The organism is Zunongwangia sp. (genome assembly GCF_048269745.1).
GTDB lineage: Bacteria > Bacteroidota > Bacteroidia > Flavobacteriales > Flavobacteriaceae > Zunongwangia.
Map to the genome: position 1 here is coordinate 1 of NZ_JBLXIB010000013.1, position 57671 is coordinate 57671.

General features: G+C 34.6%; 37 protein-coding genes and 1 tRNA gene. 28 read left to right on the forward strand and 10 right to left on the reverse strand.

Going from position 1 to position 57671, the window contains the following annotated elements; translation table 11 throughout:
• A partial coding sequence (locus ACN0WI_RS13795; RefSeq protein ID WP_417887568.1) for an IS110 family transposase occupies positions 1–626 on the reverse strand: 626 nt, incomplete at its 3' end.
• A gap of 745 nt (positions 627–1371) precedes the next feature.
• On the opposite strand from ACN0WI_RS13795, the gene ACN0WI_RS13800 reads away from it, so the two are divergent.
• The 7 genes from ACN0WI_RS13800 to ACN0WI_RS13830 all read left to right on the forward strand — a co-directional run bounded on the left by ACN0WI_RS13800 (position 1372) and on the right by ACN0WI_RS13830 (position 7785).
• The gene (locus ACN0WI_RS13800) at positions 1372–1668 is read left to right on the forward strand and encodes a hypothetical protein (RefSeq protein ID WP_417887569.1); all 297 of its coding nucleotides are present in this window, start codon (positions 1372–1374) and stop codon (positions 1666–1668) included.
• 288 nt (positions 1669–1956) lie between these two features.
• Positions 1957–3357, forward strand: a complete 1401-nt coding sequence (locus ACN0WI_RS13805; RefSeq protein WP_417887570.1) for a serine hydrolase — start codon at positions 1957–1959, stop codon at positions 3355–3357.
• Between the two features lie 209 nt (positions 3358–3566).
• Positions 3567–4097: a Crp/Fnr family transcriptional regulator gene (locus ACN0WI_RS13810; protein WP_417887571.1), complete on the forward strand. Its 531-nt coding sequence runs from the start codon at positions 3567–3569 to the stop codon at positions 4095–4097.
• Positions 4098–4163: 66 nt separating this feature from the next.
• Positions 4164–4553, forward strand: a complete 390-nt coding sequence (locus ACN0WI_RS13815) for a hypothetical protein (RefSeq protein ID WP_417887572.1) — start codon at positions 4164–4166, stop codon at positions 4551–4553.
• Positions 4554–5117: 564 nt separating this feature from the next.
• The gene (locus ACN0WI_RS13820; protein WP_417887573.1) at positions 5118–5477 is read left to right on the forward strand and encodes a hypothetical protein; all 360 of its coding nucleotides are present in this window, start codon (positions 5118–5120) and stop codon (positions 5475–5477) included.
• A 330-nt stretch (positions 5478–5807) separates the two neighbouring features.
• Positions 5808–7025: a carboxypeptidase-like regulatory domain-containing protein gene (locus tag ACN0WI_RS13825; RefSeq protein WP_417887574.1), complete on the forward strand. Its 1218-nt coding sequence runs from the start codon at positions 5808–5810 to the stop codon at positions 7023–7025.
• Positions 6991–7785 carry a serine hydrolase domain-containing protein gene (locus ACN0WI_RS13830; RefSeq protein ID WP_417887576.1) on the forward strand — a complete coding sequence of 265 codons (795 nt, stop codon included), beginning with the start codon at positions 6991–6993 and terminating at the stop codon, positions 7783–7785. Before ACN0WI_RS13825 ends, ACN0WI_RS13830 begins: the two co-directional genes overlap by 35 nt.
• Before the next feature lie 548 nt (positions 7786–8333).
• Here the strand turns inward: ACN0WI_RS13830 and ACN0WI_RS13835 are convergent.
• A tRNA-Arg gene (locus tag ACN0WI_RS13835) sits at positions 8334–8407 on the reverse strand.
• A 228-nt stretch (positions 8408–8635) separates the two neighbouring features.
• On the opposite strand from ACN0WI_RS13835, the gene ACN0WI_RS13840 reads away from it, so the two are divergent.
• Positions 8636–9610: a type I phosphomannose isomerase catalytic subunit gene (locus ACN0WI_RS13840; RefSeq protein ID WP_417887577.1), complete on the forward strand. Its 975-nt coding sequence runs from the start codon at positions 8636–8638 to the stop codon at positions 9608–9610.
• Between the two features lie 53 nt (positions 9611–9663).
• On the opposite strand, the gene ACN0WI_RS13845 is transcribed toward ACN0WI_RS13840, so the two are convergent.
• The 4 genes from ACN0WI_RS13845 to ACN0WI_RS13860 all read right to left on the reverse strand — a co-directional run bounded on the left by ACN0WI_RS13845 (position 9664) and on the right by ACN0WI_RS13860 (position 13087).
• Entirely contained in the window at positions 9664–10194 is a 531-nt protein-coding gene (locus ACN0WI_RS13845) for a GNAT family N-acetyltransferase (protein WP_417887578.1), read from the reverse strand.
• A 160-nt stretch (positions 10195–10354) separates the two neighbouring features.
• Positions 10355–10573: a hypothetical protein gene (locus ACN0WI_RS13850; RefSeq protein ID WP_417887579.1), complete on the reverse strand. Its 219-nt coding sequence runs from the start codon at positions 10571–10573 to the stop codon at positions 10355–10357.
• Between the two features lie 102 nt (positions 10574–10675).
• The gene (locus ACN0WI_RS13855) at positions 10676–10921 is read right to left on the reverse strand and encodes a hypothetical protein (protein ID WP_417887581.1); all 246 of its coding nucleotides are present in this window, start codon (positions 10919–10921) and stop codon (positions 10676–10678) included.
• Between the two features lie 228 nt (positions 10922–11149).
• A complete protein-coding gene (locus ACN0WI_RS13860; protein WP_417887583.1) occupies positions 11150–13087 on the reverse strand; it encodes a sialate O-acetylesterase in 1938 nt (645 codons plus the stop codon).
• Positions 13088–13333: 246 nt separating this feature from the next.
• Between ACN0WI_RS13860 and ACN0WI_RS13865 the strand changes: the two genes are divergently transcribed.
• From ACN0WI_RS13865 to ACN0WI_RS13905, 9 genes are all read left to right on the forward strand, one after another.
• Positions 13334–15004: a M1 family metallopeptidase gene (locus tag ACN0WI_RS13865; RefSeq protein ID WP_417887585.1), complete on the forward strand. Its 1671-nt coding sequence runs from the start codon at positions 13334–13336 to the stop codon at positions 15002–15004.
• Between the two features lie 121 nt (positions 15005–15125).
• Entirely contained in the window at positions 15126–16514 is a 1389-nt protein-coding gene (locus ACN0WI_RS13870) for an aminopeptidase P family protein (protein ID WP_417887586.1), read from the forward strand.
• A 67-nt stretch (positions 16515–16581) separates the two neighbouring features.
• Positions 16582–19677 carry a glycoside hydrolase family 2 TIM barrel-domain containing protein gene (locus ACN0WI_RS13875; protein ID WP_417887587.1) on the forward strand — a complete coding sequence of 1032 codons (3096 nt, stop codon included), beginning with the start codon at positions 16582–16584 and terminating at the stop codon, positions 19675–19677.
• A gap of 298 nt (positions 19678–19975) precedes the next feature.
• On the forward strand, positions 19976–22222 hold the full coding sequence (locus ACN0WI_RS13880; RefSeq protein ID WP_417887588.1) for a DPP IV N-terminal domain-containing protein: 2247 nt from the start codon (positions 19976–19978) through the stop codon (positions 22220–22222).
• 872 nt (positions 22223–23094) lie between these two features.
• Positions 23095–26259, forward strand: a complete 3165-nt coding sequence (locus ACN0WI_RS13885) for a SusC/RagA family TonB-linked outer membrane protein (RefSeq protein WP_417887590.1) — start codon at positions 23095–23097, stop codon at positions 26257–26259.
• An 11-nt stretch (positions 26260–26270) separates the two neighbouring features.
• The gene (locus ACN0WI_RS13890; RefSeq protein WP_417887591.1) at positions 26271–28013 is read left to right on the forward strand and encodes a RagB/SusD family nutrient uptake outer membrane protein; all 1743 of its coding nucleotides are present in this window, start codon (positions 26271–26273) and stop codon (positions 28011–28013) included.
• Positions 28014–28060: 47 nt separating this feature from the next.
• Entirely contained in the window at positions 28061–31078 is a 3018-nt protein-coding gene (locus tag ACN0WI_RS13895; RefSeq protein ID WP_417887592.1) for a SusC/RagA family TonB-linked outer membrane protein, read from the forward strand.
• Between the two features lies 1 nt (position 31079).
• Positions 31080–32768: a RagB/SusD family nutrient uptake outer membrane protein gene (locus ACN0WI_RS13900; protein WP_417887593.1), complete on the forward strand. Its 1689-nt coding sequence runs from the start codon at positions 31080–31082 to the stop codon at positions 32766–32768.
• Between the two features lie 16 nt (positions 32769–32784).
• Entirely contained in the window at positions 32785–34152 is a 1368-nt protein-coding gene (locus ACN0WI_RS13905) for a DUF1735 domain-containing protein (protein ID WP_417887594.1), read from the forward strand.
• A 173-nt stretch (positions 34153–34325) separates the two neighbouring features.
• Here the strand turns inward: ACN0WI_RS13905 and ACN0WI_RS13910 are convergent, their stop codons facing one another.
• Complete coding sequence (locus ACN0WI_RS13910) at positions 34326–35168, reverse strand: helix-turn-helix domain-containing protein (RefSeq protein ID WP_417887595.1); 843 nt, start codon at positions 35166–35168, stop codon at positions 34326–34328.
• A 136-nt stretch (positions 35169–35304) separates the two neighbouring features.
• Here ACN0WI_RS13910 and ACN0WI_RS13915 point away from each other — a divergent pair, with 136 nt between their 5' ends.
• The 9 genes from ACN0WI_RS13915 (at position 35305) to ACN0WI_RS13955 (ending at position 52454) form a co-directional block, all read left to right on the forward strand.
• Positions 35305–36222, forward strand: a complete 918-nt coding sequence (locus ACN0WI_RS13915; RefSeq protein ID WP_417887596.1) for a dihydrodipicolinate synthase family protein — start codon at positions 35305–35307, stop codon at positions 36220–36222.
• 19 nt (positions 36223–36241) lie between these two features.
• Entirely contained in the window at positions 36242–37810 is a 1569-nt protein-coding gene (locus tag ACN0WI_RS13920) for an aldehyde dehydrogenase (NADP(+)) (protein ID WP_417887597.1), read from the forward strand.
• A gap of 6 nt (positions 37811–37816) precedes the next feature.
• A complete protein-coding gene (locus tag ACN0WI_RS13925; RefSeq protein ID WP_417887599.1) occupies positions 37817–38818 on the forward strand; it encodes a 4-hydroxyproline epimerase in 1002 nt (333 codons plus the stop codon).
• Positions 38819–38828: 10 nt separating this feature from the next.
• Positions 38829–40070: an NAD(P)/FAD-dependent oxidoreductase gene (locus ACN0WI_RS13930; RefSeq protein ID WP_417887600.1), complete on the forward strand. Its 1242-nt coding sequence runs from the start codon at positions 38829–38831 to the stop codon at positions 40068–40070.
• 179 nt (positions 40071–40249) lie between these two features.
• The gene (locus ACN0WI_RS13935) at positions 40250–42490 is read left to right on the forward strand and encodes a DPP IV N-terminal domain-containing protein (RefSeq protein WP_417887601.1); all 2241 of its coding nucleotides are present in this window, start codon (positions 40250–40252) and stop codon (positions 42488–42490) included.
• A gap of 51 nt (positions 42491–42541) precedes the next feature.
• Positions 42542–45598, forward strand: a complete 3057-nt coding sequence (locus ACN0WI_RS13940; protein ID WP_417887603.1) for a beta-L-arabinofuranosidase domain-containing protein — start codon at positions 42542–42544, stop codon at positions 45596–45598.
• Positions 45599–45643: 45 nt separating this feature from the next.
• Positions 45644–47338, forward strand: coding sequence for a DUF885 family protein (locus ACN0WI_RS13945; protein WP_417887604.1), 1695 nt, complete (start codon positions 45644–45646; stop codon positions 47336–47338).
• A 20-nt stretch (positions 47339–47358) separates the two neighbouring features.
• Positions 47359–49677, forward strand: coding sequence for an alpha-L-arabinofuranosidase C-terminal domain-containing protein (locus ACN0WI_RS13950; RefSeq protein ID WP_417887606.1), 2319 nt, complete (start codon positions 47359–47361; stop codon positions 49675–49677).
• A gap of 86 nt (positions 49678–49763) precedes the next feature.
• Positions 49764–52454: a DUF5695 domain-containing protein gene (locus tag ACN0WI_RS13955; RefSeq protein WP_417887608.1), complete on the forward strand. Its 2691-nt coding sequence runs from the start codon at positions 49764–49766 to the stop codon at positions 52452–52454.
• A gap of 95 nt (positions 52455–52549) precedes the next feature.
• Here the strand turns inward: ACN0WI_RS13955 and ACN0WI_RS13960 are convergent, their stop codons facing one another.
• Positions 52550–53386 (reverse strand): AraC family transcriptional regulator, encoded by an 837-nt coding sequence (locus tag ACN0WI_RS13960; RefSeq protein ID WP_417887610.1) that lies wholly within the window; start codon positions 53384–53386, stop codon positions 52550–52552.
• 107 nt (positions 53387–53493) lie between these two features.
• Between ACN0WI_RS13960 and ACN0WI_RS13965 the strand changes: the two genes are divergently transcribed.
• A complete protein-coding gene (locus ACN0WI_RS13965) occupies positions 53494–54441 on the forward strand; it encodes an NADP-dependent oxidoreductase (RefSeq protein ID WP_417887691.1) in 948 nt (315 codons plus the stop codon).
• A gap of 452 nt (positions 54442–54893) precedes the next feature.
• On the opposite strand, the gene ACN0WI_RS13970 is transcribed toward ACN0WI_RS13965, so the two are convergent.
• Together ACN0WI_RS13970 and aroB are read right to left on the reverse strand one after the other, a co-directional pair.
• Positions 54894–55193 carry a hypothetical protein gene (locus tag ACN0WI_RS13970; protein ID WP_417887612.1) on the reverse strand — a complete coding sequence of 100 codons (300 nt, stop codon included), beginning with the start codon at positions 55191–55193 and terminating at the stop codon, positions 54894–54896.
• 95 nt (positions 55194–55288) lie between these two features.
• The gene (gene aroB / locus ACN0WI_RS13975; RefSeq protein ID WP_417887614.1) at positions 55289–56353 is read right to left on the reverse strand and encodes a 3-dehydroquinate synthase; all 1065 of its coding nucleotides are present in this window, start codon (positions 56351–56353) and stop codon (positions 55289–55291) included.
• A gap of 99 nt (positions 56354–56452) precedes the next feature.
• Between aroB and ACN0WI_RS13980 the strand changes: the two genes are divergently transcribed.
• The gene (locus ACN0WI_RS13980; protein WP_417887616.1) at positions 56453–57664 is read left to right on the forward strand and encodes a proline dehydrogenase family protein; all 1212 of its coding nucleotides are present in this window, start codon (positions 56453–56455) and stop codon (positions 57662–57664) included.
• The last annotated feature ends 7 nt before the right edge of the window (positions 57665–57671 follow it).

Here is a 57671-nt window from a genome sequence, read left to right on the forward strand (position 1 = left end):
ACTAAAAACAAAGCAGTCTTGATTCCTATTCCAGGGATACTGGTAAGTAAACTTAGTTGCTGTTGCTGCTCCTGTTTGACAAGCGCAAGTAGACGCTCTTCAATACTCTTGACCTCTTTGTTTAAGTGCTTGAGATCGCGCTGTAAAGACTTATAAACATACTTAGAGGGAAGGCCCAAAGACTCTTCTCCGTGAAGTTTATTCTTTGTAGCCGTACGCTTCTTAAGATAACTATCCATAAGTCCGAAGAGTTGCAAGCACTCTGCCTGTACCTCTGTAAGAGAATTATACTGTGGAACTTCATTGGACAACCCATAATGACAGATAGCCTTGGCATCGCTTTTATCTGTCTTTACTTTGGCCAGTTTCATCTGGAGAAAACGCTTGACTGACAAAGGGTTTACTACCGATACCGGTATACTGCTTTTGTAAAGAAACTGTGCAAGTCGATAGTGGTAATACCCAGTGGCTTCCATCACTACAAGGCTATCTTGAGATAATGACTTTAGAAATTGTTTAAAGCCGGAAGTGTCATTCTTAAATTGAGAATAACCACAAACACTACTATAAACATCAAAGACATCCTTACTGATGTCAATTCCAAAAGTTTCTTTATATTTATTCATAAGAACTGATTTATGAAAGAGCATACTACCTTTTGCACAACAACTTGAAAACGAGGTCTGGCCTCATAGAACTGAACGTGTTTGAAGTAGTTAAAGAGAGGGGATTATCATTGTTGACGAAGTCTAACGCTTCCACGTATACCTTAACCTTAATCCTCTCTTTGTTCTTTCTGATTTATACTATAAAATTAATGAACATCAAACTTAAGATGTATAACAACAATTGCGGCTTTGGGTCCTGCGGACACAACCGCGCAGGCATAAAAGTCAGTAATTTTAGCTATCTTAGTTTTCAACCAATCCGCAACTGATTGTTATATAAATCCATTGGAATTCATATAACCTAAACATTTTGAAAAAATCATTACTCATTTTAATTTATCTTTTTACTACAATAAACTTTGCCCAAAACTTTGTGGATTTAAATTGTGAAACTGGATTTAAAAAAGTCAGACTGAAATTAAATCCAAGCCTAAAGTTGACTATAAACTAATCTATTCTCAAAAAATATACGGAGCAGAAAGCTTTGAATTCAGCGAAGGAATTATCGTAGTTAAAGAAATTGACAATGAGATATCTCAAAACGAAATTGCCCAAATTATCGCTAGAATTGGAGCGGAAAATAATCTGACCAAAATAATTGCCTTAAGGAATTGTGATGTAGGAAGACTCTATCTTCGACAAAATGAATTATCATCTGAACAAAAAGATTATTTAAGTCAAAGTGTAATTGCAGAAATAAATATTGATTTACTTAAATCCTTATCAAGAAAGGAGAAAAAAACAACATAAGAAAAAACGTGATTTAATTGAATCTGTATCCAAAGAATCCTGTAAAAAAATCGCTGAATTAGGAACTGATAAATTAACTATGGAAAGTTTTAATCAGATAGTTTCTGGCACATCTGCAAAATACGCTGAAAAAACAATGGAAATATACGAATTGCCATTTGAGCAAAGTGTAGATCAATTTTTAAATGATTTAATGAACTATCTATTGTTCAATTGTCAGTCAGTAAGAGAATTTGCGAATAATCAATGATAAAAAATACGTGTGCTAACACTGTATATAACAAATAGCTAGGTAATTTCTAAATCGTAAATTTTGGTATATTTGATAAGCCGCCAAATCTTTTGATTTGGCTTTTGAAAAGTAAAGATAAAATCAAAATGCAAAAGTTTTGGCTTGTTTTATGGCGGAAAATTAATAGCTAATTTCTACGCTACTTTTCATATACAAACACGTTGCTAGTAATTTAACAAAACGTCTAACAACCAATAAAATTAATGAAAAAATTAACTTTAATACTTTTTTTTCCTAATCACAAAATTGACTTTTGGACAAGAAAATGAAAACCGCCTAAACGGAATTGACCAAGAAATAGAAACTTTACTCAAATCATATAATGCAGTTGGGCTGTCTATTGCTATTGTAGAAAATAATAAAATAATTTATTCCAAAGGTTTTGGCTACAGAAATTTAGAAGATAAATTATTAACAACAGAAAATACGGTTTTTCAAATCGGTTCTGTAACAAAAGCATTTACAGCTTCACTTTTAGGCATTTTGGAAACAAATGACATAATTTGTTTAAAAGAAAAACCCTCTTCTTACATTTCTGAACTTCAATTTTATAATGACAAAATGAACGATTTAATAAAAATTGAAGATTTGTTATCACATAAAAGTGGTTTAGGAAGTCTTGACGGCTCGCTTATTTTGTTTCCAGAAAATGACAAACTAAAAACTATCAAACGTTTAAAATATCTAAAACCAAACGGAGAAATTAATGACAGTTGGATTTATAGTAATATGGGTTACACCATTGCAGGAGCAATTGTTGAGCAAGTAACCAGTAAAAGTTGGGATAATAATGTAAAAACTAAAATCTTTAGTCCTTTAAATATGAACCATTCTTTTACCGACTTAAAAGAAATGAAAAAAACAAATAATTTTTCTTTTGGTTACGGTATGTCAGATGGAAGAACCGAAAAAGTGCTTTACGAAGACTATTATTCGTACAGTCCAGCAGGTGCAATCAAAAGCACTTCCAACGATATGGCTAATTGGATAATGACTTGGTTAAACAATGGTCAATTTGACAAACAGCAAGTCATTCCAGAAAATTACATTAAAAACGCAACCAAAATTCATAATATTAGACCACAAGATGGTGCCGATTCTAACGTTTATTTATTTGGCGATGGTTTTGGTTGGCGAGTAGAATCTTTCAAAGGTCATTACAAAGTACATCACGGAGGAAATACTTCAGGATTTAGCTCTCAAGTTGTAATGTATCCAAATGAGAAATTAGGTATTGTAGTTTTGACAAATCAACATAGTTCTATTTTACCGTACATAATTGCAGATGTAATAACAAACAGAATGTTGGATTTATCAAAAACCGAATTGAATCAATATCCAGTGGTGGTTAATGGCATTAATAAAATTGACAGGGAAATTAAAGAATTAAATAAAGACAAGACTTCAACAAATAAATTATCCGAGTTTTGCGGTAAATATTCCAATAAAGGTTATGGCACATTTGAGATAATTCAAGAAAACAATTCTTTATATGTTGTATTTCCGACTTATAAATTTAGACTTGAACATCTTGAATATGACATTTTTGTAATGAAACAAATAAATGAAATTCCTCAAGTTATGAATCCAGAATTCGCTATGAATTTTTCGACTGATAGTAATGGAAATATTTCAGGACTAAAATAAAATTACAATCTGAACCCGTGGAATTTATAAAACAAACCGAGAAATAAAAACTACTGGCAACAATGGCTATAAGTAATTGCTTGTTCTCGTTTATTTCTGAAAATCCGCGAGGATTTTCAGTTTGGTGTGTACTTGCAAAATTAAATGCTAAACCACGCAACTACTCATGGCCGAGACCGTCGTGTGCCATTAAAAAACTCTAACAGTATATGGATGAACATTTTCTTAAATATTTTGAAGAGCAATTAACAATTAAAGAAATAGCGGCAAAAAAAATATTACTCAACGAAGGAGAAATGGCTAAGAATATGTTTTTTGTAGAAAAAGGGTGTTTAAGAACCTGGTTTCTTCGTGACGGAATAGAATTTACGTTTCAATTTGTATTCGAAAATCAGTTTATTTCTTCTTTTGAAAGCCTTTGGACTAACCAACCAAGTTTATACACTATTGAATCTTTGGAGTCATGTACATTAAAGGTAATTTCAAAAAAAGATTTTCAAATAATGTTTAACACCAATCCTATTGTAAGGGATGAATTTAACAACTATCTTATTGCGAGACTGTTTCACTATCAAAAGTTATTTGTTGCCAGAATAAGTGAAAAACCAGAAACAAGATATCTTCAATTAATAAAAACTCATCCGGAAATACTTAAACGAATTCCCCAACACTATATCGCATCCTATTTAGGGATAACACCGGTTTCTTTAAGCCGTATTCGCAATCGAATCATTTCTTAACAATTGTTATCAAGGATTTATTTTATTTCTAAGAGATTTGCCCCATAAATTTAAAATCAAATAAATATGGAAAAGAAAATCTTTGAAAAAGTATTTACCGAATTTTTAGAAAGTTCAGAAGTAAACGAAAAAAATATTGAAAAATTCTTTAGTAAGGATTATGTCCAGAATGCTGACGGGAAAAAACTAAACTACCAAGAGTTTATAAAGCACATGCATACGCTAAGGAAATCATTAAAGTATCTAAAGGTAAATATCAAGTCGATTGCACAAGATAATGATGTAATATTTACCAATCACTTGATACATGGAGAAACGAAAGATGAAAAATTGTTTTCCGTAGAAGTTATTGCCGAATTTAGAATTAAAAATGAAAAAATTTATTACTGCAATGAACTAACTCACATGATAGAGGGGGATGACGAAAATAGGGATTTAGGTTCACGAATTGATTAAAATTTTAAGCCATGGAGACACTAAAAAAATACCTCTAATACGGACATCGTTTGTCAAGTTAAATTTACATAGATGTAAAGCATGTTGGAGCTGCATTGGAGACTGCCCCAAAAATGTTTTTGGAAAAATTAATTTACTCTTTCACAAACACGTAATTATAAAATAAAGAAATGTGTATCGGTTGTTCGAAGTGTATAAAAGTTTATACTTTTGTTGTAATTGCTAAAATAGCATAAAAAAACGGCACACAACATTTTGTATAAGTAATGGCGGGTAAAGTGGTAAATATGAAAGTTCATTGCTCGCTCAAAGAGCGTAGCGGTTTGACAAGAAACTGCCACGAAATCTGCCACTACTCATACAAAAAACCGTTGCCATTAATACAAAATGACTATAAATTATCAACTTACAAACTCGGATTTTTTATAATATCAGCTGTATACTTCTTCAAAATCTGAATTACATAAAAAAAGACGATTTCGTTCAATAATAATAGTGCCAATCATTTATCTTCTTTTCGGGCTTTATTTTGCGAATAAAAATGGAAATAACAGAATTGGAATCGTGTTCGCTGGAATTGGAATTTTATGGTTTGCTTTTTATCCAATCTATTCTAAATGGAGATATAAAAAACATTTTCAAAAGCACGTTGAGGAAAATTATAAAAATCGGATTAACAAACCTGTAGAAATTGACTTTGATGAAAATTCCGTGAATGCCAAAGATTTTACATCTGAAAGCAAAATAAACAGAACTGAACTCAAAGAATTGATTGAAGCACAAAACCATTTCTTTATAAAATTGACAACTGATTTATCACTCATTATTCCAAAACACTCGATTGCAAATCAAGCAGAATTAGAAAAACGTGTGACTGAATTAGGAGCTGAATATGTTGACGAACTGAATTGGAAATGGAAATAAAAAGTACTAATGGCAACAATGGTAGCTGTTGCACAATTCCCAAATAACCGAAATAGATCAATTATACAAGTCGCTCTAAAGCGGCTTTCTTGTTTTTAGTTAAGAACTACAAGGGATTCTTTTATTTTTTAAAAAATGGTTCTATCTAAGCTTCAAATTATAAATGAGTGTTCTTCTTATCCTAAAAATAACAAGAAATATTGTGTTTGTATATATAACAACTTGTATGTAATTAGAAAGATCCTAAATAAAAAATTGTATAAAATTTATTATCGATACAACCATTTACTGAATTTTTACTTCTATTATATAAAATCATTAAAAAGAAAAATGAATAAAAACTTTATAATTATTTGTTTACTCTGTTCATGTATAAATCTAACAGCTCAAAATATAGTAATAGAAGGAGTAATAAAAGATTCGGAACGAAAAGAAGCATTGCCTTATGCCAACATTTTTTTACAGGAAAATTATTTTGGAACAGTAAGCAATCAAAATGAACAATTTAAAATTATCATTCCAGAAGAAAAAAGAAATGATAGTTTAGTCATATCATTTATTGGCTACAAAACACAAACACTTAGTATCTCAAAAATTAAAAATCCTTTAAAGGTATTTTTAAAAGCAGACCTAGTGCCCCTTAATGAAGTAATAATTACTGGATATACAGCAGAATCAATAATTAAAAAGGCAATAAAAAAAATACCAAGTAACAACTTTTCTAAACCTTATAAATTCACAGGTTTTTACAGAGTTACCTCTAAAAAAGACCATAGTTATATTCATTTATCTGAAGCTGTTTTTGAAATTTATCAATCGAAAATTGATAAACCCAAAGAGCAATTTAAGTTAGAAAAGATGCGTGCCATAAAAGATGAAAAAGCTTCTCAAGGAATCGAACTAGGTTTACAGCCAAAAATTATTTTTGATTTTGACATTGTCAATAATTTAGATGCTATAGACCTATTAAACAAGAAGGGATTGAGACAACATATCTTCAAAATTGAAGGAACAGAATTAATCAATGGAAAAGAAACCTATAAAATTTCTTTTGACCAAAAAGACATCAAAAAAGCAGGTTACAAAGGTTATATGCTAATTGATAAAGAAACTCTTGCCTTTGTCTATTTTGATTATGGCTTAAGTCCAAAAGGTGTTTCTTATTACAAATTTGGAGATGTAGCAGCAAGAGCACTAATGAAAATTGTAGGAGTAAAGATTGATATTAGTAAAAACAATTATAAAATTTCATATAAAAAAATCAAAAATAAATATTACTTAAATAATGTCGGTAATGATGCTACTCTAACTTTTAAAAGTAAAAGACAACATTTTAATTTCAGTACAGATACAAGAGTAGATTATTTGGTGACAAAAATTGAAAATGATAGTGTTTTTCCTTTCTCAAATGATGAAACATTGGGAAAGAGGAAATTGATAGAGGAACAAAACTCAATTTATGATACTAAATTTTGGGAGGATTATACCATTATTCTTCCGATAAATGATTTTAATGAAATTGCAAAAAAAATTAGAAGCGAACAATAAAGCAAATGATTTCAGGGTTGAGATTGAGAACAAAATTGATAAACTACCAAAAGATAAAACGATTAGAATAGACTCTATCCTATCTTTTTATAACAAAAAAGACTTGTTTAACGGCAATACATTGATTTCTTATGAAGGACAAACCATTTTGCAAAAAAGTTACAATAACGATTTGACAAGTAATACTATAAATTCTCAATTCAGAATTGGTTCGTTAAGCAACAAAACGTTTACTTCAATGATAATTGCACAACTAGAAGATGAAAACAAATTAAGTTATAATGATAGAATTGAAAAATATTTACCAAACTATCCAAATGGAAAAGTTACTATAAGCCACCAATCCGGAATTCCTAATTTTTTATCTAACAAATCATACTTGCCGCAAATATTAACAAATAAATATTCCATTGAGGAAGTCGTAACTCTATTTTGTAGTGATATCCTAGAATTTGAACCAGGAAGCAAGTTTGAATATTCTAACTCCAATTTTGTTATCCTGAGTTTGATAGCAGAAAAAATAATTGGAAAAGATTATAAAGAAATTTTGAACCAGTATATTTTTAACCCTCTAGATATGAAAAATACATATTTTGGAGAAAGTATTGATAAAAAAGCTCTCGTAACTGGTTTTATGTATGGAAATCATGAAATAAAATACGATGCTCAAAATGCGGGGGGAGCAGGTGGAATTACTTCCACAACTTCAGACTTATTGAAATGGAGTAATTCCTTTAATGAGGAACAGCTTCTTCCTTAATCAAAATTAGAAAATTTATTTGAACCAAGAGCTAAATATACTGATTGGGATCGTACTATGGATATGGTTGGATGATAGACAGATATATGTTTTAATCCTCAAAAAAACACAAAATAACTTATCATCCTGGAACCGATTTTGGGTTTTACTCAATGTTCGTAAAATAACCTGATTCAGGAATTACCATTATATTATTGAATAATACTGGAGAATTCCCAAGGTTTGAAATAACTGAGCTAATTTTAAAACGCACTGAATAAATAACTTTGCCTAACACCACCAGTAGGCTTTGCACAACTCCTGGATAATTGCAAGATATCAACTATAGAAGTCGCTTTAGAGCGACTTTCTTGTTTTTTGGTACAAGCACATCAAACTACCCAAAAAAATAGATCTTACCTCTTCTATTAAGCTATACATTTCTTATTACACTTATATTAAATAGTGTTAAAAATGTTAAAGTTTGCCTAGAAAATTCGTTGATGGGAAAAAGTATGCAATTTTTTAAACAAGAAAGGCTCCCCGAAAGGGGAGCCTTGTTATTCCTGTGATCGCGACAGGATTCGAACCTGTGACCGTCTGCTTAGAAGGCAGATGCTCTATCCAACTGAGCTACGCGACCGTTTTTGCGGTTGCAAATATAATTTCTTTTTATGATAATTCAAGCCTTTTCTCGGAAAAAAAATAAATTATTTTTTTGATATTTGATAATCAGTGTTATATGTTAGTAAAATATTATAGATATAATCTCATTTCAATATAAGAAAAAGAAAATTTAGTCTGTTCTTTAGAATTTATTTATTTTTAAACTTACTTTGAGAGCATTATCATATTAATAAATAACGATCCGATGTTAAATTATCCTATAAAGTTTGAACCAATATTGAAAGAAAAAATTTGGGGAGGCGAAAAATTACATACTATTTTAAATAAAGATTCTAACAGTGAAAATCTTGGTGAAAGTTGGGAGATCTCTGGAGTTAAAGGAGATATATCAGTAGTCGAAAACGGATCTTTAAAAGGAAAAACCTTAAACGAACTTTTAGAGGAATATAAGGGTAAGTTTGTTGGGGAATCTATTTACGCAAATTTTGGAAACGACTTTCCTCTTTTAATAAAATTTATTGATGCTAAAACAGCTTTATCAGTTCAATTGCATCCACATGATAATTTAGCTAAAGAAAGACATAATAGCTTTGGAAAAACAGAAATGTGGTATATTATGCAAGCCGATGCTAATGCCGATATCAATATAGGTTTTAAAGAAACAATTTCTAAAGAAGACTATATAAAGCATTTAGAAAAAGGAAAAATTGTAGATGTTTTAAATTTTGAAACGGTAAAAAAAGGAGATAGTTTTTTTATAAATACCGGTAAAGTTCATGCCATTGGAGCAGGAGTACTTCTAGCTGAAATTCAACAAACCTCAGATATTACATATCGAATTTATGATTGGGATCGTTTAGATTCCGAAGGAAATTCTAGAGAGTTACATACCGCTTTAGCTATCGATGCGATAGATTTTGAAAAGAGAGATGATTTTAAAATGGAATATGATAAAATTCCTAATACATCTTCTAATATTGCAAATTGTGATTATTTTACAACCAATTACTTACCAGTTTCTGGGAGGGTCACAAAAGATTATTCAGCTGTAGACAGTTTTATAATTTATATGTGTGTGAGTGGAGCGGCAACAATTTCAATAGACGGTAACGAAGAAGAAATAAAACAAGGGCAAACTATATTGATTCCTGCTGAGAATGATAAAGTATCTATTGTTTCAAATAATGCAGAATTGTTAGAAGTTAGTGTTAGATCTTAATAAATTACTCTAGCAAAAATACAAAGCCGATTGTATACAATCGGCTTTGTATTTTAAATATGAAATACTTCAGGATATACTACCATACCCGAAATATGTTGAGCAGCGTTTGGCGTTAATTCTTTAAGCATGAAATTCTTTGCAGGAACCTCAAACGGTGCTTGAATATCAAATTTATTAGCTTGTTCATATCCAAACCTAGGGTAGTATTCTTCATGTCCCAGAACAATTACTAATTCATAGTCGAGGTTTTTAGCTTTTTTATGTACTATAGATAATAATTTAGAGCCAATTCCTTTTTGCTGAAAATTAGGCAAAACTGCAATTGGAGCAAGTGCTAATGCTGGAAATTTATCTTTATCGTTTTGAATGGTTATCCGAATTAATAATACATACCCAACAATTTTGTGATCGTATTCGGCTACTAATGATAATTGAGGAAGAAAATAGGATGATTTCCGAAGCCGATTTACCAGAAAATGCTCTTGATGGTCACTATTTGATTCCTGTAAAAAAGTCTCTCTAATCAACTCAAAAACTTCTTGATGATCTTCCGGTTTTTCTTGTCTAATCTTTATTTCCATAGGCGCTAAAATATTAGCAATGTAACTAATTTATAGATTTCTTAAAGGCAAATTTCTCTTAATTATTAGTAAGTATAGAATTAATTAGAAATGATGAATTTCAATCCATTTTTATTTGAAATTTAGAGTATAAATAGCACATAATTGCTATTTTTTAATTTTATTCAATACAGAAAATTAATTGTTCCGACAGCCATTTTGGATCTTCAATGGGCATTAGATGTCCTAGGTTTTTAGTTTCTATGATTTTTTTGAAAGTTAAATTTGGTAAAATTTTTTCGTAAACCATAGCTGTAGTAATGGTAGAATTGTCTTCAGAATGAATTAAAGAAATGGGACGTTGAAGTGTATCTGATTCTTGTTTAATAGAATACTTCATTCCCACTGCCAAGTAGTATCATCAATTTATAATTGGCTTTGTATTGCAAAATTTTTCTGTTCTGCCGAAATAGTCTTTACCACACTGTTTTCTACTGTGTGTTTAGCTTCTTTTTTTTCTTGGAGGGGAAGGAGCAACTAAAACCAATTGATCTATAAGCTTATTTTTATCAAGAAATGCGGTAAACAGTGCAATTTTCCTACTCATAGAATGACCTATTAACACATAGCTTTTTAGCTTATTTTCTGAAATATAGTTGTGTACAAAGCCTGCCATTTTTTCAATGCTTGGCTTTTCAAAAGTAGCTTTTATCTCTAAATACGGGAAGATTAAGGGAATGAGACTCAATATTTTCAGGTAAATAGGGGAGTAGCCATTGCCATGAGCTTTTGTTTCCCAAAAAATAATGAAGAAATATAAGGTTGGTTTTCATTTCTTTAAATAAGGTAATAAAGAAATTTGATTATAGAATAACATCTGTAGTTTTTAGTTAATATTTAATAATAAAAAAAGCGCAGCTATTTCCTAAGGAAAACATTTCCTGAAAATAGCTGCGCAGCAACATGAGTGGGGAATTTATTCTTGAGTAATAACCTTCCAAGTGTCTGTTCTAAAAGTACCCAAAGGTATTTTTTTAGAATTTATTATACTGAATTTGGGATTGTCTGCCCAAGCATAACGTACAGCTACCGGATTTTTTATTGTTTTTGAATATACTTTTATTTTATTTTTATCAATAATTTCGGCTTGTGCCCAAACAAACTTCTTATCGGATCCGGCTATGGCAAATCCTTCAATTTGTTTAGCATTTTTAGTTAACTGTAAACCATTACCAGCATTTTTAAAGATTAATATGATAGCATTTTTTTCGACTTTATAAGACGATAATAATGGGCTATCACTAATAATGTTTCTTTGATGATAAACTTTTGAAAATGCAAGATCAGCTAACCGATTTGCTATTAGGGCTTTTTTGGTAGGATGTATATTTTTAGCCTCTCCTAAGCCTAAAGTAGTAACCATTCCTGTATTTGCTAATTGTAAAGCTTTGGTTTGAGATTCTCTTAAAACAGCCCATTTTTCATCTTGTACAGGATCTATTTGTGCTTTGCGGTAATTTGGTAACTGAACAAATAAAAATGGAAGATAACCTTGTTTCCAATTAATTCGCCAATCGGTAATCATCATCGGGAATAAATCTCGATAGTTATAAGCGTTGTCTTCATTGCTTTCTCCTTGATACCATATAAAACCTTTAATTCCGTAAGAAGCAATAGGAGCTATCATTCCATTATACAGGACTGAAGGATATTGTTGGTAATTTTTTAAAGTAGGTATTGTTGGTTCAAGATCTTTTTTAAAATCCCATTCTCCGGTTATAGCAATTTTTTTAGAATTATAAGAAAGGTAGATTTCTTTTGCAGGAGGTAGAAGTCCGCCACCATCCCATAAAGCAGCAATCCGCAGGGTAATATCATTTTCACCATCTTTTAGCATATCGCTTCCCACTTTATAATGGTGGTTAGGATTAACATTCCATATATTTTTAGCAATTTTTTTTCCATTTACATAAACCGAATAATTCAATTCTGGATGGCCTAAATATATATTAAGACTGTTATTGGTCTTTTTTTTTAGGTCAAATTTTTTTTTTAACCAAATTATTCCTTCATAACTCTCTTTTTCCCAATCATTAATATTCCCAGGAACTTGTACTTTTTTCCAATTAGAGGTATCGTATTCAGGATTTGGAATTATAGTGTCTAATCCATTTTTTCGGTTGTAAACAATATCCCAAAACTTTTTTAAACGAATACTATCTTGTTTAAGATTAGCTATTCCTAAATCTTTATTTTTGGATACTTTTTCTCGAGTTAGATTGCTAGATTTAAGCATGTTTTCACTTGTCCAAGCTTCAACAGGAGTCCCGCCCCAGGTACTTTCAATAATTCCTATAGGTATATCTTCTTTTTCTTGAATTTGTTTTGCAAAATTGTAAGCTATTGCAGAGAAGTTTTTAATAGCTTTAGAATTGCTTATAAACCATTTGGTTTCAGCAATAGAATCATTTATTTCAAAATTAACCTGATGCGGTACTTGGAACAATCGTAATTTAGCGTTGTATGCGTTAGCTAAAGTTTCTTCAGCTTTATCGGTTTGCTTTACTTTAAATTCCATATTTGATTGCCCGGATGCAAACCAAACATCCCCAATTAAAATATCTGTAAATTCAATAGCAGATTTAGCATTTTTTATTTGTAAAGTAAATGGTCCACCAGCTTTACTAGATGGAAGATAAATTTTCCAATTTCCATTACTTGTTACCTGAGTTTTAAAGTGCTGTTCTTTAAACTGCAAGTTTACGGTACTATTTGGAACCGCTTTTCCCCAAATAGGAATGGGTTTATTTCGCTGTAATACCATGTGGTTATTAAATACAGAAGGTAGTTTAAGTTGTGCTATACTAGTAAATGAAAAAGCAAGAAAGAATATGAAAAAAAAATATTTTTTCATCAGTTTAAAATTGAATTAATAAGGCTAATTTAATACAAAAATAAAGCAGCTTATAGTCATAATGAAAATATTTAAACTCTTTTTTAAAAAAGAAATATCATCAGAAAAAACAATAGATAAAATTATAGATTTTGCGATAACATGTTGTTAATTTTACCTCAATTTGGTACTATTTTACCTATAATTATTTAAAATATTGTTTTTTGTTAAGATATTTTACAACTTTACAGTAAACCTACCCCATTTATGAGTAAAACGATTTATCCCTTTATTTTTATAGTCTTAATTAGTGTAGCGGTTAATGCTCAAAAACAATTTACTCATGCCGATACACTTAGAGGAAGTATTACTCCTGAAAGAGCCTGGTGGGACGTGATGCGTTATGACATTTCAGTAAAACCAGATTTTGATAAAAAATATACTTCAGGATTTAATAAGATCAGCTATAAAGTAGTTCAGCAAGACCATCCTAATGTGATGCAAATTGATCTTCAGCAACCTTTAGTGATCGATAGTATCATTTATGATAAAAAGCAATCCTTAAGTTTTAGTAGAGAAGGGGATGTGTATCACGTAAAAACGCCTCCTCAAAAAATAGAATCTGAGCATGAAGTGAAAATTTATTTTAGTGGAAAACCACACGAGGCGATTCGAGCACCCTGGGATGGTGGGTGGACTTTTGCCAAAGATGAAAAAGGTAGACCTTGGATGACGGTGACCTGTCAAGGGTTAGGCGCTTCTATCTGGTATCCTAATAAAGATCACCAAAGTGACGAGCCAGATCATGGAGCTTCCTTAACAATGCGAGTACCAAAGGACTTAATGGCGGTGGCAAATGGCCGAATGCTAAATAAAACCGAACATAAAGATGGTACGGTTTCTTATAAATGGTGTGTCGAAAATCCAATAAGCAATTATACCATTATACCGTATATAGGATATTATAAAAATTTCTCTGAAGTGTACACCGGGATAAAAGGCGATTTAGACCTTAATTACTGGGTGTTGGATTATAATTTAGAGAAAGCCAAAGATTATATGCCGACTGAAGTTCATAATCTTTTAAATGCTTTTGAATATTGGTTTGGACCATATCCCTTCTATGAAGATGGTTACAAATTGGTAGAGACAGAACATACCGGGATGGAGCATCAATCTAATGTCTCTTACGGAAACTGGTATGCCGGTGGTTATCGCGGCAGGGATCTATCGGGCACGGGTCTTGGTTTAACCTGGGATTTTATCATTATCCATGAAAGTGGTCACGAGTGGTTCGGCAATAATATTACCACTAACGATTTGGCCGATATGTATATTCATGAGAGTTTTACCAATTATAGCGAAACCCTGTTCCTGGATTATGTGTATGGCGAAGAAGCTGCGAACGATTATAACTACGGTACAAGAGCAGGAATCAAAAATGACAAACCGATTATCCCTGCCTATGATGTTAATGCGCAGGGGAGTGGTGATATGTACCCAAAAGGAGGAAATATGCTACACAGCATTCGGCATAGTATGGACGATGATAAATTATTCAAGAATGTTCTTACTGGTTTAAATATTACTTTTCATAACCAAACGGTAGACGGTTCAGAAATTCTGGAATATATTTCAGAGAAATCAGGTTACGATTATTCGAAAGTTTTTGAGCAATATTTAACCACAACAAAAATTCCGAAACTTCAGCTATATATAGATGCACCGAATAGCAAAATGTTTTATAAATATACCAATATCGTAGATGGTTTTAATTTACCATTGGTGCTAAAAGGCGACGAAGAAAAAATAAAGATTATCCCTTCATCAGAATGGCAAAGTGTAGATATTCATCATAAAAATCAGTATTTATTTACACCCTGGAGGATAGAGCGTATGTATTATATAGATGTAGAATTACTCGATAATCGAGATTAAATATTCAGGTCCCGATCCCCATAGCTGTAGGGATTGGGATGCCTAGAATTAGGATATAATTTTTCTGATAAATACCCAATGGGTTTGAACAGAAATAGTTAACTAAAAAATGTAAGAATAGATGTTTTCAAAAGAAACGTATGTAGCGCGAAGAGAGAGCTTAAAGAAAAAAATGGGATCCGGACTCTTAATATTCCCTGGGAATAAGGAAACCGGAATGAATTATAAAGACAATTGGTATCCCTTTAGGCAGGATAGTACCTTTTTATATTACTTCGGAATTAACCTTCCCGATCTTTATGTACTTATCGATTTAGATAATGATAAAGAGATACTTTTTGGAGATGACCTTACTCCTGAAGATTTTGTTTGGGTTGGAGCAGTAGAACCTTTATCGACATATGCTGAAAAATCTGGTATTGCTGAAGTACAGCCAATGTCAAGATTGGAAGCTTATATTAAAAATGCACAGCAAAAAGCTCAGCCTTTGCATTATTTGCCTCCGTATAGAAATAAAGTAACGATCGAGATCAGTAATCTTACCGGAATTCCGGTGAACGAAGTTGAAGCTAAAAAGTCGACTGAATTTACCAAAGCAGTCATCGCACAACGTTCTATAAAGTCTGCTGAAGAAATTAAAGAAATTCATAAAGCGGTAAACATTACTGCTGCCATGCATCGTCATGCGATTAAATGGACAAAACACGGCATTACCGAAAAACAAATTGCGGGTGAATTACAAGCTATTGCTGTTGCCGGTGGCGGGAATATTTCGTTTCCAATAATTCTAACCAAAAACGGCCAATATCTGCATAATCATGCTACACAGGCGGTGGTAGAAAACGGAGATATTGTTTTATGTGACTGTGGAGCTGAGACGGCTATGAATTATGCGGGAGATATGACACGTTCTTTTCCGGTAGCCGAACGATTTACAGCTATTCAGCGAGAAGTTTATTCGATCGTTTTAGATGCTCACGAAAGCGCAGCCGCAGCATTAAAACCCGGTTATCGTTTTAAAGATGCCCATTTATTGGCGTGTAGCCGAATTGTAGAAGGCTTAAAAGGTCTTGGTTTAATGAAGGGCGATACACAGGAGGCTGTAAATGCCGGTGCACACACTTTATTTTTTCAATGTGGTTTAGGCCATTTTATGGGAATGGATGTTCACGATATGGAAAACTTTGGCGAGCAGTTGGTCGGGTATACTGATGATCTTAAAAAGAGTACCGAATTTGGTTTGAAATCTCTGCGATTAGGTAAAGCACTGGAAGAAGGGAATGTACTTACTGTAGAGCCCGGAATTTATTTTAATCCGTTTTTAATCGATTCCTGGAAAGCACAGGGTAAATACACTGATTTTGTGAATTATGACGAAGTTGAAAAGTTTAAAAGTTTTGGTGGTATGCGTGTAGAAGAAGACTTTTTAATTACGGCAAATGGTAAAGAACTGCTGGGAGATCCTCTCGCAAAAACAATACAAGAAATAGAAGAACTTAAAAACTCATAACTATAGAAAATCTGAAAATGCTATGAACCACTTTCTCTCCTTTAAATTTCTCCACTATTTTAGCCTTTTGTTCATAGCATTTTCTTTTTCATTACAAGCCCAGGAATATCCTGAGTGGCAGCGTTTAGATATTTTATCTGTAAATACCGAAGATCCAAGGGCTCATTTTCATATTTATGATTCAGAAGCTGATGCGTTGACCGGCGAATACCAAAAATCTGGAAACTATAAAAGTTTAAACGGAAGCTGGAAATTTCATTTTGCGGCGGTTCCTGAAAAAAGACCGGTAGATTTTTATAAAACCGATTTTGATGTAAAAGCCTGGGATGATATCCAAGTTCCCGGCGATTGGCAATTGCAGGGATACGATTTTCCGTTATATGTGAGTTCAGGTTTCACCTTTAAAATTAATCCGCCATTTGTAGACACTACCTATAATCCGGTTGGATCGTATAAACGAACTTTTAATATATCACATGATGATTTTAATGATGATAAAGATTTTTATCTTCATTTTGGAGCGGTAAACAGTGCTTTTTATGTTTGGGTAAATGGTGAGAAAGTTGGTTATAAAGAAGGAACCAAAACACCATCAGAATTTAAAATTACTCAATATTTAAAACCGGGAGAAAATAGTATTGCGGTTGAAGTATATCGTTGGTCTTCTGCTAGTTATTTAGAAGATCAGGATTTTTGGCGATTAAGCGGAATTGAGCGTGATGTTTATATCTATAAAACGCCCAAATCTAGAATCAAAGACTTTTTTGTGACTCCGGGATTGGATAAAAATTACGATAAAGGAATTCTTAATGGATATGCGGTTATTGATGCAGAAAGTTCCCGTAAAAATCTTCAGATTAATTTAAAAATCTGGGATAATGGGAAGGTAATTTCAGAAATAAGCAAACCAATTGCTGACGCTAAAAATGATACGTTAAACTTTCAAATTTCAGATTTAAATATTAAACAGTGGTCGGCCGAGACACCAAATCTTTATTCTTTAAGTTTAAGCCTGAAGGATGGAGATAAAACGCTAATGGCCACTTCAGCAAAAATAGGTTTTAGAACTTCAGAAATTAAAGGCGGACAACTTTTGGTAAATGGGAAACCGATTTTACTTAAAGGAGTGAATAGACATGAGCATGACCAATACGCAGGCCACGTGATCTCGCATGAATCCATGCTTCAGGATATTAAACTTTTTAAAGAATATAACATCAATGCCGTTCGAAACTCGCATTATCCTGCCGATCCATATTGGTACGAGCTATGTGATAAATATGGCATTTATATGATCGATGAGGCGAATCTTGAAAGTCATGGCTTTGGTTATGATGAGGATAAAACCCCGGCAAATAAACCAGAGTTTGAGAAAATGCATCACGATCGTATCGCCAGAATGATGCAAACTAATAAAAATCATCCTTCGATTATTATCTGGTCTATGGGGAACGAAGCAGGTGATGGCCCGGCATTCATAAAAAATTATCACTGGTTAAAGAAAAACGATCCTAGCCGCCCGGTGCAATATGAACGAGCCGAGCGTGGTAAAAGTTTCCAGGAACCACATACCGATATCATTCCTTGGATGTATGCCAGCGTTGATTATATAAAAAATAACTACCTGGGGAACTATCCAGATCGCCCGTTTATTTGGTGCGAATATGCGCATGGTATGGGGAACAGTACCGGTGATCTTGTAGATCTTTGGGATTTTGTATACGAAAATCCACAAATCCAGGGCGGATTTATTTGGGACTGGATCGACCAGGGATTTGTAAAAACTGATGAAACTGGAGAGGAATATTGGGCTTATGGCGGGGATTTTGGACCAGATCGCTATAGGCATGATGCTAATTTTGTGATTAATGGATTAGTAAATCCAGATCGTACGCCACATCCTGCACTTTACGAAGTAAAAGATGTTTATCAAAATGTAGCTATTAAGTTAAAAGACAAGCAGGCAGGAAATTTCACCTTTGAAATTGAGAATCGTTTCTTTTTTACCAATTTAAATGAATACGAAATCTTTTACGATTTAATAAAAGACGGACAATTTGTTGAGGGTAGCGGTCCTATGACAATCGATTTGGCACCTCAGAAAAAGACATTTCAAATCCAGGCGTTTAAACTAGAAAAGGGAGCAGAGTATTTTATAAATTTCTATGTAAAAACTAAGAATATTGGTGTTGTACTTGCTAACGGTTATGTAATTGCCAAAAATCAAATTCAGCTTCAGGAAGGAAGTGAGGTGAAATTACCGGTTGTAGCTTCAGAGAAGCTGAAAACAAAAAATAAGGGCGAAAATCTTATAATTTCGAATATCAATGTTGAGGTTGTTTTTGATAAGAAAACGGGCGTACTTTTAGCATATAATTTTAAAGGGAAAGACCTGATCAAAAAAGGACCTCAACCAGATTTTTGGCGGGCTCCTACAGATAATGACTTCGGAAACAACTTTCAGAAACGGGCAAGAGCCTGGAAAGAAGCAACGGATAATCCTCAATTAATGGATTTCACTTCTGAAAAAAAGGATGGTTATGTTGAAGTAAAAACGAATTATCAGTTAGATTCGGTTTCTTCTAATCTCAACATTACCTATAAAATTTACGCAAACGGACGTATTGAAGTCAGCAATAACTTTGAATTTAACGGCGATACAGAAAAGCTAACTTCCTTGCCGAGATTCGGTAACTCCATGATACTTCCGTTAGCCTACGACAATGTAGAATGGTATGGTCGCGGGCCTTACGAGAATTATTGGGATCGTAAAACTTCTGCTTTTGTAGGGATTTACAATTCGAGTGTAGAGGATTTATACGTACCCTACATTCGCCCACAGGAAAATGGCTATCGTACTGATAATCGCTGGGTAAAACTTACGGATAATGAAGGAAACGGAATCAAATTCAGCGGAATGCCTTTCATTTCTTTTAGTGCATTAAGAAATCCAACTTCAGATTTTGATCCGGGCATTGAAAAAGCACAACGGCATACCACCGATATCAAAGCTAAAGATGCGATTTATCTAAATATTGATTATAGACAAATGGGTGTTGGTGGAGATAATAGTTGGGGTGCAAAAACCTGGGAAAAATACCAGCTCAAACCTAAAAATTATAGCTATACCTATTTTATAGAACCGATTTTTATTGGCGAGTAGGCAGTAATTAGAATTGAGTATTGAGAAGTTAGATTTTAGATCGTTTCGCTGTAAGCCCATAGTAAATAAATTAGAGATTTTATGATGCATGTTGAATGTTGATTTTTTTTTTGTCATTTCGAGCGTAATGAAATGAAGTCGAGAAATCTTTTAAAGAGTTAGAGTATTGAATAATCTAATGAGCTAGAAAAACCTTAATTAATAAAGATCACTCCACTACGGTCGGGATGATGTTAGAGACTCAATAAAACTATAAATATCAAACTAATAGCTAAAAACCTAAATTAGAATCATAAAAATGGCTAAAAATTCCCTTTTAAGAATAGCGATACTGTTTTTCTTTTCATCTTCAATAATTGCGCAAGAAGCCCCTGAACTTTTAAGCTTAGAACGTATTTATTCTTCTTCAGAATTTAGTAGCGATTACCAACGTCCTATTTTCTGGATAGAAAATGGTAATGCTTTTGTAAGTATCGAAAAAGATTATTCGGGTAATGATGAGCTTATTCGTTACGAGAGTAAAAATCATCAATCAAATATATACTTGGCGGCTCAACATCTTGCTGTAAATGGTAAAAACCTGGCAATAGAGGATTTTTCGTTATCGCCGGATGGTAGTAAGGTGCTTATTTTTACCAATTCCAGTAGGGTTTGGCGCTCCAATACCAAAGGTGATTTTTGGGTTTATGATTTTGATACTAAAGAATTAAAACAACTAGGAAAAGATTTTCCATCCTCATCGTTGATGTTTGCTAAATTTTCTGAAGATAATCAGTTTGTGGCCTATGTGCAAGATTTCAATATTTATAAAGAAAGTTTTAAAACGGGAGAAATTACTCAGTTAACCAAAGATGGTACCGGGGACATTATCAATGGAACTTTTGATTGGGTGTATGAAGAAGAGTTTGGAATGCGAGATGGATTTACTTGGAGTCCCGATGCTTCCAAAATTGCATTCTGGCAATTGGATGCTTCAGACATTGGTACTTTTTACATGATTAATAATACAGATTCGGTATATTCACAACCCATAGCGCTTCAGTATCCAAAAGCGGGATACAATCCTTCTTCAGCAAAAGTCGGAATTGTAGATACAAAAACTTCCGAAGTAAAATGGATTCCGATGCCAGGTGATCCTGTTCAGCATTATTTACCGGCAATGCAATGGCTTAGTGAAGATTTACTGCTTATTCAGCAAATGAATAGGAAACAAAACCAACTCAATATTTTCACTTATAAGCCTTCAACAGCAGAATTGAAAAAAGTCTATACAGAAACTGAAGATACTTGGGTGGATTTGCGTTATCCGGATATTTCGTCTAATCAATGGGGGAATAATGATCAGTTAATCGTAGATAATGGAAAGGCATTTTTACGAATGACAGAAAATGATGGTTGGCGCCATATTTACAAAGTTGATTTAGCTTCTGGCGAAAAAACACTATTAACGCCAGGGGATTATGATGTAGCGACCTATTATCAAACCGATGATAAAAATTTATATATCGTAGCCTCACCAGATAATGCCACGCAGCGCTATTTGTACCGTGTGCCTTTAAATGGAAGCGGAAAGTTAACCAGAATAACTCCGCAGCAATTCGAAGGTGTAAATACCTACGATGTTTCGCCTAACGGAAAATATGCCATTCATAAATTCACTAATGTGAGCACACCAAATACAGTTAGTTTGGTGAGCCTGCCAAAGCATAAATCAGTAGAAACGTTAGTAGATAATAAACGATTAAAAAGTAAACTAACTTCTTTAGCATTGCCGGAAACGACTTTTTTCAAAGTAAAAGCTGATAACGGAATTGAAATGGATGCCAGAATGACCAAACCTTTAAATTTTGATGCAAGGAAAAAATACCCGGTACTTTTTCATGTGTATGGTGAGCCCTGGGGCGTTGTTGCCACCGATCAATGGGTTGGATTATATGAATTATTTATGGCGCAGCAAGGATTTGTGGTGATAAGTATAGATAATCGAGGAACACCAACGTTAAAAGGTAGCGATTGGCGAAAAAGTATTTATCAAAAGGTGGGAGTGATTAATACGAACGATCAGGCTGCAGCAGCAAAAAAAGTATTGGCAACTTATGATTTCTTAGATAGAGACCGAGTAAATGTTTGGGGATGGAGTGGTGGAGGCTCCATGACGCAAAATTTATTGTTTAGATATCCTGATGTGTACCAAACAGGTGTTGCGGTTGCCGGTGTTGCAAATCAGTTATTCTACGATAATATTTACCAGGAGCGTTATATGGGATTGCCCAGTGAAGATAAAGAGAAGTTTATCGAAGGTTCGCCGGTAACCTATGCGAAAAATCTGGAAGGAAACTTATTGCTAATCCATGGTACTGGCGATGACAATGTACATTATCAGAACATGGAGTATTTAGTAAATGAATTAATACGAAATAATAAGCAATTTGATATGATGGCTTATCCCAACCGATCTCATGGTATTTATGAAGGGAAGAATACTTCGATTCACTTGTACACCTTAATTACCAATTATTTCTTGGAGCATAACGGATTGAAGTAAAAAGGAAAATTGTATAAATGTAGTACTTTCAAGAAATAAATAAACCCTTTTTTAAATCGAAAAATGACCTTTTAAGAAGGGTTTGTTAAAAATTTCAATCTAATCAATGATTAAAAAATTACGCTACTATTTTGATACAATACTCAATAAAAAGTAATCTAACCTAACAAACATATTCAATTAATCGTATAAAATACTCCATAATCATTAAAAATAGTGAAGCAGATTTTTGGATAAGAGTATAAATGCGAATATGAAAATATTTTTCAAGAAATACAAGCAATAGTTTCGGTTAAATCCTTTAATATAATAGATTCTTTTAATGAATTAGTTTTATAATTTCTGAAATATAGCATGAAAGTTTATGCTTATAATAATGAGGTTTCCTGTTTGTATAAATAAAGAAGTAGAGCTAATGGGTTTGAAGTTTCCAAAAGGTTACAGATGCTATTTTCCGGAAGAAATTCTTATTTCTTACATTTAAAAGGTATTATCAGAAAATTACAATTTCTGAGAAACTTACAGTTTAATCAACTTTTTTATAGCTTAAAATTGATTCATGAAAGATAAAAGTCCATGAAAATAGGCAGAAAAAAAAACCGGTAGTAATTACCGGTTTTTTTTCTGCCTAAATATTAAATATCAGTTATAATGAAAATTTAATTTGTTATTAAATAATTAGCGTAATATATGATAAGATTATGTTAATATACTATTACTGTTAGAGTGATGTAATATTTAATATTGTTACTGTAAATGATTGATTATTGATATTATTTAAATGTTTTTTGTTTTTTTATGTATATAAAATGTTAAATAGTGAAAAAATTAATTTTAAAAATAAAGGTTAATTATTAAACAGTTTTGTTAAAATGAAAATTATTCTTAGTAAGAAAAATCGTTTAAAATTTCTACTATTAATTTGTGCTTTCATACCAATTTTGGCGTTCTCACAAAATGAGAAAACTATTAAAGGTATTGTAAAAGATGCCAATGGTTTAGGATTACCAGGTGTTAATGTACAGGTTGATGAAACAAATGTTGGAACCGCTACTAATTGGGAAGGAGAATTCTCGATTGATGCGAAGAATGGGGATGTTTTAATTTTTTCCTTTATTGGCCTAAAAACAAAGAAGGTAAAACTTGCTGATCAATCTTTTTTAGATGTCCAGATGGAAGAAGATTCTGGTTCTTTAGAAGAGGTTGTAGTTGTTGGATTTGGGGTACAAAAAAAGGAATCTGTCGTAGGAGCAATTTCTCAGGTATCTGGAGAAACTTTGCAGAAGGTAAAGATGGGAGGAAGTTTAGAAAATTCACTTCAAGGAAATTTACCAGGTTTAACTGTGGTGAGTACGGACCCTACTCCTGGGGAAGAAGCCATAGGAGGTCTTTCAATGGTCATTAGAGGTACTTCTTCGATGGGATCTAATGGGCCACTTTATATTGTTGATGGGGTCGAACGACCAATTTCGAACATAGATCCTAACGATATTGCATCGATTTCAATTTTAAAAGATGCTTCTGCGACTGCGGTGTATGGTGTTAAAGGAGCTAACGGAGTTGTAATCGTAAATACTAAGAGAGGTGCTGCAGGAGCACTTCAGTTAAATTTCAATTCTCAGATTTCTATTAAGACACCAACTGAATTACCTGAGTATATGAATGCCTACCAAACTATGCTATTAAGAAATGAAGCCTATCGTAACGACGGTATGTGGAATAATTTAATTAGCGACGAAGAACTGGCGCATTATAGAGATCAGGATTTACCGTATTTATATCCAGATTTTGATTGGATGGATTATTACTTTAAACCTGGTTTTGACCAGAATTATAATCTAAATGCTCGTGGAGGAACAGATTTTGTAAAATATTTTGTTTCTGTAGGATATTTAGAAGAAGGAGATGTTTTTGATGTAGGTAATGTTTTTCCTTATGATTATGACGATAGAAATGCACATTACTGGCACAAGCGGTATAATTTTAGAAATAATTTAGATTTTACGTTAACCGAATCTACACAGTTAACTTTAAATCTTGGTGGTAATTTAAAAGTTTGGAACAAGCCAATTGACGATTATACACAGGAAAACTGGTATCAATCTGTAACTGCTTTACCTTTTTATCCTGCCGATGCTTTAAATGCTTATCCAGATGGATTAATACCTTACAACCAGTCTGGAATACGTCCTTATATTAATCCAGATATGGGGGAAGTTCGTTTAAACTGGCAGGGTGGACAGGGATTCCAAAGATTAAAATCAAACGAATTGAATGTGGATGTAAAATTCAACCAAAAATTGGATTTTATTACTGAAGGTTTATCTGCAAATATTCTTTATTCGTATAATACATTACAGCAATATAGAAAATACTATAGATTACCATTATACTTTGGGTATTTCTTAGATCCAAATACACAGGAGTGGTCTCGATATGATAACTGGGGAACAGAAGATTTGGATACACCGCAGCCTCCATTAAATATTTCAGAGATAGAGAATATCTCTGATGCTTATAGATCTCATTTCTACCAGGGACAGTTAAATTATAATAGAAACTTTGGGAATCACAATGTTGGGTTAACAGGTGTATTTACTAGAAGAGAGTCCAGGGGAATTTCAGATTTTACGCATTACGAAGAAAACTGGATAGGTAGAGGGACTTACAATTATGATGAACGTTATTTTCTTGAAGCCAGTATAACTCATTCGGGTTCAGAAAAATTTGCTCCGGGATTTCGTTTTGGTACTTTCCCTGCATTTGCCGGTGGATGGACTATCTCTAACGAAAGTTTTTATAAAGACTCTAAGGCTAGCTCATTCATGGATTTCGTAAAACTTAGGGGGTCTTATGGTGTCGTAGGTAGTGATGTTGGTATAGCTAGATGGCTTTATATTTCTGAATATACCGATGTGAATCCAGATACTTATACTGCCGGTTTCGGTAATCCAATTCAAAGGTATCCAGTTATTCAAGAAGGTAATATACCAGTAACCGATGCTACTTGGGAAGAAGCGACAAAATCCAATGTAGCTGTAGATCTGGGTTTTTTTGATAGTGCGGTAACCTTATCGGTAGATCTATTTGATGAGAGAAGAACAGGGGTACTTCAAACCAGGCAATCTGTACCAAGTTATATCGGGGTTTCAGGAATTTCAGGAAACCTTGGTGAAACAAAAAGTCATGGTATGGAGGTGCAGCTAGGCTTTAACAAAGCAATAAATGATAATTGGGTAGTTTATGGATCGGCAAATATTGCATGGTCTGAAAACAGAGTTGTTTATTATGATGAGCCAGCTTCCAGACCTTTTCATTTAAAAGCAGAAGGAAAACCGGTAGAAATAGCAAGAAGACTTGGTTGGTATACACCAGGAACGGGAGTTATGGATAATGGTTTTTATCAAAACTTCGATCAATTATTTATGTATCCAAAAGCTTCTGGAGGCAGTCCTATAGTTGGAGATCTAGCTTTTATGGATTTTAATGGAGATGGAGTTGTAGACCAGCAGGATAGAATTGTTTCAAAATATCCAATTGTGCCAGAGCTTAACTGGAATGCCTCTGTAGGAGCTAATTTCAAAAACTGGTCTTTGGATGTTCAATTATATGGTATTGGAAAAACTCAGCAACCAATGCGTCAAGGAGGAATGTTCTTTTTATACCCATTTACAGAAGGGAAAAATAATGCTTTTACGGCACATGGAAATCACTGGACGCCATCTAATCCAAATGCAGAATTTCCATCTGTACATAATGTGGCGATCGATCAATACAATTATCGTATAAGTCAGTTTTCAATGATCGACGGGCAATATATCAGGCTAAGAAATGTAAGACTGGGATACACTTTGAAATCAGACTTCTTAGATAAATTAAGTATAAAAAATGTGAATTTTGGTTTAACAGGGACCAACCTGTTAACCTGGTCACGTAGAGGTTGGGGAGGTGATCCTGAAGGATTCAACTTCGGGGCTGATTTTGGTGCCTACCCGCAGATGAAAAGGTATTCTTTTGATCTATCTATTGAATTCTAAAAATATTGATTATGAAAAGACTATTATTTTTTCTTATAACTCTACCAATTTTCACAAGTTGTGAAGACTATTTGGACAGAGTACAGGATTCTGCAGGTATGCAGAAAGATGAAGTATTTACCGATTATAACAATTTTAGAAGTTTTCAGGATCGCATGTATCAGGATCTTCTACATTATTTGTCTCCTGGTGATTACTCGTATATAGCTGCAGTTTCAGATGAAGGTTATATGAGCTCAGATTGGGAAACCCTTCCGGTTATTCAGAATGGAGATTACTTAAGGGCTTACAATACAGCACAGGCATTACAGTTTAATGCAGACGGAGTTTGGGGAGCCTGGTCCAGTATTCGAATTCTAAATATTTCTTTGGAGAACTTAGATATGTTAGATAATGCATCCCAATCTCAGATCGATCAACTTAAAGGGCAGGCACATTTTATGCGTGCATGGTATTATTACGAATTCTTAAAGAGACAGGGCGGAATGCCATATATCACCAGAAGTTTTAATGCTTCAGATAATTTTTCTCTGCCTCGTGACTCTTATCATGAAACCGCCATGAATATCGTTGCTGATCTTGATACTGCAGCAACATTATTACCAACACGTTGGGATGAAGCGAATCTTGGTAGACCCACACAAGGAGCGGCGATGGCGCTTAAAGCTTCCACCTTACTTTTTGATGCCAGTCCAAATAATAATGCTGGAAATGATGTTTCTAGATGGAAAGCAGCAGCTGAAGCTTCCTGGGATTTAATTGAAGTTGCCGATGCCGGTAGGTATTCTTTAGTTCCTTCAAACGGAATGGACGAAGTGAAATACTTAACTCCAGAAGGAGAAAAAAGCATTCAATTTGCCAGTGGATTTGATAGCATTTTTATGTATCAACCAACAAATTCAGAAATCATCTGGGAGAATTATAACGTAAGCCGTTATACCGATACCTGGAATGTATTTAGTGTTCCCAGCCTGGCGCCTGGCGGAGTAATCCAGGGATTTAGCCCTAGTGCTAATATTGTGGATATGTTCGAGACCGCAAATGGTCTACCAATTTCAGACGATCCAAATTACGATCCTCAAAACCCATATGTTGGTAGAGATCCAAGATTTTATCACTCGATTATTTTTAATCAGGAACGATGGACTTCCCAAACCGGTAATTATATGGAACTTTTTGAAGGTGGCGAAGAAAGAACAGGACAACCACATTACTCTTTTACAGGTTATTTAGCCAGAAAGTTCTGGGCTAGAAATATCGATCAATGGTCCGGAGCTACTGCACCAAATACGCACGTGATCTATTTTAGATTTGCTGATATATTATTGCAATATGCTGAGGCAGCCAATGAGATTGGTGGACCAAATTACAGTCTTCCCGGAGCAAATCTAACAGCGGTAGAAGCAGTTGATCGTGTAAGAGCCCGCGTTAATATGCCAGGTGTTGCTTCTCAATTTTTAAGTGATAAAGATACTTTTAGAGAGCGTATTAAAAATGAAAGAGCAGTAGAACTTTATCTTGAAGGTAAGCGATATTTTGATCTTAAAAGATGGAGAGATGCAAGTGATCTGGAGCATAGAGCGATTTATGGTGTAGAATTTAGCGAAGATCCATCAAAGCCAACAGGTTATAGTATAAATAGAACATCAGAACCAGTTTTCACTCTAACCTTTGGAGATAAGCATTACAGATGGCCAATACCATTGGATGATGCTACTATATTCCCAGAGTTTAATCAAAATCCTGGTTGGTAAAATAGTATACAATACAATTGATAACACTATCAGTTAAAAAATAAAGAATGAAAAATAATACAATATTCCTACTATTTATTTTTAGTCTTGGTATCGTATTTTGCCATAATACATATTCACAGACTGATACCCAATACAGTACTGTCTCAGGACAGGTAGTAGATAAAGATAATGAGCCTGTAGCACATGCTAAGGTCATTACAATTTCAGCAAAAAATGTAGTTGAAACTGGCGAGAATGGAGAGTTTACGGTAGAAATTTCTGGAGAAGAAGCCGATTTTTTAAGCGTAGTAAAAAAGGGTTATCAAAGCCAAAGTATGTTTGTTTCTGCAGATCTTGATACTCCTATTATTTTAGAAGAAGCTCCGTATCTATATGGAACTAACGATCTGAAAATTCCATATTTAGATCTTGAACCCTCTAAAAATGTTTCTGCAATTAATACCATTACGGGTGAGGAGTTAAGAACGTTCCCCTCTATTCAGTTTTTAGAGGCTTTAGAAGGTCGTCTTCCCGGGTTAAGAATGAGTCAATATGATTACACTCCGGGAGTTGAGTGGGTTGCAGGAAATGTGCGAGGAGAAGATGCTGTTTATTATATCGATGGGATCCAAAGAAACCCAAAAGACTTATCAGTTTTTGAGATAGATAAAGTAGAGGTGATCAAGGATTTCTCAGGTAGAGCAACACTTGGAACCAGCGGAGCAAGTCCTATCGTTTGGATTACCACCGTAAAGGGACAGGAAAATAAAAATGAAATAAATATTACTGCAGAGACAGGATATAGCCAAGCAGCAAATTTACCTAATTATTTAGATTCTTATAACTATGCATCTTTGTATAACGAAGCTTTGACAAATGATGGTTTAGATCCATTATATTCTGAGGAAGCTTTAGATGCTTATCAAACAGGAAATAATACACTTAGATATCCTAATGTCGATTATTACGATCAATACGTTAAGGACTTCACTCGTTTTACTCGTGCTAATGTAGATTTTCAGGGGGGATCAGAAAAAGTGACTTATTTCTCTAATCTCAATTATGTTGGTTCTGGGGGATATGAAGAAATTGGTCAGGAAACCATTTATGATAGATACAAAATTAGAGGAAATGTAGACATAAAATTAACCGATTTTATGCGAATGAATGTTAACCTTTCTGGTACTTACGGAAGAGCAGAATATGCGAACGAGGGAGATGGGTCTGGTCGTTATAATATGTTTAGTCTTCTATCTTCTTATCCATCTAATGCAACGCCAATTTGGTACGAAGATAAGTTAATCGTTAGTGATAACTTTCCTGTGAACTTAACCAACGAATTGGTTTATGGTGGTTATGGCGAGTCTACAGAGTTAAACACACAAAACCTGGTTTCGCTATTAATAGATCTTGAAAGTGTAGCTAAAGGCTTAGAGTTTTATGCAAGTGCAGCTTTAGATGCTAATAATGTTTTAGTAAATAACCTTGGTGGAACTGCAGCACTTTATAGAAGAGTTACAGGTACAGATAATGAGTTGGAAAGAGTAGTGGAGCAAGAAGTACAATCCAATATGTATAGTGGCAACAATTCTTATGATCGTCGTCTTAGTGCTATGGCGAATCTTAGCTATAAATATGAAAAAGATGAACACGATCTTGATTTAGATCTTTCTTACTATCAGTCTTTACAGGAAGGCCGTGTAATTTATATAAACTATCAACCTGATAAAATACAGGATATAGGTTTTAGGGCTAATTATCTTTATGACGGTAAATATGCATTACAGTTTGATGCCTCTTATACAGGTAATATGAGATTAAAGGAAGGGGAACGATTTAATTTTTATCCAACCGTAGGTGCTGCATGGAATGTATCTGAAGAATCGTTCTTAAAAAATAGCGATGTTGTAGATTATTTAAAACTGTATGCTTCTTACGGAATAATGGGGGTGAATAAATTCAATTTTGACGGAACTTACAACCAGTATTATTTATATAAAACACTATGGAAAAATGATGGTTCCTGGAGTAGTGGTATTGAAGGACAACGCAGTGGAGCAGATAATGTTTACGAAGTGCTTCAATATGGAAGCACAGGTTTCTCTTTACCAGAACGACAGTATTTCAACATAGGCTTTAAATCTGAATTTTTTGATAGAAAGATTGCTTTAGAGGCTAATTATTTCGATCAAAAAGATGTGGATATTTTATCACCAATGAGCAATTTCACACCTTCAATTTATGGAACAGGCGGATTTTTACCAATTCAGAATTTCGAGGAGTTTCGTCGCTACGGTGTAGATGGAATGATTCAATATAACGATCAATTTGGAGATTTTAAGGTTTCACTTGGTGTGAATGCTATGTATTTAAGAAGTGAGAACATAGTGGTAGACGAGCCTGCTGCATTGGCCGAATATAGAAAGCGTGCAGGTAAAGGTGAGGATGTCATTTTTGGATATAAGGCTTTAGGTTTATATCAGTCTCAATCTGAAATTGATTCCAGAGGAGTTACTCAAAGCTGGGGAACTTTAGCTCCTGGAGATATTATGTACGAAGATTATAATAATGATGGCGTAATTACAGAGCAGGATATTCATGCTGTAGGCCATGAACCTAGAATTGCTTACGGTATCAATATCTCTTTAGATTATAAAGGTTTTGACCTTTTTGTTCTGGCAAATGGCAGAGCAAATGGAGAGGTGATGTTGAATGGTAGCTATTTTCAGAATAGATCAACCAATATTAACTATTCTGAAGCCATGCTAGATCGTTGGCCAATGACTAATAATATGCCAAGATTAACCACAGTATCTCAGAATAATTATCAAACATCTTCATTTTGGTTAGAAGATGGGGCGTATTTAAATCTTAGAAATGTTCAATTAGGATATACATTCCCAAATAGTATTTCCAGAAAACTCAATATGCAGAAGCTTAAAGTATTCCTAAGAGGTCGTAATCTGGCTTCATTTTCGAAAATACATAGCCAATATGGATTAAATCCAGAAAGTCTTAGTTCAGGGATCTCTATGTATCCTATTAGTAGAACAGTAACCTTTGGTTTAAGTACAAAATTTTAATATGATGAAAATTTATAAAATACTTCTATTTACGGGCATTATATCAGCAATGATATCATGTGATTATGTAGAGCCGTATCCAATACAAGATCAATCTGACGAAGATCTTTGGAGTCACGCCAATTACGGTGAAGGTTTGCTTACTAGAGCTTATACCGGCTTAAATTCGAATATGGAGATCTATATGGATACCTATACCGATAATGCGGTCCCTGCAACACCCGGACAAAATGCCATAGCACTTGGTAACTGGACGGTAGAAAACAATACAATTGGTAATTGGACAGCTAATTATATTAATATAAAGTATATCAATATATTTTTGGAGCATGCTGAGGATCTTATTTACTCGGTTTCAGATCCTGTTCAAAATGATATCGAAAATAGTCAACGTATAGGTGAAGCTTATTTTTTAAGAGCCTGGTATCATGCAGAACTTTTAAAGCAGTATGCAGGAGAGGTAGATGGACAGGTAACGGGTATTCCTATTATAACTACTTCGCTAGAGGAAGAAGAAACTTTAGATCTACCGAGAAATACTTATGAAGAAGTAGTCGCTCAAATCACAAAAGATTGTGATTCGGCTATAGCCAGATTACCATTAATGTATAATAATGGTAGTGAAACTTTCTCAGGTCTTGCCAATCGTGGTAGAGGTTCTGGTTTAGGAGCGATGGCTCTAAAGGCAAGAGTATATCTTAATGCAGCCAGCCCTGCTTATGGACCTTCTACTAGTGATCTTTGGTTAAGAGCGGCTAATGCTGCTGTAGAAGCAATCGATGCCTCTGGAGGTTTAACAGATCTTTCTCCATTTGGTAATTTTAATGATGCAGATAACTTTGAGAATATTTGGATTCAGCCTACTTACATAAATAACGATCTTGAAAACACCTATTATCCACCATCTTTATATGGTGATGGTAATATAAATCCTTCTCAGAATCTTGTAGATGCTTTTCCAGCAGCAGATGGTTATCCAATAGAAGATAGTGATTTATACGCTGAAGATGCTCCTTACGAAAATAGGGATCCAAGATTCGAGCGATTCATTTTCTATAATGGAGATGATTATAATGGTAATATTATAGAAACTTTTGTTGGTGGGCAGGATGCTCCTGGAGGTTTAAATCAGCAGGGAACGCGTACTGGATATTATATGAAAAAGCAATTGAGTATGAATGTACGTTTAACTCCCGGAGATGCTACTACAGACGAGAAATTTAAAGTGTATCTAAGTCGAACAGAACTTTATTTAAATTTTGCAGAAGCCGCTAATGAAGCTCTTGGACCAGATGATGCTTCTTTAGGTTATTCTGCCGCGCAGGTAATGGAAATTATTAGAAGAAGAGCCGGGATAGATTCTGATGCTGAGGTTGAAGGATTTCAGGACGAATACTTGACGCAGCAATCTATGGCTGGAACAGATGCTTTTAGAGATTTTATTCATAACGAAAGAAGAATCGAACTTTCTTTTGAAGGTTTTAGATTTTGGGATACCAGAAGATGGAATGACGAGTTAGATCATACGATCGAAGGAGTCAGAATAACTCCGGCAGGAGATGGTGAGTATAGCTATATCTACATAGATGTAGAGCAGCACCAGTATCAGGAATATATGAGATATGTTCCACTTCCTTTCGAGCAGGTACTTATAATGGATAATTTATCGCAAAATGATGGTTGGAATTAAAATGTTCAATAATACTATGAAAAGATTACTAATATTAATATTTGTTGCGTCTATTCTTACAGCATGCTATGATGATTACCGTGTAGATTATTCGCATACAACAGTAGCTTTTACTACTGCAGATGGAGGTTCTGGTGATCCAGATACGATGTGGAGAACCGTAGTAAAAGACGAAGGCTTAAACCTGGATTTCGGGGTGTATCTTGCAGGAGTGATAGAAAATAATGAGGAACGCTATGTAAGTTATGATATCGATCCTTCGTTACTTAGCGGGACAGATTATGAACTTTTACCTTCAGATTATTACAACTTAAGTAATACAAATGAATTTGTAATTGCCTCTGGAGATATTATAGGTAGTGTGAATATCGCTTTAGATTCCACGAAGTTTTTAAACGATCCATTAGCTACAGATAGGCATTATGCAATACCTTTTAAATTAACTGAAACCAATGCAGATTCTATTTTATCTACACAAAGTACAAAAGTTTTGGTTTTAAGTTATATGAATAAATATCAAGGATATTACAATCAAAATGCCACTTATACCACTTACGATTTAGATGGCAATGAATTGAATTCTGGAGAGATCGAAAACGTAATAAACGCTACTACTCTAAAGAACGATTTATTTAGAACAGACGGGATGATCTTTAGAGGAAGTGATTTTATGATGAATGTGAATCCAACAGATAATGATAATGTTATACTAGAATATTATCCAAATCCTAATGCAGATAATGCACCACAAAATGTGGCGGTAACAGATGAAGGCGTTGCCCTTTCTACTTCTTATGTATCGACATGGGAAAATTTGAATGCAATTAAAGATGATTATACTCCTTCAAGCAGTACAGATAAAGGGGATGGAGCTTATGGGAACTGGCCAAATGATGACGTTTGGAACTGGGTAGAATATGATTATGGAGATAATGTGTATAATTTTACTTTATCACAAATTTACTGGTGGACCGATAACGGTGGTATTTTAATACCGTACGATGCCTATTTAGAATATTGGGATATAGAAAATGAGGTTTGGGTAAGAGTAGAAAATGAAGTAGGTGTAAATGCAAATATGTTTAATGATACCGAACTTTCAGTGACTACAAATCGTTTGAGAATGCATTTTGTAGCTACCGCTTCCCAGGGAATTTTAGAATGGAGAACCTGGGGAAAACCTGTGCCAAGTGCCGAAGAGCAATCGGCAATATCTGGCATTACTATGATAGATGGAGAAGAAAACATGTATGATCAAGAGACCTCTACATTTACGTTAAATTATAGAATTGATTACCAGTTCAACGATTTTTACACCATAGTTAATTCTAATCTTGTATGGAGAAACCGTATTAGAGATGGTGTGAATGAATGGCGAAGGTAAATTTGAATTTAGTTTTGAAAGCAGGGAATGTTTTAAATATTCCCTGCTTTTTGATTTATTTACTGTGGTACTACTAAATCAAATATCCTTAATGAATGATAAAAAGATGCCGTCATCCTCAATTTTCATCTTTTCCTCAAACGATAATTTTCAAAAATTAGATTCTACATTAATTAATCGGTTTGCTGTCGATATTGTGTGGGAGTAATTCCTTTTAATTCTTTAAATTTTCGGTTAAAATTAGCGATATTCTGAAATCCGCAGAGTTCAGAGATCGCTGAAATTGATAAGTCATGATCTTTATAGAGTAATTTGCAGGCATGTTCTATCCTTATTTCGATTAAAAACTGAAAAAAAGTTTTGTTGGTTCGTTTTTTAAAATATCGACAAAAGGCATTTTTACTCATAAAAGCAATATCCGCGATATTGTCTAAAGAAATATTCTCTTGAAAGTGATCCATGGCATATTGAAAAACATCATTCATCCGTTTTCCTTCGTCTTCAGTATATTTTTTCTGATAAACAAAAGAGGATAACGGCTGTCTTTCAGCATGTGTAAGTTCATTTAACAGCAATAATAAAGTGGCAACTCTCTCAATTTTACTTTGTCGTTTCAAATTATTAAAAAGGTGAAATTTCTTTTCATCAGCTTTAATTTTTATTCCGTATTCAGATTCCTCAAAAAATTTCTGAATTCCACTAAGGTCCGTAAGGTTAAAAAATTCCTTTCCGAACGATTTTTTTGTAAAAAACAGAGTGTACATTATAGAATTTGGATGAGCTTCGGCATCACTTCTAAAAACATGAGGAATGTTTTCTCCAATAATAAGAATATCATGGGGCTGATATTCATTAATGCTATCCCCTAAAATTAGAGATCCGCTACCTTCTATGATATAACTAATTTGAATCTCTTCGTGTTGATGAAGTTTATCATAAAATACAATTTCATGATCTTCCTGGTAAACCAACGCTTCTTTCTCTGGCTTAGGGATTTTAAAGGGGAGAACTTTCATTAGGTTTGATTTTTTGTAAATATTATTAAAAAAAACTGGATTAGTCAATTTATATGATAATATAGTATCATATTTAGTTAATCAATACAAATTGAAAGCAATTAAATGCATATATTTTTGTTAAAAAATTAAACAGATGGCAATAAAATGGGAAGGGGTAATGCCCGCAGTAACCACTAAATTCACTAAGGATGATGAACTGGATTTAGTAACCTTTGAAAAGAATATTAACGCACAACTGGAAGCAGGTGTAAACGGAATCATCTTAGGAGGAACTTTGGGTGAAGCTAGTACCCTTACACCGGCAGAAAAGGAAACGCTTGTAAAGAAAACTTTAGAAATTACAGCAGGACAAGTGCCGGTAATTATTAATATTGCTGAACAGTCTACTAAAGAAGCTATCCAAGTAGCTAAAAATGCTGAAGCTTGGGGAGCACAAGGATTAATGTTGTTACCACCAATGCGTTACAAAGCTACAGGTCGTGAAACTGTAGTGTACTTTAAAGAGATTGCTAAAAGTACTTCTTTACCGATTATGATCTATAACAATCCTGTAGATTATAAAATTGAAGTGACGATCCCAATGTTTGAAGAACTTCTAGCAGATTGTCCAACAATTGAGGCGGTAAAAGAGTCTACTCGTGATATTAGTAATGTTACTCGTTTAAAAAACAAATTTGGTGATCGTATTAAAATTTTATGTGGTGTAGATACACTTGCATTAGAAAGTATGGTTGCTGGTGCAGATGGTTGGGTAGCCGGTCTTGTAGCTGCTTATCCTGCAGAAACCGTAGCAATTTATAAACTTGTAAAATCTGGTGATATAGCAGAAGCGCTTAGGATCTACAGATGGTTTATGCCATTACTGGAACTGGATATTTCTCCGCAATTAGTACAAAACATAAAATTAGCGGAAGTGGCCACTGGTTTGGGAACCGAATATGTAAGAGCGCCAAGATTAGTTTTAGAGGGAGAAGAAAAGAAAAGAGTACAAGGAATCATTGATGCTGCTATGGCTGAGAGACCTGAATTAGTAGAATACAAATCTTTATAAATCAAGAAAAAAAGAAAGCATGATTACAGGAAAAAATTATATAGGTGAGGAGCTTTCCAATAAAGGTGAAATTACCTTTAAAACTTTTGATCCAAAAGAAAACAAAGAAACTGATGCTGTTTTTTACGAAGCTACTGCTCAAGAGGTTGATGCTGCTGTAGAAAAAGCGGCAGCCGCTTTTAAAGTGTACAAACAAAAATCTGATGCTGAAAAAGCTGGATTTTTAGAAGCAATTGCTGAAGAACTTGAAGCAAATGCTGAAGCTTTAAAACAAATTTACAGAGTAGAATCCGGTTTGCCAGAAGGGCGTTCTAATGGTGAATTTTCGCGTACCACCAGTCAGTTACGAGCTTTTGCTGCGATGCTTAAAGAAGGTAGCTGGGTAGAAGCCATTATTAGTAATCCTGAAGGAAAATCTGATATTAGAAGAATGCAGGTGCCTTTTGGACCCGTTTCGGTTTTTGGGGCTAGTAACTTCCCATTTGCATTTTCTACGGCTGGTGGAGATACTGCAAGCGCATTAGCAACAGGTTCTCCGGTTGTAGTCAAATCTCATCCTTTACATGCTGGTACAGGAGAATTGGTTTCTGAAGCAATTATAAAAGCAGCTAAGAAAACAGGAATGCCAGATGGTGTTTTCTCTAACCTAAACAGTAAAGGAATTGAAGTAGGCGAGTGGCTAGTAAAACATCCAAAAATAAAAGCGGTTGGATTTACCGGAAGTTATAAAGCAGGAACTTCACTTACTAAATTAGCTGCAGATCGCCCAGAGCCTATTCCGGTTTACGCAGAAATGGGAAGTATAAATCCTGTTTTGGCTTTACCTTCAGCACTAGAAGAAAAAGGTGATTTTTGGGCCGAGCAATATGCTGGTTCGATCACTGCTGGATGCGGACAATTTTGTACAAATCCAGGGTTAATTTTGGGAATCGAGAGTGCTGCTTTAGATAGTTTTGTTGAAAAATTAGGTAAGAATTTATTGAATCTTGTTCCTACTGTAATGTTAAGTCCTGGTATTCAAAATCAATATGAAGCTTCTAAATCTGAAGTTTTAGCACAAGAGGGTTATACTGAAATTAGCAAGTATGAAGGTGAAGTTTCACCAAACTTTGGTAGACAGCAGGTAATCACAGTTTCTGGTGCCAACTTCCTTCAGAATAAAAACTTCCATAAAGAAGTATTCGGTCCATTTTCAGTAGTGGTAAAATGTAAAGATAAAACCGAGTTAGGTGAAGTGCTTCAGCAATTAGAAGGACAATTAACCGGTACTGTATTAAACTCCGAAGAAAAAGAATTAAGTGAATTTGCAACGATTATCGACACCTTAACTGATACTGTAGGTAGAATTATTTACAACAGTGTACCAACAGGTGTAGAGGTTTGTGCAGCAATGACCCATGGAGGTCCATTCCCGGCAACTTCTAATGCTAAATTTACTTCAGTAGGATTAACAGCGGTACAACGATGGGTACGCCCGGTTTCTTTTCAGGACTGGCCACAGGCATTGCTCCCGCAGGCTCTAAAAGATGAAAATCCTTTAGGCATTTTACGTAATATCAATAATAAATACACAACAGATAGCTTATAGATTTTAATGGCAAGAAAAACTTTTTTTTGTGTTGATGCCCATACTTGTGGGAATCCGGTAAGAGTGGTTGCTGGTGGCGGCCCATTTATCGAAGGAAAGAACATGAGTGAAAAGCGTCAGAATTTTATGCGGGAATACGATTGGATTCGTCGTGGTTTAATGTTTGAACCACGCGGTCATGATATGATGAGCGGAAGCATTTTGTTTCCGCCTTCAGATCCCCAAAATGATTGCGGAATCCTTTTTATAGAAACCAGCGGATGCCTGCCCATGTGCGGGCATGGAACGATTGGTACCGTAACGGTTGCTATCGAAGAAGGTTTGGTTTCTCCTAAAAATCCGGGAGCGCTTAGGCTGGAAACTCCTGCAGGGCTCGTAAAAGTGAGTTATATTCAGGAAGGAAAGAAAGTAAAGTCGGTTAAAATCGTAAATATCAAATCGTATTTAGCAAAAGAAGATATCAGTGTACATAGCGATGTTCTTGGTGATTTAAAAGTTGATGTTGCTTACGGTGGTAATTTTTATGCTATTGTAGAAGTTCAGGAAAACTTTAAAGGTTTAGAACATTACCAGGCTAGTGAATTAATTACTTGGAGCAGGGAATTAAGAAGTAAATTAAACCAAGCTCACGAATTTATTCATCCGGAAGATCCAACAATTTTTGGCTTAAGTCATATCCAATGGACAGGTGCTGTGATGGATGAAACCTCTACAGCCCGTAATGCTGTTTTTTATGGTGATAAGGCTATAGATCGGTCTCCTTGTGGTACAGGAACTTCAGCACGAATGGCGCACTGGTATGCCAAAGGAAAGCTTAAAAAAGGTGATCGTTTTGTACACGAAAGTATTATCGGTAGTAAATTTATTGGTAGAATAGAAGAGGAAACAGTATTAGGTGATAAGAAAGCCATTATTCCTAGTATAGAAGGTTGGGCAATGGTTACCGGTTATAATAATATCGTCATCGATGATGACGATCCTTACGCTCACGGATTTCAGGTACTTTAAAATATAGATTATGAAGAAAGTTGCAATTATTGGCGGAGGAATTACTGGTTTATGCTCGGCTTATTATTTGGTAAAAGCTGGCCACGATGTTACCATAGTAGATAAAGGTAATATTACAGATGGTGCTTCTTTTATTAACGCAGGTTATGTGACTCCTAGTCATTTTGTACCCATTGCAGAACCGGGAATGATAAATCAGGGAATTAAATGGATGTTCAATAATTCTAGTCCGTTTTATATTAAACCACGTTGGGATGTAGATTTTTTTAAGTGGTCCTGGTATTTCAAAAAATCTTCAACCAAACAAAAAGTAGTCAAAGCAATTCCCGTACTTAAGGAATTAAATGAGAAAAGTAAAGAACTTTACGAGGAAATGTTAGAATCTTTAGATTTTGATTTTCATATAGAGCGTAAAGGTCTTCTTATGGTTTATAAAAGTGCTAAAAATGAAGCACATGAAGCTAAACTTGCCGAAAAAGGAAAAGAATTAGGCTTGGATGTTAGTGTTTTAGATAAAAAAGCGTTGCATGATTTAGAGCCCCAGTTTAGTGAGGATGTAATTGGTGGTGTACATTATGAATGTGATGCCCATAGTACACCAAACCTTTTTATGAAAAACCTGAAACAATGGTTAGAAAATAATGGTGTTCGATTTGTTTTAGAGGAAGCGGTTACCGGTTTAGAAGTAGATGGCAAGACCATAAAAGCGATCAATACCGTTAAAAACAGCATCGAGGCAGACGAATTTATTATGGCAGCGGGAAGTTGGACTTTTCCTTTAGCTAAAAAATTGGGTCTTAATATTCCTATTCAACCTGGTAAAGGTTATAGTATGAGCATTACCAGGGAAACCAATATTAATTTACCGGCTATACTTACTGAAGCAAAAGTAGCAGTTACCCCAATGAAAGGCTTTACAAGATTTGCCGGGACCATGGAATTATCGGGCGATAATAATACTATTTTACCCAGTAGGGTCGAAGCCATAGCCAATGCAGCTTCAAATTATTATTCAGGTTTTACCTTAACACCTGAAGAAAAACAATCAGCTACTAGTGGATTGCGACCGGTATCCCCTGACGGATTGCCATTTATCGGAAGATCTTCAAAATTCAAAAATCTTAACGTCGCTGCTGGTCATGCGATGATGGGATGGAGTCTTGGACCGATTACCGGAAAATTGATTTCAGAAATTGTAGAAGGCAATCACCCTTCAGTTTTATTAGAACCATTTGATTTGGAGCGATTTTAGGGCTAAATCTCTATAAATTTAGTGTTAAGTTAAATCTTAAAATATTACGTATTACATATAATAAAGACATATAAGCTTTAAAAAAATAAAACTCTAGTTAATATAGTATAACTATAAGCTAATATATTTTAGCAGATTCAGCAGAAGATAAAGTAAATTTATTCTGAAAAATTTGCTATATGAAACAAAAATTTTTAGTTCTTTTTAATCTCCTGTGTTTTAGCAGTCTATTCGCTCAGGGGACAGTAGAAGATTATAAAAGAGCAGAATCCCTGGATACTCTTTTCAGAAATAAAGTTTTTAATACGCCAAATAGCTTTAACTGGTTAAATGATAAGGAGTTTTGGTATAAAAATAACACAAAAACTGGTAGCGAATATGTTTTTGTACATGTTGAAACACAGGAGAAAAAAACAGCTTTTGATCATCAAAAATTAGCTTTAGCACTTTCAGAAAAATTAGATAAGGAAATCGAATATTCCAAAATCGATATTTCTAATTTAAAATTTGATGAAAATAAATCGAATTTAGAATTTCAGTTAGATACCATAAAATATAATCTAGACCTTTCTGGCTATGAACTTAGCGAGATTGGAAACGTTCCGCGTAGAGACTTGAAGAGAGGATACTGGGGGAGAAGAGGAAATGAAAGGGAAGGCGATCCTGTGCCATCTCCAGATAAAAAATATACCGCGTTTATAAAGAATTCTAATCTTTATATAAAAGACAATAAAACCAATAATGAAACACAATTAAGTTTCGACGGTACCAAAGGATTCTTTTATTCCGCCAATATTATCTGGTCACCAGATAGCGAAAAAATTATAGCTTATAAAGTTAGACCAGGCGAAAAGCATGATATCTATTTTGTAGAATCTAGCCCAAAAGATCAGCTGCAACCAAAATTACACACCAGGGACTATACGAAACCCGGGGACGAATTAGATTTTAAAAGTCCGCAACTTTTCCATGTTTCTTCCAAAAAACATATTCCAATAGCGACAGCTCTTTTTAATACTCAATTTTCATTATACAATTACCAGTGGAAAGATGATAGTTCTTCGTTTACTTTCGAGTTTAATCAGCGTGGACATCAGGCATACCGGGTTATAAAAGTAGATGGTGAAACTGGAAAAGCCACAGCAATAATTGATGAAACAAGCCCAACTTTTATAGATTATAGCGGTAAAAAATACCGTCATGACGTGAAAGGGAAAGACGAGATTATCTGGGCATCAGAGCGTGATGGATATAATCATCTTTATCTTTATGATAGCAATACCGGGAAAGTTAAAAACCAGATTACTTCTGGAAACTGGCCTGTAAGAAACGTATTAGAAGTTGATGATAAGAATAGAACAATTTACTTTACTGCAAGTGGGTTGGATAAAGATCAGGATCCGTATTTAATGCATTATTGCCGTATAGATTTTGACGGAAAGAATTTTACTCGTTTTACTTCTGAAAACGGAAATCATAAAGTCACCTTTTCTCCAGATAAAGCATATTATGTAGATCAATATTCTCGTGTAGATATGCCGGCGGTTACAGTATTAAAGAAAGCAGGCAAGAAAAAGCCAATCTTAACTTTAGAAGAAGCAGATATTACTGAATTAGAAAAAACAGGGTGGAAACAACCTGAAGTATTTACCGCAAAGGGTAGAGATGACGAAACAGATATTTGGGGGATCATTGTACGCCCTACCAACTTTGATCCTTCAAAATCCTATCCTATTATTGAATATATTTATGCCGGGCCGCATGATTCGTTTGTTCCAAAGGATTTCAGTAGTTATTACTGGGCACTGAGTTCTTTGGCAGAACTTGGATTTATCGTGGTGCAAATCGACGGAATGGGAACGTCTAACCGATCTAAAGCTTTTCATGATGTATGCTGGCAAAATTTAAAAGATGCTGGTTTCCCCGATCGTAAATTATGGATTACGGCAGCGGCTGAAAAATATCCTTATATGAACACCGATAAAGTAGGTATTCGTGGTACTTCTGCCGGTGGGCAGAGTGCCGGTGCTGCTTTGGTTTTTAATTCAGATTTTTATGATGTAGCTGTAGCTTCCTGTGGTTGCCATGATAACCGAATGGATAAAATCTGGTGGAACGAGCAATGGATGGGCTATCCAATTGGTCCCCATTATGTGGCAAATTCCAATATTGAAAATGCCGCCCAATTAAAAGGAAATTTAATGTTGATCGTAGGGGAATTAGATGATAATGTAGACCCGGCATCGACCATGCAATTTGCAGATGCACTTATAAAAGCAAAAAAGGATTTTGATTTAGTAGTTTTACCGGGAGAAAACCATACTTCAGGAGGTGAATTTGGGGAACGTAAACGAAGAGATTTTTTTGTAAAACATTTGTTGAACGTTGATCCACCTTCCTGGGATCAGGTTTACAACTAGTTACGTAATCATAGAAATACGCTTAATTTTTTATACCGAAAGATTTATAATATGAAATTGTACAAAATTATCACCTGTTTTATTTGTGTTATGATTGCAGGACTAGTGCAAGTCCGCGCTCAGGGCGATCAGATTCTTGACGGAATTGGAGAGACAGGATTAATTGCGCGCTATATTTTTGATAAAGATGCCAAAGACTGGTCACGTAATAACCTGCATGCAGAAATTAAAGGTGATGCCAAATTTGTAAAAGACGAGCTATTTAAAAATGTACTTGTGCTTTCGGGGCAAGCTTATATCATTTTGCCTTCTTCAGCACTTAACAATTTAGAATCCATTAGTATGGCAGGCTGGGTAAAGTTAAATGCTACAACTTCAGATCAATTTTTTTTTGACTTCGGAAAAAATCAAACTGCGCATGCTTATGTTGCTCCCTTCGGAACAGGAAAAAATGAAAATTTCACAACTAAAGTTTCTGAAAACAGAAATAAAAATTACACGTTATCATCTTCAAAAGTAGCACTGGCAAAAGATCGTTGGTCACATTTGGTATTGGTGATCGATGTGCCTTCAAAAACTATAAAAACATTTGTGAACGGCGTTCAGGTTAGTCAGGAAGGAGAAATTGAACTTGAATTATCCGATATTTTTAATATCGAATCTGGAGAAGAGAATCAGTTATATATTGGAAAGGCTATTTCACAAAATAAAGCTTCTTTGGATGCCAGCATCCATGATTTTAGGATGTATAGAATTGGATTGACGAATAATCAGGTAAAAGGAATTTTTGAAAATGCCTTAAAAAAGCGCGATGGTGTAGTAAATGAGCGTAAAGACCCTCAGGATAACCTGCCTGAATTCTCAAGAACAAATCCACAACTTTACAATGAATTTTTATCTTCCGTAGAAGATATCGAAGTGGAAACTCAAGTGGGCGTTTTACCAAGATTGCCAAGAATGCTTAAAGCTACCTATAAAAATGGGCTAAAAGGCCCACAAGTAAAAATAACCTGGCCGGCTCCCGATGATAACAGCGAAGTTTTAAAAACAGGAACCTATGTCGTAAAAGGAAGTGTGGCCGGAACCGATTTAACACCTAAAGCGACGGTGAATGTTGTAGCTAAAACAATCGCTGAGAAGCCGGCCAGAGCATTAGAAGCTTTTGATTTAGATCAGGTAAGTTTAGAGTCAAATTCAAATGGACAAAACACGAAATTCATTGAAAATCGTGATAAATTTATAAATACGCTGGCAGAAACCAATCCAGATTCGTTTTTGTATATGTTTAGAAATGCATTTGGACAGGAGCAACCGGCGGGAGCAAAACCTCTTGGTGTTTGGGATACCCAGGAAACGAAACTACGTGGCCATGCGACGGGTCATTATTTAACAGCGATCGCTCAGGCATATGCCAGTACAGGTTACGATAAAGCTTTACAGCAAAATTTTGCCGATAAAATGGAGTATATGGTAAATACCTTATACCAATTATCGCAAATGTCTGGAAAACCAACTGAAGAAGGAGGCGATTTTAATGCCAATCCAACAGCGGTTCCTATGGGGCCTGGAAAAGAAATTTACAGCTCCGATCTTAGTGAAGAAGGTATTCGTACCGATTATTGGAATTGGGGAGAAGGCTTTATAAGTGCTTATCCACCAGATCAATTTATTATGCTTGAAAATGGAGCGGTGTATGGTACTGAAGAAACCAAAATTTGGGCACCCTATTATACGCTACATAAGATCCTTGCCGGGTTAATGGATATCTACGAAGTAAGTGGAAATGAAAAAGCCTTAGCTGTGGCTGAAGGTATGGGGGATTGGGTTTATGCGCGACTAAGTGAATTACCGACCGATACCCTTATAAGTATGTGGAATCGCTATATCGCGGGTGAATTTGGCGGAATGAATGAAGCAATGGCTCGTTTATATCGAATCACCGGAAAAGATACTTATTTAGAAACCGCCCGACTTTTTGATAACATCAAAGTTTTTTTTGGTGATGCTAATCATTCGCATGGCTTAGCCAAAAATGTAGATACGTTTAGAGGTTTACATGCCAATCAGCATATTCCGCAGATTGTAGGTGCTCTAGAAATGTATCGTGATTCCGATAAATCTGAATATTTTAATGTGGCCGACAACTTTTGGGTAAAGGCTACCAATGATTATATGTACAGTATTGGTGGGGTTGCAGGAGCCAGAAATCCTGCAAATGCCGAATGTTTTATTGCGCAACCGAGCACTTTATACGAAAATGGCTTATCTGCCGGTGGCCAAAATGAAACCTGTGCGACCTATAATATGCTAAAACTTACCCGTAATTTATTTCTTTACGAGCAGCGTCCGGAACTTATGGATTATTACGAGCGTGGATTGTATAATCATATTTTAGCTTCCGTAGCTGAAGATTCCCCGGCAAATACCTATCATGTTCCGTTGCGGCCGGGTTCCAAAAAAAGTTTTGGAAACCCTAATATGACCGGTTTTACCTGTTGTAATGGAACAGCTTTGGAAAGTAGTACAAAACTGCAGAATTCGATCTACTTCAAAGGAGCTGATAATAAAGCACTATATGTGAATCTTTATGTGCCGTCTACTTTGCATTGGCATGAAAAGAATATAAAACTTACTCAGGAAACTAATTTTCCAAATGAAGATCACACCAAACTCACGATTAATGGTAAAGGTAAATTCGACCTTAAACTACGTGTGCCGGGTTGGGCTACAAATGGATTTACCGTAAAGATCAATGGTAAGAATCAAAAAGTGAAAGCTACTCCCGGAACCTATTTAAGCCTTAGTAGAAAATGGAAAGATGGTGACACGGTAGAATTACAAATGCCGTTCGGCTTTTATTTAGATCCCATCATGGATCAGCAGAATATCGCAAGTTTATTTTATGGTCCTGTTCTATTAGCGGCTCAGGAAGATGAGCCAAGAACAGATTGGCGGAAAGTAAATTTCGATGCTGAAAATATTGGAGCTTCCATAAAAGGAAATCCGGAAGAACTGACTTTTGAAATTGACGGCTTGATTTACAAACCATTTTATGATACGTACGGAAGACATTCTGTATATCTCGATGTGGATTTAGATTCAGATTAAGTGTCTCTAAAACAAAATTTTAAAATACAAAACCTAAACCATCAGATGAAGAAATTATTAAGCTGCCTTTTCGTATTTATTAGTCTTTCTGCAAGCATGTATGCTAATGAAATGATTGATGTGATTAACACATTTAAAGCCGATAAATTTGCGTTAAGGCGTACTTATACTATGCGCGAATCCAAAGAATATTACGAACGTTACAACCGGTTTTATGCAAATTGGGAGACCAAATTAAATGATATAGATTTTAATGAACTGTCAAAAGATGGAAAAGCTGATTATGTACTTTTAAAAAATCTTATCAAAAAAGAGGAGTATCTCTTAAATCAGGATTACGATGCATTTAAGGAAGTAGCTTCCGTTGTTGATTTTGCAGATGATCTATATACTTTTATTCAGCAACGGAGAAGAGGAACGCAACCCGATGCAAAAGCATTGGCAATGGCTTTTAATGATGCTGAAAAAAGGATTTCAGAAAAAATAAAAGCACTTGAAAGTAATCAACTTGAAGATTGGCTTAAAGCTGAAAAGGCTGCAGCCATAATCTCTTCTTTACAAAGAGGTTTAAACGAAGCTTATAGCTTTTATTATGATTATGATCCAGATTTTACCTGGTGGATGAAAACTCCGTATGTATCTTTAGATCAAAAATTAAAGGAATATGCTGAATTTCTTAGGGAAAACTATTCAGAAGAAAGTCAAAAGGACGATGGTAGTGGAATTATAGGTCAACCGGTAGGTAGAAAAACCCTGATTAAAAATCTGGAATATGAGTTTATTCCTTATACACCGGAAGAACTGATAAAAACGGCTGAAAAGCAATTTGACTGGTGTAAAGCTGAAATGATTAAAGCTGCCAATGAAATGGGCTATGGTAACGACTGGAAAGCGGCTTTAGAGCATGTAAAGAATACTTATGTGGCTCCTGGTAAACAGCCAGAAGCTATTAATAATTTATATGATCATTCGGTAGATTTTATCGAAGAACGTGATCTTATCACTATTCCGGAACTAGCCAAAGAGACCTGGGGAATGATCATGATGACTCCGGAACGCCAAAAAGTGAATCCATTTTTTACCGGAGGTTGGGAGATTAGTATTTCGTATCCCACTGAAGGCATGGAGCATGAGGATAAATTAATGAGTATGCGTGGTAATAATCCCAATTTCTCATTTCCTACGGTACAACACGAATTACACCCAGGGCACAATCTTCAGTTTTATATGAATCAACGTAATAAGCCATATCGGAGCGTTTTTGATACTCCTTTTTGGATGGAAGGTTGGGCTTTATATTGGGAGATTAATTTGTGGAACAAAGATTTTCCCAGAACACCAGAAGAAAAAATGGGAATGCTTTTTTGGAGAATTCACCGTTGCGCACGAATCATTTTTTCCTTAAAATATCAGTTGGGAGAATGGACACCTCAACAATGTATCAACATGTTAGTAGACGAAGTAGGGCATGAGTATGCAAATGCCGAAGCTGAAGTTCGCCGATCTTTTGCAACATCGTACACTCCGCCATTATATCAATTAGCGTATATGATTGGTGGACTTCAGTTTTATGCCCTTAGAAATGAACTTTTAGAACAAGGATGGACAGAAAAGCAATTTCATGATCGTGTCATGAAAGAAAACATAATGCCGGTAGCCGTACTTCGATTACTGTTGGAAGATAAAGAGATTCCAAAGAATTATAAAGCGAACTGGAAGTTCTCAACCGATTTTAAATAATTCCCCCTCAAAATTAAAAAATGAGAATATTAAACGTATTACGTTTTTTGCTCCTTACCGGTATAATTTGGTCTTGCGGCAAAGAAGATAATAAAGTCTTATTATCTCCGGAAAAGGAAACAGCTATAAAAGAAAGCGGTTGGCAATACGAGCCATGGAGTGTACCGGTACATTATACTGATGCACCTTCAGAGCAATTCAACTCTCAAGTGCTGATACTTTCTTCAGATACCTTGACTGCGGAACGCTGGTTTAAAAAGATAGATGTAAAACCTTTTGCAACTTATAAAGTAACCGGTTATGTAAAAACAGAAGGGGTAGTAGGAGGCAGCGAGCAAAGTGGCGCCGGATTAGGTTTAGGGAAATTTGAATTTACTGGAGACACGATTTTTAAGGGGGATACCGACTGGACAAAAGTTGAAATGGAATTTTCTACAGCAATGGACGATAGTTTTATGCTGGAGCTTTTACTGGGAAAGAGAGGACAGGCAAAAGGAAAAGTTTATTTTGATCATTTTCAGTTAGAAGAAATCTCGGTTAAAGAGTTAAAACCAGAAATTACGGTAAACCTGGCCAAAAAATTAGAACCCATTTCGCCTTATATCTATGGTCAGTTTATCGAACATATGGGAAAATCTATTTATGGCGGAATGTGGGCAGAGATGCTGAACGATCGTAAATTTTATTATGTTCCTGGTATGGCAAAATCACCATGGGAAACGGCTGTTGATACCAATTTGGTTAAAATTGATAGTTCCTATTCTTATGCTCAGGGAAAATTACCAGTGTATCAGGTAAAAAATAATTTAAGTTTAAAACAAAAAAAATTAGCCATTGTTTCTGGTAAAAATTATCAAGGCCGATTGGTTTTTAAAGGAAGTGGTATTAAAAAAGTTTCTATTTCTTTAAATGGAAAAGAAGAGCATTTTGAGGTTTCAGACCATAATTTTCAGAAGCTACCATTTGAGATTTCTTCAGAAGAAACTAGCGATAATGTCGTTTTAGAAATTACTTTTAAAGGGAAAGGAAGGCTAACATTAGCAGCGGTTTCTTTAATGCCCTCAGATAATATTAAAGGCTTTCGCCCTGAAGTGATTGAATTAATGAAGCAATTAGACGCGCCAATTTACAGATGGCCAGGTGGAAATTTTGTTTCGGGTTACGACTGGAAAGATGGGATTGGCGATCCTGATAAACGCCCAACCAAATTTGAAAGAGCCTGGAATGGTTTAGAATACAATGATGTTGGGGTACACGAATTTATGGCACTTTGTAAAATTTTAGACACCAAGGCCAATATTGCGGTTAACACTGGTCTTGGTACTGCTGAACTTGCTGCGAATGAGGTTGAATATTTTAACGGAACTGTTTCTACAAAAATGGGCCAATGGAGAGCTAAGAATGGCCATCCAGAACCTTACCATGTAAAACTTTGGGCAGTAGGAAATGAGATGTTTGGTGACTGGCAACTAGGGCACATGCCTATCGAAGATTATGTAAAAAAGCATAACAAAGTGGCTAAAGCCATGTGGGAAGCAGATCCCGATATCGACCTGATCGCCGTGGGTTATCCCGGGAAATGGAATGATATGATGTATGAAAACAGTGCAGCGTATATGACTTTTATAAGTGAGCATTTTTATAAGCAAAACTGGCATGCCGGTGGTTTACTAACCCATGTAAACCAGATGCCGGAAGTGATCTCGGCTGTGGCTGAAGAGCATCGTAGAGCACGCAAGGAAATTCCCGGGATAGCAGATAAGAATATAAAAATCGCTATGGATGAGTGGAATTACTGGTACGGACCACATGTGTATGGTTTATTAGGTACGCGTTATTTTTTAAGAGATGCATTGGGTATCGCTGCCGGATTGAATGAATTCTCTCGTCAGTCGGATATTTATTATATGGCCAATTATGCACAAACCGTTAATGTAATCGGAGCGATAAAAACGACTAAAACCGATGCATGGTTAGAGGGAACAGGACTAGTTTTAAAATTATACCGTAAAGAGTTTGGTGCGCAGCCGGTTGAATTTACTGGATCGCCAGAACCATTAGATGTTTCAGTAACTTTAACTAAAGATGGTGAATATTTGACGATTTCAATAGTCAATGCGACGCATGGACAACAGGTTTTAAAATTAGATGGTCTTTCAGGAAGTATAGCAACTTCTGGAAAAGCATTTATCATTTCAGGGGAACATGATATGGTTTTTAATGATGAAGACAATAAGGAGCGCATCAGCATTACTGAATCGGGCATAGAAATTTCAGAAAATAGTATTGCGGTTCCTAAGGAAAGTGCCGGGATCTATAAGTTTAAAATACATCAATAATTCGGCAATTTAAATAAGCATAAACAACTATAGGTTGGGATTGGACATTTTCGTCGCAATTCCTGATAATTGAGCAAACAATGAACATGAGAACGAAATTACAAATATTCCTACTATTGTTTTTAATAACGGTAACGGTAAATGCGCAAGAGAAATCAACGTATTGGGATAACCTTAAAGATCGGGAATCTACTCTGAGGATAGAGGATGGTTTTACAGAAGTAAAAACCGATGAGTTTACTTTAAAACTGGTAAATGCTTCACAAACCGTAGCCGGATTATACCCAAATTCAGATCCTGATTTTGATTTTACTACGGGTGAACGTATCGAAATTCGTGATAAAGATGGCATTTATTACATAGGTGATTTGAATTTCAGAATAAAAGGAGACAACGGCCAATGGGAATCATTTTCAACAGCTAAAAACCGAAAAAAGGTAGAAGCCTTAACGGTTTCCGGCGATGTCTTAGCTGCTGCAGATTTGAGTAATACTTTAGGTAAAAACAATCCGCTTAGTATTAAAAGATATTATGAGAAAAAAGACGGGGCTTTAGTGTTGAGATTTGAAATTACAAATCCTACAAAAAAATCTGTAGAGATTGGAGCCTTAGGAACACCAATGGCTTTCAATAATATTTTAGAAGGAAAACATCTTGATGAAACTCATGCTGACAATGTATTTTTTGATCCTTACATTGGTAAAGATGCCGGTTATGTAGAAGTAAAGCATCTTACCGGAGAAGGACAGGTTTTACTGGTGTTACCAGAGCAAAATATGCCTTTCGAGGCTTACCGACCTTTAAATGATGATCCTACTAGAAGAAGTATTGTTTTTGAAGGAGTACATGAATGGATGGCTTTAAGTAAAGCATATGCTGAAAAGGAGTGGAAAGGTAAAAAACAGTGGAACAAACCCACATCTTTGATTCTTAGAGGTGGGGAAACCAAAAATTTTGCGTTGAAATTTGTATTAGCACCGGGCATCAAGCAGATTCAGGATAAATTAATTGAAGAAAAACGGCCGGTGGCGGTTGGCGTACCGGGGTATGTATTGCCAATGGATGTAGACGGAAAGTTATTTCTGAATTATCCGGAAGAAGTTGGAGCTATTTTAGTAGAACCTAAAGGCGCGCTTAAAATTACTGAAATTGGTAAAAAAGGTGCTGGATTTAACGAATATCAGGTAGAAGGAAAAATTTGGGGTAGAAGTCGTGTAACGGTAACCTATAAAGATGGTCTGGAGCAAACCATTAATTATAAGGTAATTAAACCTGAGACTGAAGTTGTAGATGATTTTGGGCATTTTTTAATGACGGAACAGTGGTTTGATCAACCCGATGAATTCTTTGGAAGAACAAATTCGGTGATCTCTTATGATTATGAAGACAAAAAGCAGATCACACAGGACAGTCGCGCCTGGGTAGCTGGATTAAGTGATGAAGGTGGGGCAGGAAGCTGGTTAGGAGCAATGATGAAACAGCTTATTCAGCCAGAAAAGGAAGAGATTGAAAAGCTTCAGTTATTTATCGATGAAACACTTTGGGGTGGGATTCAGTATGATGAAGGAGATCGAAAATACGGTGTTAAAAAAAGTGTTTTCTTTTATGAGCCAGATTCTTTACCAAAAGGTACCTATAGCGACTCGATAAACTATAATACCTGGGCTGCGTGGAATAAAAAAGGAGCAGACGATCCTGGAAGATCGTATAATTATCCTCATGTTGCAGCAGCCTATTGGGTAATGTACCGTTTAGCCAGATATCACGAAGGTTTAGTTGATAATCACGACTGGAAATGGTATTTGGGGCAGGCCTACCATACATCGGTAACCATGACAGAATTAGCTCCTTGGTATGCTGAATTTGGACAAATGGAAGGAACTGTTTTCTTAAACATTTTAAAAGATCTGAAAGCTGAAGGTTTAACCGACATGGCGACTAAACTAGAAGCTTCGATGAAGAAAAGAGCCGATCACTGGAAATCTTTAAACTATCCGTTTGGTAGTGAAATGCCGTGGGATTCTACCGGCCAGGAAGAAGTTTTTATGTGGAGTGATTATTTTGGATATCAGCAAAAAGCCAATGTTACTTTAAACGCAATTTTGGCTTACATGCCAACCATGCCACACTGGGCGTATAATGGTAACGCGCGTAGATATTGGGATTTCTTATACGGAGGAAAATTATCCAGAGTAGAGCGCCAAATTCATCATTATGGATCGGGTTTAAATGCGATTCCGGTTTTGAAAGCGTATCGCGATCATCCAGATTTTTATTTATTGAAAGTTGGTTATGGCGGAACTTTAGGAGCGATTTCTAATATCACCCAGGATGGATTTGGTTCTGCAGCTTTCCATTCCTATCCATCAACGATGAGAATCGATTATTTATCGGGGGACTATGGTTCTAACTTCTTTGGATATGCGGTAAATTCGGCTACTTATGTTACCAATAACGAAGATCTAGGATGGCTTTCTTTTGGAGGAAATATCGAGGAGAACGATGATGAAATAAAAGTAGTGCTGACAACGGCAGCTAAAAGCAAGATCTATTTTGAACCAAAAGAATTATGGTTAACACTGGATGCGGGTACTTTTAAAGAATTGATTTACGATAAATCTTCCGGAGAAATTGAATTGGTTTTAAATAAAAAAACCAGCGATAGTCCAGAAGCTTACTTAAGATCGAATAAAGGAATCGGTTTGAAATTCGATAAAATGAACGGTGCTTATAAGATTAAGTTATATAAGAAGCCAAAGACCATCCTTTTAAAGTAGTTCTATAGTTATGCAGTAATAGTTTTGAGTGTTAATTTTAAATAAGGAGAGGTCAAAAGGCCTCTCTTTTTTGTAGAAGAAAAATCTATAAATATTCAGTAATTTGAGGCTTTTTCTTTTTTCCGATAGTCTGAAATACTAATTCCTTTACAGTTTTTAAAAAATTTATTGAGATGGCTTCCATCGGTAAAACTAAATTCTTCCGGAATCTCTTTTACACGCATATTGCTGAATTTTAATCTGTTCTCTATAAGATGTATTTTGTATTTCGAGATGTAATCCTGCAAACCAATTCCCGCATTTGCTTTAAAATACCTACTTAAATAATTTGTGGAAATATTGAAATGTCCTGCCATAGCTCTGGCACTTAAATTTTCGGGGGTATAAATATGTTCTTGGATATAATGTATAATCTGAATATGACGTTGATCTTTTTCGGCACTTTGGCCTACATAATGTAATAGGTTTCTAGTAATGATGATTAGTAAAGAATTGATAAGGTGTGAAGTAAGTTCATGACTAAAAATATCCTGTTTTTTGATGCCATCTAAAATAGAATAAACGATATGCTTAACCAGCTTTTTATCTTCAGAAAGATGAAGAATATTTTCATTAACTATTCCTGCATTATTTAAAGCGCATTTTAAATGATCGATATATTTCCATTTATAATCTTTCAAATAAATATAATTGAAACGAATAAGCAAAAATTCAGTAGTATTTTCAACATGAAACGTGTGCATATCTTCCGGCGTAAGTAAAAATAGGTTTTCCTTTTCGTAAGCTTTGGTTTTCGTATTTAAAGTATAGTTCCCATTTCCTGAAATCACGTAAACAATCTGAAAAAAATTAAAACGCCTATTTTCTATAGGACATTCATCTACTTTTTCATAAATAATATCCACCGGCTTGTGCAATTGTTCTATCCCCATGCTACAAATGTACAGGATTAGGTAAAAATTATACCGAATTTTGTCCGATTTCAGTTATAAATTTGTTTTCTAATCCTAATGGAAAGTATAGAAAACATAGAATTATGATGAATGCAGTCGTATTAAAGAATTTTGGAAGTGTAGATCAATTAAAACTAAAACAAATAAAGCGTCCTGAAATTAATGAGAATGAAGTTTTGATTAAAGTAAAAGTTTTTAGTATTAATCCGGTAGATATTAAAACTCGTCAGGGTGAAGCTATGGCTAGTAGGTTAAAACATTACGATCCTTTAATTTTAGGTTGGGATGTAGCAGGCGTGATATCGAAATTAGGAAAAAATGTAAATACTTTTAAAGTAGGTGATCCTGTTTTTGGAATGCTGAATTTTATAGGACATGGACAGGCTTACGCCGAGTATGTTGCTGCTCCGGTAGACCAAATTGCTAAAATTCCACCTCAAATTTCTTTTGCTCAGGCTGCTGCAAGTACTCTTGCTGCATTAACCGCATGGCAAGCGTTTACTTATTATGGTAAATTAAAAAAGGATGATAAAGTATTAATTCATGGAGCTTCGGGTGGTGTTGGCCATTTTGCAGTACAAATTGCGAAATATCTATGTGCATATGTTATTGGTACTTCTTCGGTGAAAAATAGGGATTTTGTACTTTCTTTAGGAGCAGATCAGCATGTAGATTATAATACTCAGAAGTTTGAAGATAGCTATTCAAATTTAGACTTTGTACTAGAATCTATTGGGAATGAGAATTTCCAAAAATCGGTAAAAACTCTGAAAAAGGGAGGTACTATTATTAATTTACCTTCCGGACATACCAAAGCAGATGAGCATGCTGCTGAAGCTAAAAATCTAAAAGCAAATTATTTTATGTCGGTTTTTTCAGATGGAAAGCATATGCAAAAAATAGCCGATTTATTGGAAGCTGAACTACTTATACCTAATATTGGGGCTGTTTTTAAATTCAACCAAATTCAAGAAGCTCATTTGCACTTGGAACATGGTGGAGTGCGAGGTAAGATTATTGTAGAAATAGATTAAAAAATTGCGAATCCTCAAGCTGAGGATGTTTTTCTTCCCCATGATTTCCAGGTTTAGAGTTGAAAAAATATTTAAAAAAATAGAAGAAAATAAGTTAGCTGAGGTTTTAAAATTTTTTAAAGAAGCATCTCAGCGTATTGCAGAAATGGATGTTAATCATTGGCAATGCTGGAATAATCTGTGGCAAGAAAAAATAGACTAGGTAAAAGATGGTCTTAAAAATGGTGAATATAATTTCATCAAAAATTTTAAAGCAACAATACTGGGAATGTTGCGTATTTTGGAGCAAGATTTTTTATACTAAGGGAATCAGCCAGAAGATGCATATTACATATTTATTTATGAGGAGAACTTAAAATACTTTTTTAAGTATAAACTTCACAAAAAAACCGCTCATTCTAAGAGCGGTTTTTAATTTTATAGCTTTTATTTATCCAATAGTTTAGATAAATTTAATCGTCGTCTTCAGTTCTATCTTCAGATTTCTCCGGGATTTCTATTATTGGTTCTGTAAAATCTTCATCATCGTAATCATCCTCATCAAAATTAGCCATCTTATTCTCTAATCGAGTACTAACTTTTACTAAATAAATAGTTTCGTCGGTTTTCACTTCTACAGCTTCAATAGTTTCTCCTTTGGCATTTTTAAAAGAAATGATATGGTCATCATCATAACCATCAGGATATTTCTCTACTAAAAGGCCTAAAATTTCAGGTGTTAATTTTTTGAAATCTACAATTACTCTTTTCATTTTTTGGTTGATTTTCTACGATTGCAATTATAAATAAAATTATAAAATCATTACAGATAAACTTTTAATTAAATTGTTATTTAAAATTATACTAATCAAGCGGTTTTATAAAATTCAAATGCATTAAATATCAATTCATTAGGAACTTGACAATCAATTTCTGGAGCACCAATATCTTTCAATAATACAAAATTGATAATTCCGGCTTCATTTTTCTTATCAAATTTCATTAGATCTATAATTTTTTCAATGTCTTTTTGAGAGAAATCAACTTTTCCATAAAGTTCAATAATTCTTTTGGTTATTCCTTCTAGCTTATCCTTAGGGAAGTTTTTTAACTCTTTAGAGATATAGGTAGCTAGTATAATACCAATAGCTACAGCTTCACCATGTAATAAAGTTTGCTTCTCTTGGTGGGTTAAACAATAGGATTCTATAGCGTGGCCAAGCGTATGCCCATAATTTAATGTTTTTCGTAATCCGTTTTCAAAAGGATCTTCTGCCACCACTTTAGCCTTAATATCTATCGAAACACGAATAATATCATCTAAATCATTTAAAGTTAAATCACTTAACTTACCTACTTTATTCCAGTAATCCTCATTAGCAATTAAACCATGTTTCAGAATTTCGGCTAAACCACTACGCATTTCTTCTGTAGGTAATGTAGCTAGATAATCGGAATCTACTAATACCATTTCTGAATTAGCAATTACTCCAATCTGATTTTTAAGATTACCTAAATCTACCCCTGTTTTTCCGCCTACAGAAGCATCTACCATTGAAAGTAGAGTAGTAGGTACATTTATATACTTTATACCACGTTTAAAAGTAGACGCTACAAAACCACCTAAATCGGTTACTACACCACCCCCAAGATTGATTAGTAAGCTTTTTCGATCACCTTCAAGATCTGATAGCGCTTCCCAAACGCCCATACAGGTATCTAAATTTTTATGAGGCTCTCCAGCTTCAATTTCAATAATTTCAATGGCAGTGTTTGTGTTAATCTTTGGTAAAAAAGCAGGTAAACAATGCTCGTGAGTGTTAGAATCTACTAAAATAAAAATCTTGGAATGCTTATTGTCCAATAAATATTCGTTGATTTTGGAATATGCTTTTTCTTTATAGAAAACGGTTCCTTTTGCCGTATTTGCCATGATTTTGGATGTTTTAAACAGATTCGAAAATAAGGAGAAATAATTAAAACAAAATAACGATTCAATAATTATATTTGTGTAATTACTTAACTAGACTAAATGATTAGAAAAAAAATATTTAATGATACAAAAACAGCTTTTAAATTAAAATCGGATTCAGATTTAGATCGTGCGATTTTCCTATTTACTATGATGGGAAAGCCAACTTTAGTTAAAACTGGAATTGCTGCTACAAAAATGTCTTTGAAAATGAACTTGCCAGTAGAAGGAATCATTAAAAAAACCATTTTTGAACAATTTGCTGGTGGCGAGACTATGGAAGATTGCAAGAAGACGATCCATAAGATGTATAAAGCTAATTTGTATAGTATTTTAGACTACTCAGTAGAAGGGAAAGCAACCGATGAAGAATTTGATGCTGCGTTAGAAAAAAAGTTGAAGTTAATAAAATTTGCTTCTGAAAATGAAGAGTCTCCATTTGCTGTTTTTAAACCAACAGGTGTAGGTAGATTTGAGATTTGGGAAAAAAAAACTGCTAAGTTAAGTCTCGATGAAACAGAGAAAGAAGAGTGGGATCGCGTTAAAAATAGAGTTGAAAAACTTTGTAAAACTGCTTACGAATTAAAAGTTCGTTTGTATGCTGATGGAGAAGAAACTTGGATGCAAACAGCTGCAGACGATCTTGTAGAAGATATGATGCGAAAATACAATAAGGAAGAAGCTATTATTTTCAACACCTTGCAATGTTACCGATGGGATCGTATAGAATATCTTAAAAATTTGCATGAACGTGCAAGAAAAGAAGGATTTAAAATAGGAGCCAAAATTGTTCGAGGCGCTTATATGGAAAAAGAAAATAAGCGTGCTAAAAAGTTAGGTTATACTACACCAATTTGCGAGAGTAAAGAAGCTACAGATGTGAATTTTAATAGTGTAATGTCTTATTGCCTTGCAAATTTAGAAGATATTTCCGTTTTTATAGGGACACATAATGAGGTTAGTAATTATTTGGCTTTGCAAATTATGGAAGATAAAAACTTAACTAATGATGATTCTAGAATTTGGTTCAGCCAGTTATTTGGGATGAGTGATAATTTGAGTTATAATCTTGCCAAAAAAGGTTATAATGCAGCTAAGTTGATGCCTTTTGGTCCGGTTAAAGATGTGGTGCCTTATTTAATGCGAAGGGCTCAAGAAAACTCATCTGTAAAAGGACAAACAGGGAGAGAATTATCGTTGTTACTAGAAGAACGTAAACGTAGAAAAGGAAAAGAAGCTCGGCATGATCGCCAAGAAAAAGAGAATTTTTAAAAGTCAT

Excerpts from the sequence above, each read along its gene's own strand:
- ACN0WI_RS13955 (WP_417887608.1), top strand. The coding sequence starts at position 49,764 with ATGAGAACGAAATTACAAATATTCCTACTATTGTTTTTAATAACGGTA.
- aroB (WP_417887614.1), bottom strand. The coding sequence starts at position 56,353 with ATGGCAAATACGGCAAAAGGAACCGTTTTCTATAAAGAAAAAGCATAT.
- ACN0WI_RS13865 (WP_417887585.1), top strand. The coding sequence starts at position 13,334 with ATGAGTAAAACGATTTATCCCTTTATTTTTATAGTCTTAATTAGTGTA.
- ACN0WI_RS13815 (WP_417887572.1), top strand. The coding sequence starts at position 4,164 with ATGGAAAAGAAAATCTTTGAAAAAGTATTTACCGAATTTTTAGAAAGT.
- ACN0WI_RS13940 (WP_417887603.1), top strand. The coding sequence starts at position 42,542 with ATGAAATTGTACAAAATTATCACCTGTTTTATTTGTGTTATGATTGCA.
- ACN0WI_RS13950 (WP_417887606.1), top strand. The coding sequence starts at position 47,359 with ATGAGAATATTAAACGTATTACGTTTTTTGCTCCTTACCGGTATAATT.
- ACN0WI_RS13890 (WP_417887591.1), top strand. The coding sequence starts at position 26,271 with ATGAAAAGACTATTATTTTTTCTTATAACTCTACCAATTTTCACAAGT.
- ACN0WI_RS13970 (WP_417887612.1), bottom strand. The coding sequence starts at position 55,193 with ATGAAAAGAGTAATTGTAGATTTCAAAAAATTAACACCTGAAATTTTA.
- ACN0WI_RS13935 (WP_417887601.1), top strand. The coding sequence starts at position 40,250 with ATGAAACAAAAATTTTTAGTTCTTTTTAATCTCCTGTGTTTTAGCAGT.
- ACN0WI_RS13945 (WP_417887604.1), top strand. The coding sequence starts at position 45,644 with ATGAAGAAATTATTAAGCTGCCTTTTCGTATTTATTAGTCTTTCTGCA.
- ACN0WI_RS13895 (WP_417887592.1), top strand. The coding sequence starts at position 28,061 with ATGAAAAATAATACAATATTCCTACTATTTATTTTTAGTCTTGGTATC.
- ACN0WI_RS13915 (WP_417887596.1), top strand. The coding sequence starts at position 35,305 with ATGGCAATAAAATGGGAAGGGGTAATGCCCGCAGTAACCACTAAATTC.
- ACN0WI_RS13965 (WP_417887691.1), top strand. The coding sequence starts at position 53,494 with ATGAATGCAGTCGTATTAAAGAATTTTGGAAGTGTAGATCAATTAAAA.
- ACN0WI_RS13905 (WP_417887594.1), top strand. The coding sequence starts at position 32,785 with ATGAAAAGATTACTAATATTAATATTTGTTGCGTCTATTCTTACAGCA.
- ACN0WI_RS13840 (WP_417887577.1), top strand. The coding sequence starts at position 8,636 with ATGTTAAATTATCCTATAAAGTTTGAACCAATATTGAAAGAAAAAATT.
- ACN0WI_RS13900 (WP_417887593.1), top strand. The coding sequence starts at position 31,080 with ATGATGAAAATTTATAAAATACTTCTATTTACGGGCATTATATCAGCA.
- ACN0WI_RS13850 (WP_417887579.1), bottom strand. The coding sequence starts at position 10,573 with ATGAAGTATTCTATTAAACAAGAATCAGATACACTTCAACGTCCCATT.
- ACN0WI_RS13810 (WP_417887571.1), top strand. The coding sequence starts at position 3,567 with ATGGATGAACATTTTCTTAAATATTTTGAAGAGCAATTAACAATTAAA.
- ACN0WI_RS13845 (WP_417887578.1), bottom strand. The coding sequence starts at position 10,194 with ATGGAAATAAAGATTAGACAAGAAAAACCGGAAGATCATCAAGAAGTT.
- ACN0WI_RS13980 (WP_417887616.1), top strand. The coding sequence starts at position 56,453 with ATGATTAGAAAAAAAATATTTAATGATACAAAAACAGCTTTTAAATTA.
- ACN0WI_RS13920 (WP_417887597.1), top strand. The coding sequence starts at position 36,242 with ATGATTACAGGAAAAAATTATATAGGTGAGGAGCTTTCCAATAAAGGT.
- ACN0WI_RS13825 (WP_417887574.1), top strand. The coding sequence starts at position 5,808 with ATGAATAAAAACTTTATAATTATTTGTTTACTCTGTTCATGTATAAAT.
- ACN0WI_RS13885 (WP_417887590.1), top strand. The coding sequence starts at position 23,095 with ATGAAAATTATTCTTAGTAAGAAAAATCGTTTAAAATTTCTACTATTA.
- ACN0WI_RS13870 (WP_417887586.1), top strand. The coding sequence starts at position 15,126 with ATGTTTTCAAAAGAAACGTATGTAGCGCGAAGAGAGAGCTTAAAGAAA.
- ACN0WI_RS13860 (WP_417887583.1), bottom strand. The coding sequence starts at position 13,087 with ATGAAAAAATATTTTTTTTTCATATTCTTTCTTGCTTTTTCATTTACT.
- ACN0WI_RS13925 (WP_417887599.1), top strand. The coding sequence starts at position 37,817 with ATGGCAAGAAAAACTTTTTTTTGTGTTGATGCCCATACTTGTGGGAAT.
- ACN0WI_RS13830 (WP_417887576.1), top strand. The coding sequence starts at position 6,991 with ATGAAATTGCAAAAAAAATTAGAAGCGAACAATAAAGCAAATGATTTC.
- ACN0WI_RS13910 (WP_417887595.1), bottom strand. The coding sequence starts at position 35,168 with ATGAAAGTTCTCCCCTTTAAAATCCCTAAGCCAGAGAAAGAAGCGTTG.
- ACN0WI_RS13880 (WP_417887588.1), top strand. The coding sequence starts at position 19,976 with ATGGCTAAAAATTCCCTTTTAAGAATAGCGATACTGTTTTTCTTTTCA.
- ACN0WI_RS13960 (WP_417887610.1), bottom strand. The coding sequence starts at position 53,386 with ATGGGGATAGAACAATTGCACAAGCCGGTGGATATTATTTATGAAAAA.
- ACN0WI_RS13930 (WP_417887600.1), top strand. The coding sequence starts at position 38,829 with ATGAAGAAAGTTGCAATTATTGGCGGAGGAATTACTGGTTTATGCTCG.